The organism is Vibrio sp. 10N.286.51.B11 (assembly GCF_041469245.1).
Taxonomy (GTDB): domain Bacteria; phylum Pseudomonadota; class Gammaproteobacteria; order Enterobacterales; family Vibrionaceae; genus Vibrio; species Vibrio crassostreae_C.
This window is the reverse complement of the sequence record NZ_JBFRKI010000028.1, coordinates 57672-114597: the sequence shown is the minus strand read 5'-3', so window position 1 is coordinate 114597 and position 56926 is coordinate 57672. Positions and strand designations below refer to the sequence as shown.

Annotated in this window: 59 protein-coding genes; 47 read left to right on the top strand and 12 right to left on the bottom strand. The window is 44.2% G+C overall.

Features of this window, described 5'->3' with window-relative positions; genetic code table 11:
• The first annotated feature begins 90 nt into the window (after nt 1-90).
• The 6 genes from AB4154_RS14960 to AB4154_RS14935 are packed head-to-tail and all read left to right on the top strand — an operon-like array spanning nt 91 to nt 5010.
• Nucleotides 91-858, top strand: a complete 768-nt coding sequence (locus AB4154_RS14960) for a DUF3450 domain-containing protein (protein WP_017062550.1) — start codon at nt 91-93, stop codon at nt 856-858.
• Nucleotides 858-2234: a MotA/TolQ/ExbB proton channel family protein gene (locus AB4154_RS14955; protein WP_372123410.1), complete on the top strand. Its 1377-nt coding sequence runs from the start codon at nt 858-860 to the stop codon at nt 2232-2234. Before AB4154_RS14960 ends, AB4154_RS14955 begins: the two co-directional genes overlap by 1 nt.
• Nucleotides 2234-2794: a MotA/TolQ/ExbB proton channel family protein gene (locus AB4154_RS14950; protein ID WP_010429842.1), complete on the top strand. Its 561-nt coding sequence runs from the start codon at nt 2234-2236 to the stop codon at nt 2792-2794. The genes AB4154_RS14955 and AB4154_RS14950 overlap by 1 nt, the downstream gene beginning before the upstream one ends.
• The gene (locus AB4154_RS14945; protein WP_004739212.1) at nt 2791-3195 is read left to right on the top strand and encodes a biopolymer transporter ExbD; all 405 of its coding nucleotides are present in this window, start codon (nt 2791-2793) and stop codon (nt 3193-3195) included. Before AB4154_RS14950 ends, AB4154_RS14945 begins: the two co-directional genes overlap by 4 nt.
• Nucleotides 3196-3214: 19 nt before the next feature.
• Nucleotides 3215-3835 (top strand): energy transducer TonB, encoded by a 621-nt coding sequence (locus AB4154_RS14940; protein ID WP_008219721.1) that lies wholly within the window; start codon nt 3215-3217, stop codon nt 3833-3835.
• Nucleotides 3832-5010, top strand: coding sequence for a tetratricopeptide repeat protein (locus AB4154_RS14935; protein ID WP_372123409.1), 1179 nt, complete (start codon nt 3832-3834; stop codon nt 5008-5010). The genes AB4154_RS14940 and AB4154_RS14935 overlap by 4 nt, the downstream gene beginning before the upstream one ends.
• Before the next feature lie 129 nt (nt 5011-5139).
• Here AB4154_RS14935 and AB4154_RS14930 read toward each other — a convergent pair whose 3' ends face one another.
• The gene (locus tag AB4154_RS14930; protein ID WP_017067850.1) at nt 5140-5460 is read right to left on the bottom strand and encodes a hypothetical protein; all 321 of its coding nucleotides are present in this window, start codon (nt 5458-5460) and stop codon (nt 5140-5142) included.
• A gap of 343 nt (nt 5461-5803) precedes the next feature.
• On the opposite strand from AB4154_RS14930, the gene AB4154_RS14925 reads away from it, so the two are divergent.
• The 9 genes from AB4154_RS14925 (at nt 5804) to AB4154_RS14885 (ending at nt 12517) form a co-directional block, all read left to right on the top strand.
• Nucleotides 5804-6433 carry a PepSY-associated TM helix domain-containing protein gene (locus AB4154_RS14925; protein ID WP_248376426.1) on the top strand — a complete coding sequence of 210 codons (630 nt, stop codon included), beginning with the start codon at nt 5804-5806 and terminating at the stop codon, nt 6431-6433.
• Between the two features lie 84 nt (nt 6434-6517).
• Entirely contained in the window at nt 6518-7036 is a 519-nt protein-coding gene (locus AB4154_RS14920; RefSeq protein WP_372123408.1) for a DUF2271 domain-containing protein, read from the top strand.
• A gap of 118 nt (nt 7037-7154) precedes the next feature.
• A complete protein-coding gene (locus tag AB4154_RS14915; protein ID WP_372123406.1) occupies nt 7155-7991 on the top strand; it encodes a DUF4198 domain-containing protein in 837 nt (278 codons plus the stop codon).
• A 116-nt stretch (nt 7992-8107) separates the two neighbouring features.
• Nucleotides 8108-8443 carry a hypothetical protein gene (locus tag AB4154_RS14910; RefSeq protein WP_372123405.1) on the top strand — a complete coding sequence of 112 codons (336 nt, stop codon included), beginning with the start codon at nt 8108-8110 and terminating at the stop codon, nt 8441-8443.
• Complete coding sequence (locus AB4154_RS14905; protein WP_029235381.1) at nt 8440-9018, top strand: DUF6162 family protein; 579 nt, start codon at nt 8440-8442, stop codon at nt 9016-9018. Before AB4154_RS14910 ends, AB4154_RS14905 begins: the two co-directional genes overlap by 4 nt.
• Nucleotides 9019-9034: 16 nt before the next feature.
• Nucleotides 9035-9982 carry a metal ABC transporter solute-binding protein, Zn/Mn family gene (locus AB4154_RS14900; RefSeq protein WP_372123404.1) on the top strand — a complete coding sequence of 316 codons (948 nt, stop codon included), beginning with the start codon at nt 9035-9037 and terminating at the stop codon, nt 9980-9982.
• Nucleotides 9982-10716, top strand: coding sequence for a metal ABC transporter ATP-binding protein (locus AB4154_RS14895; RefSeq protein WP_017067855.1), 735 nt, complete (start codon nt 9982-9984; stop codon nt 10714-10716). The genes AB4154_RS14900 and AB4154_RS14895 overlap by 1 nt, the downstream gene beginning before the upstream one ends.
• The gene (locus AB4154_RS14890; protein WP_136974576.1) at nt 10716-11591 is read left to right on the top strand and encodes a metal ABC transporter permease; all 876 of its coding nucleotides are present in this window, start codon (nt 10716-10718) and stop codon (nt 11589-11591) included. Before AB4154_RS14895 ends, AB4154_RS14890 begins: the two co-directional genes overlap by 1 nt.
• 2 nt (nt 11592-11593) lie before the next feature.
• Nucleotides 11594-12517, top strand: coding sequence for an ABC transporter substrate-binding protein (locus AB4154_RS14885; protein WP_017062538.1), 924 nt, complete (start codon nt 11594-11596; stop codon nt 12515-12517).
• Between the two features lie 114 nt (nt 12518-12631).
• On the opposite strand, the gene AB4154_RS14880 is transcribed toward AB4154_RS14885, so the two are convergent.
• Entirely contained in the window at nt 12632-12841 is a 210-nt protein-coding gene (locus AB4154_RS14880) for a DUF2986 domain-containing protein (protein ID WP_017060973.1), read from the bottom strand.
• Nucleotides 12842-12938: 97 nt separating this feature from the next.
• On the opposite strand from AB4154_RS14880, the gene AB4154_RS14875 reads away from it, so the two are divergent.
• Nucleotides 12939-13454, top strand: a complete 516-nt coding sequence (locus AB4154_RS14875; protein WP_372123403.1) for a GNAT family N-acetyltransferase — start codon at nt 12939-12941, stop codon at nt 13452-13454.
• A 3-nt stretch (nt 13455-13457) separates the two neighbouring features.
• Nucleotides 13458-13853 carry a nitrous oxide-stimulated promoter family protein gene (locus AB4154_RS14870; protein WP_372123401.1) on the top strand — a complete coding sequence of 132 codons (396 nt, stop codon included), beginning with the start codon at nt 13458-13460 and terminating at the stop codon, nt 13851-13853.
• A 108-nt stretch (nt 13854-13961) separates the two neighbouring features.
• Here AB4154_RS14870 and AB4154_RS14865 read toward each other — a convergent pair whose 3' ends face one another.
• Entirely contained in the window at nt 13962-15359 is a 1398-nt protein-coding gene (locus AB4154_RS14865) for an MATE family efflux transporter (RefSeq protein WP_372123399.1), read from the bottom strand.
• 50 nt (nt 15360-15409) lie between these two features.
• On the opposite strand from AB4154_RS14865, the gene AB4154_RS14860 reads away from it, so the two are divergent.
• A complete protein-coding gene (locus AB4154_RS14860; RefSeq protein ID WP_372123398.1) occupies nt 15410-16303 on the top strand; it encodes a helix-turn-helix transcriptional regulator in 894 nt (297 codons plus the stop codon).
• A 134-nt stretch (nt 16304-16437) separates the two neighbouring features.
• On the opposite strand, the gene AB4154_RS14855 is transcribed toward AB4154_RS14860, so the two are convergent.
• The gene (locus tag AB4154_RS14855) at nt 16438-17589 is read right to left on the bottom strand and encodes an MFS transporter (protein ID WP_372123395.1); all 1152 of its coding nucleotides are present in this window, start codon (nt 17587-17589) and stop codon (nt 16438-16440) included.
• On the opposite strand from AB4154_RS14855, the gene AB4154_RS14850 reads away from it, so the two are divergent.
• Complete coding sequence (locus AB4154_RS14850; RefSeq protein WP_017060129.1) at nt 17561-17800, top strand: hypothetical protein; 240 nt, start codon at nt 17561-17563, stop codon at nt 17798-17800. The genes AB4154_RS14855 and AB4154_RS14850 overlap by 29 nt on opposite strands.
• 57 nt (nt 17801-17857) lie before the next feature.
• Here the strand turns inward: AB4154_RS14850 and AB4154_RS14845 are convergent, their stop codons facing one another.
• Nucleotides 17858-18883 (bottom strand): AraC family transcriptional regulator, encoded by a 1026-nt coding sequence (locus AB4154_RS14845; protein WP_372058714.1) that lies wholly within the window; start codon nt 18881-18883, stop codon nt 17858-17860.
• 369 nt (nt 18884-19252) lie between these two features.
• Between AB4154_RS14845 and AB4154_RS14840 the strand changes: the two genes are divergently transcribed.
• Entirely contained in the window at nt 19253-20857 is a 1605-nt protein-coding gene (locus AB4154_RS14840; protein ID WP_017060127.1) for a long-chain fatty acid--CoA ligase, read from the top strand.
• Nucleotides 20850-22529 (top strand): GMC family oxidoreductase, encoded by a 1680-nt coding sequence (locus tag AB4154_RS14835; protein ID WP_102333614.1) that lies wholly within the window; start codon nt 20850-20852, stop codon nt 22527-22529. The genes AB4154_RS14840 and AB4154_RS14835 overlap by 8 nt, the downstream gene beginning before the upstream one ends.
• Nucleotides 22530-22631: 102 nt before the next feature.
• Here AB4154_RS14835 and trxC read toward each other — a convergent pair whose 3' ends face one another.
• Nucleotides 22632-23066: a thioredoxin TrxC gene (trxC, locus tag AB4154_RS14830; protein ID WP_017060125.1), complete on the bottom strand. Its 435-nt coding sequence runs from the start codon at nt 23064-23066 to the stop codon at nt 22632-22634.
• Between the two features lie 122 nt (nt 23067-23188).
• On the opposite strand from trxC, the gene AB4154_RS14825 reads away from it, so the two are divergent.
• The 5 genes from AB4154_RS14825 (at nt 23189) to AB4154_RS14805 (ending at nt 27198) form a co-directional block, all read left to right on the top strand.
• Nucleotides 23189-24286 (top strand): ketoacyl-ACP synthase III, encoded by a 1098-nt coding sequence (locus AB4154_RS14825; RefSeq protein ID WP_102333615.1) that lies wholly within the window; start codon nt 23189-23191, stop codon nt 24284-24286.
• 22 nt (nt 24287-24308) lie between these two features.
• Entirely contained in the window at nt 24309-24773 is a 465-nt protein-coding gene (locus AB4154_RS14820) for a GNAT family N-acetyltransferase (protein ID WP_029235379.1), read from the top strand.
• A 97-nt stretch (nt 24774-24870) separates the two neighbouring features.
• The gene (locus tag AB4154_RS14815; RefSeq protein ID WP_372111464.1) at nt 24871-26103 is read left to right on the top strand and encodes a glycosyltransferase; all 1233 of its coding nucleotides are present in this window, start codon (nt 24871-24873) and stop codon (nt 26101-26103) included.
• A gap of 202 nt (nt 26104-26305) precedes the next feature.
• The gene (locus tag AB4154_RS14810; RefSeq protein WP_010429747.1) at nt 26306-26767 is read left to right on the top strand and encodes a YeeE/YedE family protein; all 462 of its coding nucleotides are present in this window, start codon (nt 26306-26308) and stop codon (nt 26765-26767) included.
• A complete protein-coding gene (locus tag AB4154_RS14805) occupies nt 26767-27198 on the top strand; it encodes a DUF6691 family protein (protein ID WP_372123394.1) in 432 nt (143 codons plus the stop codon). Before AB4154_RS14810 ends, AB4154_RS14805 begins: the two co-directional genes overlap by 1 nt.
• 163 nt (nt 27199-27361) lie before the next feature.
• Here AB4154_RS14805 and AB4154_RS14800 read toward each other — a convergent pair whose 3' ends face one another.
• The gene (locus AB4154_RS14800) at nt 27362-28237 is read right to left on the bottom strand and encodes an endonuclease/exonuclease/phosphatase family protein (protein ID WP_372123393.1); all 876 of its coding nucleotides are present in this window, start codon (nt 28235-28237) and stop codon (nt 27362-27364) included.
• Between the two features lie 303 nt (nt 28238-28540).
• On the opposite strand from AB4154_RS14800, the gene nrdD reads away from it, so the two are divergent.
• Both nrdD and nrdG read left to right on the top strand, forming a co-directional pair.
• Entirely contained in the window at nt 28541-30661 is a 2121-nt protein-coding gene (nrdD, locus tag AB4154_RS14795) for an anaerobic ribonucleoside-triphosphate reductase (protein WP_102394372.1), read from the top strand.
• A 155-nt stretch (nt 30662-30816) separates the two neighbouring features.
• Nucleotides 30817-31287, top strand: coding sequence for an anaerobic ribonucleoside-triphosphate reductase-activating protein (gene nrdG / locus AB4154_RS14790; protein ID WP_017069098.1), 471 nt, complete (start codon nt 30817-30819; stop codon nt 31285-31287).
• 104 nt (nt 31288-31391) lie between these two features.
• Here the strand turns inward: nrdG and AB4154_RS14785 are convergent, their stop codons facing one another.
• A complete protein-coding gene (locus AB4154_RS14785; protein WP_136978226.1) occupies nt 31392-32777 on the bottom strand; it encodes an MATE family efflux transporter in 1386 nt (461 codons plus the stop codon).
• Between the two features lie 211 nt (nt 32778-32988).
• On the opposite strand from AB4154_RS14785, the gene AB4154_RS14780 reads away from it, so the two are divergent.
• The 4 genes from AB4154_RS14780 (at nt 32989) to AB4154_RS14765 (ending at nt 37851) form a co-directional block, all read left to right on the top strand.
• Nucleotides 32989-33825 carry an AraC family transcriptional regulator gene (locus AB4154_RS14780; protein ID WP_372123392.1) on the top strand — a complete coding sequence of 279 codons (837 nt, stop codon included), beginning with the start codon at nt 32989-32991 and terminating at the stop codon, nt 33823-33825.
• Between the two features lie 211 nt (nt 33826-34036).
• On the top strand, nt 34037-35221 hold the full coding sequence (locus AB4154_RS14775; protein ID WP_017060118.1) for an amino acid aminotransferase: 1185 nt from the start codon (nt 34037-34039) through the stop codon (nt 35219-35221).
• Between the two features lie 11 nt (nt 35222-35232).
• Nucleotides 35233-35919 carry an ATP-dependent zinc protease gene (locus AB4154_RS14770; protein WP_017069095.1) on the top strand — a complete coding sequence of 229 codons (687 nt, stop codon included), beginning with the start codon at nt 35233-35235 and terminating at the stop codon, nt 35917-35919.
• Between the two features lie 324 nt (nt 35920-36243).
• Nucleotides 36244-37851, top strand: a complete 1608-nt coding sequence (locus AB4154_RS14765) for an ABC-F family ATPase (protein WP_081325167.1) — start codon at nt 36244-36246, stop codon at nt 37849-37851.
• A gap of 137 nt (nt 37852-37988) precedes the next feature.
• On the opposite strand, the gene AB4154_RS14760 is transcribed toward AB4154_RS14765, so the two are convergent.
• Together AB4154_RS14760 and AB4154_RS14755 are read right to left on the bottom strand one after the other, a co-directional pair.
• Nucleotides 37989-38513, bottom strand: coding sequence for a hypothetical protein (locus AB4154_RS14760; protein WP_017060115.1), 525 nt, complete (start codon nt 38511-38513; stop codon nt 37989-37991).
• A 98-nt stretch (nt 38514-38611) separates the two neighbouring features.
• The gene (locus tag AB4154_RS14755) at nt 38612-38989 is read right to left on the bottom strand and encodes a YgiW/YdeI family stress tolerance OB fold protein (RefSeq protein WP_048608277.1); all 378 of its coding nucleotides are present in this window, start codon (nt 38987-38989) and stop codon (nt 38612-38614) included.
• Nucleotides 38990-39267: 278 nt separating this feature from the next.
• Here AB4154_RS14755 and AB4154_RS14750 point away from each other — a divergent pair, with 278 nt between their 5' ends.
• From AB4154_RS14750 to modC, 4 genes are read left to right on the top strand one after another with little or no spacing between them, the layout of a single operon-like run.
• Complete coding sequence (locus tag AB4154_RS14750; protein WP_372123391.1) at nt 39268-40734, top strand: cobyric acid synthase; 1467 nt, start codon at nt 39268-39270, stop codon at nt 40732-40734.
• A gap of 56 nt (nt 40735-40790) precedes the next feature.
• Complete coding sequence (modA, locus tag AB4154_RS14745; protein ID WP_372123390.1) at nt 40791-41549, top strand: molybdate ABC transporter substrate-binding protein; 759 nt, start codon at nt 40791-40793, stop codon at nt 41547-41549.
• Nucleotides 41550-42248: a molybdate ABC transporter permease subunit gene (gene modB / locus AB4154_RS14740; protein WP_017060110.1), complete on the top strand. Its 699-nt coding sequence runs from the start codon at nt 41550-41552 to the stop codon at nt 42246-42248.
• Nucleotides 42245-43351 carry a molybdenum ABC transporter ATP-binding protein ModC gene (gene modC, locus AB4154_RS14735; protein ID WP_017060109.1) on the top strand — a complete coding sequence of 369 codons (1107 nt, stop codon included), beginning with the start codon at nt 42245-42247 and terminating at the stop codon, nt 43349-43351. Before modB ends, modC begins: the two co-directional genes overlap by 4 nt.
• Nucleotides 43352-43661: 310 nt before the next feature.
• On the opposite strand, the gene AB4154_RS14730 is transcribed toward modC, so the two are convergent.
• Entirely contained in the window at nt 43662-44099 is a 438-nt protein-coding gene (locus tag AB4154_RS14730) for a DUF3069 domain-containing protein (RefSeq protein ID WP_017060108.1), read from the bottom strand.
• 131 nt (nt 44100-44230) lie between these two features.
• Between AB4154_RS14730 and AB4154_RS14725 the strand changes: the two genes are divergently transcribed.
• Both AB4154_RS14725 and AB4154_RS14720 read left to right on the top strand, forming a co-directional pair.
• A complete protein-coding gene (locus AB4154_RS14725; protein ID WP_170791831.1) occupies nt 44231-45202 on the top strand; it encodes a diguanylate cyclase in 972 nt (323 codons plus the stop codon).
• A gap of 78 nt (nt 45203-45280) precedes the next feature.
• Nucleotides 45281-46291, top strand: a complete 1011-nt coding sequence (locus AB4154_RS14720) for a Solitary outer membrane autotransporter beta-barrel domain (RefSeq protein WP_029235232.1) — start codon at nt 45281-45283, stop codon at nt 46289-46291.
• A 144-nt stretch (nt 46292-46435) separates the two neighbouring features.
• Here the strand turns inward: AB4154_RS14720 and AB4154_RS14715 are convergent, their stop codons facing one another.
• Complete coding sequence (locus AB4154_RS14715) at nt 46436-47677, bottom strand: GGDEF domain-containing protein (protein WP_372123389.1); 1242 nt, start codon at nt 47675-47677, stop codon at nt 46436-46438.
• 460 nt (nt 47678-48137) lie between these two features.
• On the opposite strand from AB4154_RS14715, the gene AB4154_RS14710 reads away from it, so the two are divergent.
• The 9 genes from AB4154_RS14710 to AB4154_RS14670 all read left to right on the top strand — a co-directional run bounded on the left by AB4154_RS14710 (nt 48138) and on the right by AB4154_RS14670 (nt 56759).
• Nucleotides 48138-48506, top strand: coding sequence for a late competence development ComFB family protein (locus AB4154_RS14710; protein WP_017060104.1), 369 nt, complete (start codon nt 48138-48140; stop codon nt 48504-48506).
• A 39-nt stretch (nt 48507-48545) separates the two neighbouring features.
• Nucleotides 48546-48827 carry an HlyU family transcriptional regulator gene (locus tag AB4154_RS14705; protein WP_004731023.1) on the top strand — a complete coding sequence of 94 codons (282 nt, stop codon included), beginning with the start codon at nt 48546-48548 and terminating at the stop codon, nt 48825-48827.
• Between the two features lie 300 nt (nt 48828-49127).
• Nucleotides 49128-50675 carry a Re/Si-specific NAD(P)(+) transhydrogenase subunit alpha gene (gene pntA / locus AB4154_RS14700; protein WP_372112170.1) on the top strand — a complete coding sequence of 516 codons (1548 nt, stop codon included), beginning with the start codon at nt 49128-49130 and terminating at the stop codon, nt 50673-50675.
• A gap of 10 nt (nt 50676-50685) precedes the next feature.
• Nucleotides 50686-52083 (top strand): Re/Si-specific NAD(P)(+) transhydrogenase subunit beta, encoded by a 1398-nt coding sequence (gene pntB / locus AB4154_RS14695; protein ID WP_017064580.1) that lies wholly within the window; start codon nt 50686-50688, stop codon nt 52081-52083.
• A gap of 289 nt (nt 52084-52372) precedes the next feature.
• Nucleotides 52373-53845: a sensor histidine kinase VxrA gene (gene vxrA / locus AB4154_RS14690; protein WP_372123388.1), complete on the top strand. Its 1473-nt coding sequence runs from the start codon at nt 52373-52375 to the stop codon at nt 53843-53845.
• A complete protein-coding gene (gene vxrB, locus AB4154_RS14685; RefSeq protein WP_017060099.1) occupies nt 53820-54479 on the top strand; it encodes a response regulator transcription factor VxrB in 660 nt (219 codons plus the stop codon). Before vxrA ends, vxrB begins: the two co-directional genes overlap by 26 nt.
• Nucleotides 54479-55366 carry a DUF2861 family protein gene (locus AB4154_RS14680; protein WP_372123386.1) on the top strand — a complete coding sequence of 296 codons (888 nt, stop codon included), beginning with the start codon at nt 54479-54481 and terminating at the stop codon, nt 55364-55366. Before vxrB ends, AB4154_RS14680 begins: the two co-directional genes overlap by 1 nt.
• A 50-nt stretch (nt 55367-55416) precedes the next feature.
• A complete protein-coding gene (locus AB4154_RS14675; RefSeq protein WP_372123384.1) occupies nt 55417-56565 on the top strand; it encodes a conjugal transfer protein TraF in 1149 nt (382 codons plus the stop codon).
• Nucleotides 56566-56606: 41 nt separating this feature from the next.
• Nucleotides 56607-56759, top strand: a complete 153-nt coding sequence (locus tag AB4154_RS14670; protein ID WP_004731009.1) for a YoaH family protein — start codon at nt 56607-56609, stop codon at nt 56757-56759.
• Nucleotides 56760-56926 lie beyond the last annotated feature (167 nt).

Genomic DNA, 56926 nt, shown 5'->3' with positions numbered 1-56926 from the left:
TGACTTTTAATGATAATGAGAGTGCTTATCAATAATAGTATTTATCAATAAAATGTATTTGACCTTCTTCTATAGTAAATGACTACAATTATGAATCTTTTAAAAACTAGCCTAGCGCTTGCCATCAGTTTGGTTGCAACGTCTTCTATGGCAAACAGCTTGGATCAAGCTCAATCAATTCAAAACAAGACCAATAACGCGTCGGCTTCGAGCCAAAAGGTTATTGATAAAAGCTCACAAGCGACTTTAATGCTGCAAGCTGAGATTGAGCGTCTGCAAGAAGAAGTTAAAAACCTAGAAATCTATCACGATCACCTTGCTGCATTAGTTGAGAGCCAAAACCAAGAAGCTCAAAGCATTGAAGAGCAGATCGAAGAAATCAAATACACACGCCAAGGTGTTGTGCCATTGATGTATCAAATGATCGATGGTCTTGAACAGTTGGTAGAGAAAGACGTGCCGATTAAGAAAGAACAGCGTCTAGAAAGAGTAGAAAAGCTACAAGCAATGATGACTCGTGCTGATGTGAGTGATGCTGAGAAGTATCGTCGTATCCTGGAAGCTTACCAAATCGAGATGGACTACGGCATCAAGCTCGGTGCTTACCAAGGCCGCGTTGCATTGAGCAACGACAGAACGATTGAAGCTGACGTGTTGCACCTGGGTCGTATCTCTTTGGTGGCTCGTAACCTAAATGGCAGCCAATATTGGTCTTGGAATCAAACACAAAATCAGTGGCAAGAGCTAGATTCTTCAATGAAATCTGAGCTAGATAAAGCTTACGACATTGCAAGCCAACAAGCGGCGCCAAGCCTAATTACTTTACCTGTTTCTTTAACTGTTGCGGAGGTTAAGTAATGAACTTAAAGCCATTAGCAGCATTGCTTTGCATTACATCACTTTCATTTTCAGCTTTCTCTGCATCAGATACGACGGCTCAGCTAGTTAATAAAGCAAAATCAGAGAGTCGAACTCAAGCTTCTCACAACGTAGTGCGTGAAGCTGATTTCAAAAAGACAGAACAAGAACTGAAAGCGATCAAAGCTCAGCTTGAAGCGAAGCGTACGTCTATCCAAGGTGCGACAGATGTTCTGACTCAAACGTTCAGTGATAACGAAAACAAGCTTGCTCGCTTAGAAGAGAAGCTGCGTTTAGAAACCGGTAGCTTAGGCGAGCTGTTCGGTGTCGTTCGTCAAAACGCAAAAGAACTCGGCGCAGAGCTTAGCTCAACCGTGAATAGTGTTGATCGTGCTGAACACACTGCAACTGTTGATCAAATCATTGATGCTAAATCACTGCCTTCAATGCCACAGCTGACCGGTTTGTGGATGAGCATGGTTGAACAGATCCAAGCGAGCTCTGAGCTTAGCAAATCTCAAATTGCATTCATTAATGGTGAAGGCAATACAAACAAGGTTGACGCTTACCGACTAGGTTCGATTGGTCTTGTGACAGAGCAAGGCTATGTTAACTGGAACACTCAGCGTGAAGATGCGATCGCTTACCTTAAGCAACCACAAAATGGTCCAACGTTAGCGTCACTTTCTTCGTTAGCGAATGGTGAAGTATCTAACGTGGTTGTCGATCCTTCTCGCGGGTTTATGCTAGAGCAATTAGCACTTACGCCAAGTTTAACTGACCGTCTACAAGCGGGTGGTGTGGTTGGTAAAGTGATTCTTGGCCTACTAGCTATTGGTCTAATCATCGCATTAGTTCGTGGTGTCTCTCTTGCTATCGCACGCCAGAAAATTCGCGCGCAACTTAAGAACCCTGAGCAAGCGGGTGATAACCCACTAGGTCGTGTTCTTGCGATGTACAACAAGGAACAAAACCAAACGGTTGAAGCGTTAGAGTTGCGACTTTTAGAAGCGGTAGTTGATGAGCAGACTCACCTAGAGAAAGGTCTATCGATGCTTAAGCTATTGGCGGCACTAGCACCAATGTTGGGCCTTTTAGGTACAGTAACCGGCATGATCGAAACATTCCAAGTGATCACTCAGTTTGGTAATGGCGACCCTAAAGTTATGGCGGGTGGTATCTCGATGGCGCTTGTAACTACGGTACTTGGTCTGGTTGCGGCAATGCCTCTTCTACTGGCACACAACATTCTTAGCACTCAAGCAGAAAACATTCGCAATATTCTTGAGAAGCAAGGTATTGGTCTTGTTGCTGAGCAGGCTGAAAAGACCTTTGAATCAAACGCTGTTGTTTCACCAGTTGGGACTGCTGCGTAATGGATATTTTGTCGGGTTCTCTATTACCAGCGAGTTGGTTAACGAGTGACTGGCTGCTGTCTTTATCAAGCTTTATGGAGCAGGGCGGTTTCGTCCTGTGGTGGCTAGCGGCTGTCGTCCTAGTGTATTGGGTGCTTGTGGTAGAACGTGTGCTTTATCTTGCGTTCTACTTTCCTAAGCAACGCCAAGCTTGGATAGCGAAATGGCATGAAAGAGAAGATCACTCTTCTTGGCATGCCAAAGCCATTCGTGAAGGTTGGTTAGGGCAAGCGAGTATCTTGCTTAACCAAAACTTGAATTTTATTAAGCTGTTAGTCGCTATTTGCCCGATGTTGGGCTTGCTAGGCACTGTAACCGGTATGATCTCTGTTTTTGATGTTATGGCGACACAAGGCAGCAGTGACCCTAAATTGATGGCTTCAGGTATCTCGTTAGCAACACTGCCAACCATGGCAGGCATGGTTGCAGCGTTAGCGGGCATGTTCGTTCACGCTCGCTTAGCGAAAGTATGTAACCGCTTAGAATTGAAATTAGAAAAATCTTTAAGGAGTCAACGATGAGACTCGGTCGACGTCATTCTAAAAACGAAGAGGCTCAAATAGACCTTACTTCGATGCTTGATATTGTCTTTATCATGCTTATTTTCTTTATTGTGACCAGTTCATTTGTTCGTGAGTCAGGGGTGGAAGTCAATCGCCCACAAGCTTCTAACGTAGTAAGCCAAAAGGATGCAGGCATCTTTGTTGCGATTACTTCTGCAAACGACATTTTCATCGACAAGCGTGTCGTAGATGTTGAACGTGTCCAAGCGACGTTAGAGCACTTGTTGCTAGAACAACCTGATGCTTCTTTGGTTATTCAAGCGGATGAACACGCTTACAACGGTACTGTTGTTAAAGTGATGGATGCCGCGAAAGGTGCAGGTGTTAAAAACATTGCGCTTGCTGCTGATAAGCGATGATCTTGGAGGATCTTCATAAATGATTCGCCTATTTCTTGCTTTACCGCTAGCGGGCGCGTTGGGCTTAGCGCTGTTTTCTTTCATGGCTTGGATGGTCGATAATGGCCACCAACGTTCACCAGACGATAGCGAGACGTTAAGTTTCAACATGGTAATGGTGGAACAAGAACAAGAAGTTCAAAGAAGACAACGTGCAGTCCCTGAAAAACCAGAAATGCCAGAGCCGCCACCGGAAGCGCAAACGTCTCAGTCACAAGCTGAAGTTACGCCTCTGAATTCGATGTCTTCTTTGCCTTCATTGGATTTGAACACATCCATTGATGGCTTAGCGATTAACGCACCGACATTCTCTGATTTTGGGTCAAACCAACAAGCAATGCCTTTGTATCGAGTAGAGCCTCGTTATCCAGCGAAAGCGCTTAAGCGTGGAGCTGAAGGCCATGTGATTATGTCTTTTACTATCGATGAAACGGGACGTCCAATTGACATTCAAGTCACTGACGCAAACCCACGTCGTATGTTTGAACGTGAAGCGATGAGAGCACTTAAAAAATGGAAATATCAACCGAAAGTCGTCGATGGAAAAGCGATAGCTCAGGTTGGTCAAACCGTGAAACTAGAGTTTAAGTTGGCAAAATGATGAAACATATATGGATATTAGTGGGCTTGTTGTTAATGCCCCTTACAACACAGGCACAAGAGCTAACCCAATATACTGCTATTCGTGTTCAAAAGGCGCATAAGCTTGCTCAAGATGAACAGGTTAAACAGGCCATTGACGTACTAGCAGGTTTAGAGCTTTCTAAGGGCTACGACAAAGCGTACGTAGCTCGTATGCTAGGTGTTTTTTACTGGCAAGATGGCAAAACTGACGCGGCGATTAAGCAGCTCACTTATGCCGTCGATACGAATTTGTTAGTCGATGAGCAAGCTTGGATAACGAAGCGTATGCTGGCTGATTTGTTGTTGAACGATCAGCAGTTTAAAAACGCGCTTCCGCACTACTACGAGTTAGTGAAAACAGCGCCTGAAAAGGAAAAGAAAGACACGCTTTGGATGCGAATTGCACAAGCTGAATACCAAATTGAAAACTGGTCGAAAGTCCTAGTGGCCATCGGTAATCACGACAAGTTCAATTCAAAACCAGAGTTATCACCTCTATCGCTAAAACTGGGCGCACAGCTTCAGTTAAAGCAGTGGAAACAGTCGATTCCTACACTGGAAAGCTTGATTGAACTTCAACCCGAGAAAGATAACTGGTGGCGTCAACTGGTTGGTATTCAACTTAGGTTAGATCGTAATCGTGATGCATTGAACACGTTAGCACTGGCTGATCTACAAGGTGTTGAGCTGAAGAACTCAGATCGCCGCTTGTTAGCGCAGCTTTACGCGAAACGTGGCATTCCAGAGCGCGCAGCACAAGAAATTAGTAAGTTAGATGATGCGAACAGCGATGTTCAACTCCTGGCTGAGCAAGCAACCTACTGGCAGTTAGCGAAAGAGTGGGACAGTGCTATTGAAGTATGGACGTTAGCGTCTAAAAAGGACACGCAATATCATTGGAATGTGGCTCAATTACTGGTTCAGCAAGGTTACTACGATCGTGCTCTGGTTGTTTTGGATAAAGTGAAAGACAAGAACAAGCAAGCTGATGTTGCTTTAGCGAAAGTACGTTCATGGTACAAGCTAAAGAATCTTGATAATGCTCTTGCTCAAGCGAAACGTGCGAACAACATTGAGCCTTCTTCTGAGGCAAAAGGTTGGATTAAATATCTGACTCAGCTAAGAACAGTGAGTGATAACGGCAACGTCTAACTGCGAATAGCACAACAGAAGACAAGAGAAAGTAATATAGAGAAAAGGGTGTCATTTGATGGTTCAAATGACACCCTTTTTAATTTTGGCGGTTAAAGCTTTTTGAACTTTATCGTTCCAATGCGGCAGTTAAGGCTCGCACATCGTGCCGCTGGACGTAGCACTTTGAATCACGCCGCTGGTATCAGCAACCCAATTAATGGTGCAGTCACGATAAGGGTTTTTGAATGCGTGTACTGTATAACCATTGTCTAACGGTTTCTTGGTTTCAATCCAAGCATAGTTTCGAGACGCCCAAAAACTGATAGGGCGTGACCGTTCGGTGAGATAACGTTCTTGTACATCGGTTATGTCTGAACCGATGTATTCTTGAATATGTTCTTCCGTGCTGATTATTTGACTGGTGCACGCCGTCACTAGCGCAGCAAAAGCCAAAACAAAAATACGCATTTCAAATCCTTTTAAGCTTCATTAGCTATCATCAAACCAGTGATCAAATAGTCCCAACTTTCTATCCTTAAAGCTACGACTGTTACCTTAAACCCATCTCAATCAAGCATGTTGAGATTGAGCTTTTTTGAGCTTTGACCCTGTTATCAATAACCTCTAATAAAACGAATCAAATCCCTTTAGTACACGTTAGCAAGAATATGCATACAGTTCGATTACTTCCCATGTAATGTTATGTAAATTTCCTTACGCCACTCGGCAAACGTAAACAATGTAAATTGAATGCCAATACGAATGATTATCAACTAAATTGTCGCCATAAAATTTATAGGTATTGGTTTGTATGTCGTTAAAAAGTAGGGCGGTTCAGTCATGGGCTCGTCGACTTCATGTTTATATTTCTATGGCGCTTCTGTTCGTGGTTCTTTTCTTCTCAGTGACAGGTATAACCCTGAACCGACCTGAGTTATTTGAATCAAGCCAACCCAATATCCAACGCTCTACGCTAACGCTTCCTACTAGTTTATTTACGATCCAAGACGGCCGTTTAAAAGCTGACGAGACAGCCTTTGAAACGTTTCTGTTCGAAGAAGCCAACCTCTCCGGCGTTCCTTCTGGTTTGGACATCTATGCAGAGATTGAAGATGGTGAGTTGCTCATCGGTGAGGTATCTATGGACTTCAAAGGACCCGGCTACAACGCTTCCGTTTTTGTTGACGTTACGTCTGAGTTTGTAGAAGTCGAAACCACTAATTACGGCGTTATCGCATTGTTGAACGATCTGCATAAAGGTCGTAACAGCGGTGAAGTATGGAAATGGTTTATCGATATCACTGCGCTATTGATGATCTTCTTTGTGCTTACTGGCGTGTGCTTACTGTTACCTAAGAAAAAGACGCTTAATACTTCCATCAAATGGACGGTGTTTGGGTCTGCAATCTCGCTTGCTATCTATTTTGTCGCCGTACCTTAACCCTTAATTAGCTTGATGAAGTGGGTTGATGAATCAGCTTGAAGAACGAATTAAAGGTTAAACGGATTTAAAAGGTTGTTAAACATGAAAAAAATGAACTGGAGCAAGGCGCTTCTTGCTTTATCTCTTTTGCCAAGCCTAGGTATGGCACAAGCGATTCCTGATACGGCAAAACTTGATGTGAGCTTCGAGCTTCCAAAGATTGATACCTCTATGTATGCGCGTCCCTATGTGGCGGTGTGGGTAGAGAACAGCGAACGAAAGTCAGTGAAAACCATTGAACTTTGGGTCGGTAAAGATGAATGGCTGAAAGATCTACGCAGCTGGTGGAGAAAGGTTGGCCGTTACGATCGTGATCTTGTTGACGCTGTGACATCCGCAACGCGTCCAGCTGGCAAGTACCGTTTCGCTTGGGATGGTAAGAGTGATGATGGCCAAGCACTAGAACAAGGCGAGTACACGGTTCATATCGAAGTGGTTCGTGAACATGGTGGCCGTAACTACCTTCGCCAAAAAGTATCACTCACAGATTCAAACGTATCTTACGAATTAAAAGCAACGGAAGAGACGGGTGAAATCACCCTGAACTACATCGCTAAATAGTAAGTGCGAACAGTAACTAGTAAGTACGAACTAAAACCAAGCTGAACAGAATAGACAGTGGTCATCGTAGGCTCAGATAGAGCGACACGGCTAACAATTATAAATAATGGAATTGAACATGATGAAACAGACAAAAATCAAAGCACTTGCTCTAGCGGGTGTGATGGCATTCGGCCTAGCAGCAACGACAACGGCACAAGCTCACCCACGTTGGATTTTGCCATCTCACTTTACTGTATCTAAAGAAGGTGGTGATTGGCTAACGTTCGACGTGACTGCGTCTCACGGTACGTTTGTTTTTGATAAGCCTGCTGGCAGCGAAAATGCTCATGTCATCATGCCAGATGGCCGCAGCGAGCGTCCTAACTTCGTTATTCGTGGCAAGCGTCGTTCAATCTTCGACTTCTATTTTGAAGAAGAAGGTACACACAAAGTGGCGATCAACAACCAGCCGTCTTACTACACGCAATACAAAGCGGGTCGCCGTGACACGGTGAAGTGGATTAAAGCAAACAAAGCTGAGCGTGACTCAGTTCTGCCTGAAAAATCACGTGACGTGGTAACGCAGATCAGCTTCACTCGTGCAGAAAGCTACATCACGGTAGGTAAGCCAACGGATTCAGTGTTCAAAATTGAAGGCAAGCTTCTAGAAATGAAGCCTGTGACACACCCTTCAGATATCGTTGAAGGCGAACCTGTGACATTCCAGTTCTTCTACAACGGTGAAATCCAGAAAGACGTGAAAGCGGAGATTACTCGTGAAGGTACGCTTTACCGCAACCACCAAGAGCAGATTGATGTGGTGAGTGATGAGAACGGTGACATCACGTTTACTCCAGACGTAGCAGGTCGTTACGTAATGAAAGCGAACTACAAAGGTGAGTTGATTGACAACCCACTGGCAGACAAAGCAAGCGCGAACGTTCACCTAACGTTCGAAGCGCTGCTTCAATAGTCTGTGATATCGGGGCTAGATCCCTGATTAAGAATCAAAAAAACTTAAGGGCTCATTTGAGCCCTTTATCGCTCAGTTTACTTCTGAGAATTTGCACTGTGGCTAGGGTACGAACCATGACAATAAAAACAAAACTTAACGCTTTAATGACTCCTTGCTTAGCATTGGGACTTGGTTTCGCTGCATTACCTGCGCAAGCACACTTTCCACTGATGAGCTGCTGGTTTGAAGGTAAGACTGTTGCTTGTGAAGCGGGTTATTCGGATGGCAGCAAAGCGATTGATTACGCAGTTGAGATGTACGATTACGAAGACAACTTGATTGCAAAAGAGATGACAGATAATCGTTCTATCGTTGAATTCCCACATCCTGACACTGAGTTCTACCTTGTGTTCGATTCAGGTCATGAGTTTCCAGTTGAAGTTGATGTTGTAGAGATCAGTGAAAAATGATGATTCAAAGCGTACGTGCTGATACGGGCGGCAGAGAGGGCAAATGGGTAGGACTGATCATTGTGTTCATCCTTTGCTTTGCAACTGTCGCAATCCCATTTCATCAGGCTGAATCCCACGTTAAAGCAGTGCTTGATCATCAAATTCTAGTGACTGATGTTGAACAAGAAAACTTGGCGATGCTATCAGAGCTGCGTTTAGCGCATGAAGAAATCCGTGACCTGCGCATGGACTCAGATGGTGAATGGCCGAGTGTTGCATCACTTAAAGATGAATGGGTTGCCCCGTTTGTAGAAGATCAGAGTTGGAAGCGCAAAGGTTCTCATGCTTGGGTACTGGACGAGCGTGGTTATTACTTTTCTACTCCAAGTGAACAAGCTACGCCTACCGATCATGGTTTTGCGGATTCCTTTATTTTAAATGCGAACAGCGTTTCTCCTGAAATCTGGATCTTCTTGGGCGGTGTAGCGAAACAGCCCGCTACTTTTGACCAACACACGCTAGAGTCTACGGGTTGGAAAATGGTCGTGAACGAATCAGAAATTGAACAGCATCATGAAAGCGATGCTCACTAATAATAAGAGAATTACTATGCGAATTATGACTCTGTTCATGTCGTTATTAGCGGTGTTCATGGCACCCAATGCATTGGCAAAAGAATATAAGATCGACAGCAACAAGCTGACGATTGGTATCACGCTTCAACCTTACTACAGCTACGTAAAAGCAGTAGTAGGCGACAAAGTGAACATCCTTCCTTTGGTTGATGCCGGCTTTAATCCGCATAACTACTTGCCACAACCGAACGACTTGAAGAGATTGAGCCAGATGGACGCCATCGTGGTAAACGGTATTGGTCACGATGACTTCGCGCTTAAAGTGATTTCAGCCGCGCAACGTGATGACCTAGTCGTGATCGAAGCAAACAAAGAAGTGCCTCTACTTCCTGCTCTTGGTCAGTCTGTTGGTCAGTCTGTTGGTCAAGGTGCCGTTAACCCACATACCTTTGTTGGGCTTTCGACAACAATTCAAAAGGTTTACACCATCGCGAGTGAGGTCTCTAAGCTCGACCCTGACAACGCGGCTTTTTATCGTAAGAATGCACGTAAATACGCAAAGCAATTTCGCTTTATGAAGCGCGATGCGATGTTGTCATTAGGTGAGTTAGATACTTCAGGTATGAAGGTCGCGACTACACATAATGCTTATGGCTACATCCTTCAAGAGTTTGGTGTGGATGTTGCGGCAGTAATCGAGCCTGCACACGGTGTTGAACCAAGTGCTAGTCAACTGCAAGAGACGATCGAGAAGATCCGCGCATCAGGCATTGATGTTCTGTTTTACGAGTTAAACATGCCAAACCGTTTTGTTGACACAATTGAAGCGGAAACAGGCGTTCAGCTTTATCGTTTTTCTCACATGACGCACGGTGAATATGAAGACGATAAAGTCGAAGTTGAGATGAAAAAGAACCTTGAGACGTTAATCGAAGCAATGAAATTTGCGACGGCGAACCAAGCTAAAAGCGGGAGCGCATAATGTTAGGTCCATCGATTTCAATCAATCAACTCGGTCTGCAATACGACAACAACGTCATTCTTGACGATATCTCACTAGAACTTAAAGCGGGTGAGTGCCATGTAATCATGGGGCCAAACGGCGGTGGTAAAACCTCTCTGCTACGCTCTGTTCTTGGTTTGACGCCTTTCTCTGGGCAAATCAATATTCATTGGCCAGAAAAGCCAAGTATCGGTTATGTTCCACAAAAAGCGACCTTCGAATCGAGCTTGCCTTTGACGGTCATGGATTTCGTGTTGCTTAACCAAACTCGAATTCCGCTATTTTGGCGTCGTAAGTCTAAGCAATTGGATCTTGCACTCGCACAATTAGATCGCGTTGGTATGGCTACTCGTAGCGACCGCCGCATGGGACAGTTATCGGGTGGTGAGCAGCAACGCGTGCTGTTTGCCCAAGCGCTATTAGATAACCCAAGTCTACTGGTGTTGGATGAACCAACCACGGGTATGGACGAGCAGGGCGTTCGTTATCTTGAATCGCTGATTCGTGAATGTGTTGACGAGGGTCGCACGATCCTTGCGGTTCACCACGATGTAACCGCAGTACGTCGCCTTGAAGCCAATGTACATGTTGTGAATCGATTCTTGGTTGATAGTGGTCCACACGAACAGGTACTACATCCAAGTAAGATTGAAAGCTTATTCCAGCATTACAGCAGTGGTGCTGCGATGAACAAACCGAAGGAGGTTGCGTAATGGATTGGCTACGACAACTTGCCGTAAGTGGTGTTGAAGCGGGCTGGTTATCAGACAGTTTCATGTATGCCTTCATGGTCAATGCTTTGGTTGCAGCGTTACTACTTGGTCCTCTGTTAGGTGGTCTGGGTACTTTGGTGATTGCCAAGCGTCTGGCTTTCTTCTCAGAAGCCGTCGGCCACGCAGCGTTAACCGGTATCGCTATTGGTGTTTTGCTTGGCGAGCCACCAGAAAACCCAATTATTGGTTTGTTTAGCTTCTGTATGATCTTCGCGCTGCTTCTTCACTTTGTAAGAAACAGAACCAATGTGCCATACGATACTTTAGTTGGCGTTTTCCTTGCTTTAGCACTGGCAGTGGGTGCGGCGTTACTGATGTATGTTGCTCGTAAGATCAATATCCACATGCTTGAAAACGTACTGTTTGGCTCGATTCTGACGGTAACAGACCAAGACTTAGCGATTCTCGCAGGTAGTTGCGCGATCATCATCTTGCTCTTGATACCGACATTCAACCGCATTCTCCTGACTTGTATCAGCCCTGATATAGCTAAGGTTCGTGGTTACAACACCAGCTTTTACGATTACTTGTTTGTCATGATGATCACCTTAGTGACAATTGCGGCCGTGAAGATCGTAGGTGCAGTTCTAGTGGGTGCGTTATTGTTGATTCCAGGTGCGACCGCTCGATTGTTAACTAAACGTATGGGGAGCTTTGTTCTCTTGTCGGCATTACTCGCAACCATCGCATGTTTGGTTGGAACCGTGTTGCCTATGGAACTCAAACTGCCAGTGCCATCGGGCGCTTCAATCATCATCGTTTCTGCAACGTTTTTCCTAGCAGCAACGCTATACCGAATTGTAAGAAAGGCGTAATCATGACTTGTTTAATGAATCGTATCGCTAGCTCAGTAAAAGCAACGGCTCAAGTGAGTGTACTTGGTAGTGTATTAATGGCTGGTTCTGTGATGTCACTGAACGTGAATGCAGAAGACATCCTAACCAGTACACCTGTGACTTATGCATTGGCGACAGAGCTAACCAAAGGCACGGACATTACGACCGAATATCTACCACCTAAGCGCTACGGTATTGACCGTCTGCCGAATTGGTTTGGTACCAAGGGTGCGAGTAAAGTGCTTCAATCGGGTGAAAAGGCGACCGTTGCGGTAACGTTGTCATCGATCTGGCAAGCCGACCCTACGTTTGTATACGCAAGACAAAGCAATATCCGTTTAGTTGAGGTTGATGCCGCTCAAGCGATTACACCGCGTGCACAAGGCGTTGCTGCGCTTACATTGTCGAATGGTGATGTGTCTAAATACGCATGGTTAAACCCGACCAACTTAACACGTATGGCGGCGATTGTGGCTGACGACTTTAAGTTGTTGTGGCCTGCGCAAGCTGAAACGATTGATAGCAACTTACAACGTGTGATGTTGGATGTTCGTGAACTGATCAATAAGCAGCAAGCAGTATTGCTCGACAATGACGTAGATTCAGTATTGTTGCTTTCAGAAAGCTTGGAAGATTTCGCCTCTGGCAGCCAACTGTTTGTTGAAGAACGCATGTTCAAAGCTGAACTGGAATGGACAGAGCAGGACAAAGCCAAGCTTAAAGAGATGTTTTCGGAAGATGATGCTCTATGGTTAGTTACAGCGAAAAAGCCAAGCAACTTGATTAAATCATTGGTACCGAATGAGCGTATCTTGGTAGTGGATTCTGTTGATCGTTGGGGCAGAGCGGGAATCAACGCAAAAGCACCGTTTGCCCGTTGGGAAGTGCAGCCATTCAAAGGCTAACCAGCGCGATTAAAAATGGTAGGATCAAAAAAGCAGCCCAATTTGAGGCTGCTTTTTTGTTCTTGTCTGTTGGCTCTGAAAAGAGTGTCAGACAAGAGGACTGCGAGTATAAACTTACTCTGCAGCTTTTGTCTCTTCAGCTTCAACAGTTGCTTCTACTGAACCTTCAGCTTGCTCTTGAGCTGCTTTCGCTTGTTCTTCAGCTTCCATTTTTGCACGGTCAGCTTTAGAGATGTAGCGAGGCTTGTTGCTACTATGCAGTTTAGAATTCGCCTGTTTCTGCTTCTTTTTTAGAATTTGATTGATTTTTTTCTTACGGTTCATTGCTGCATAGCCTTGTATTTAGTTTAGGCGGTGGAGGATAATCATTTTAGCTCTAGAACTCAATATTTACATGGTATTCAGCAAGGAAAATATCACTATGCAGTCAGTCGAGACCGAACGTTTAAGATTAAGAATGATCACACCTCAAGATGCGGCGTTTATTCAACGACTATACAGCTCAGAAGATTTCCTGCGTTACATTGGTGATAAGGAAATCAACAACACTGAAAAGGCTGTCGAGTACATTGAAAACAACATTCTTAAGATGCATGAAGAGAAGGGTGTCTGTTTGTTGATGGTTGAAATCAAAGAAACTTCAACGCCAATTGGTATCTGCGGATTAATAAAAAGAGACACCTTAGCGTCGCATGATATTGGCTACGGGTTTGCTCCTGAGTTTTATGGTCAAGGCTTTGCCCAAGAAGCCGCGGAGGCGATAATTGAACAAGCTAAGCAGAATGCTGATATCGATCATTTAGTTGCCATCACTACCTCTGATAACATTCGAAGTATCACACTACTGACTAAGTTAGGCTTTGTGTTCGAGCGAGTTGAAGATGTGGTAAGCGAAAGCGTTAATCTCAACCTGTACGGTTTCTCATTAGGTAATTAAAACATGTTCCAACATAACAATATTCTACAAGGTGAGCTCGCAACGGAGTACAAAACCGTTATTGCGATGGTGCACATCTATTGCAAAGATCACCACGGTGAAGTTCGTCAGAATAACGCGTTATGTGAGGAGTGTGAGCAACTGTTGCGTTACGCCGAAACACGACTGGATAGATGTCCTTATGGCGAAGCAAAACCGACCTGTAATAAGTGTCCGATTCATTGCTATAAACTAGACCCGAAAGAGCAAATGCGATTGGTGATGCGCTATGCCGGGCCAAGAATGCTACTTAAGCATCCGATATTAGCGATTCGACATCTGATTCATGAGAAACGGAAAGTGCCTGAAAAGCCGTTGCCGAATGTGTCAAACCGCCATATCCGAATGAACAAGAAGTAAGTGGCGCTTTAAAGTAATTTCTAAAGAAATGCAAAAGGTCTGATTTCTCAGACCTTTTTTATGTAGATACGTTTTATCTAAGTTTGAATATAGCCAGGTAACTGAAACTTACGCCGCTTGAGGCTCTTCGTAGGTCACCGTTAGGTTGTTGATCCAGCGTCGGCTCAAGTAACGGTGTGAACAGATGGTCAATTTCACGACTTCTTCTACCAACATTAGACCATAGATGTATTTAAAGTCCCATCCAGCGACAAACGCGCCGTAAACACATACTGGAATGCCCACCATCCACATCGCGATGAAATCCATGCGAAGGCAGAACACATTATCACCACCAGCACGAATAATACCGTTAATGATCACCATGTTGAGCATGCGAATCACGACCGCAAAGCACATGATCATCATCGCAGGTGAAGCAAGCGGGTATAAAGCGTCTTTGGTCAGGTTTAGCCATGACAGAACGTGCTCTTTACCCATAAACAATAGCAAGCCTACAACCGCACCAAAACCAACCACGGCTTTGATGAACGTCAGACCCATACTCATAGCGTCATCAAACTCATCACGACCGAGTGAGTGACCAAGCAACACGGAACACGCTACAGAAATACCAAAGAATATCGAGTAACACAGCGACTCAAAAGGCGCGAGCATAGAGAACACAGCAAGTTCCGTTGTGCCCATGTGACCGAAGATCATTTGGTATGCCATAGTACCCATTGCCCATAACACGGCATTCATCGTTAGTGGCAAAGCAATACGACGGTAAGACAACCATAATGACGGACGATGTGGTGAGCTAGGCGTGGTTAACAACCAGTGTTTACGCATGCGCATATAGCCATACATCAAACCCACTTGAATCAAGCGCGCTAAAGTGGTTGCCAATGCCGCACCTGCAACGCCGATCGCTGGAATACCGAAGGCACCTTTAATGAGTACGAAGTTAAGTGCGATGTTGAGGGCAATCGTGACCGCACCAAGCAATAGTGGTGTTACGGTGTCACCTGATGAGCGCATGCTTGCTTCTACCACGACCACAATGTGAGTCAGCAGAAGGACAGGGAATCCATACCACAGGTAAGTCGCGCCAAGTTCAATCACGGTTTGATCGCTGGTCTGCAACATCATTAAAAACTGAGAACCAAGAGTGATGATTGCAGTAACAGGCAGCAGAACTTTTAAGCCAAACACCATTGCGATAGATGATACCGTTCGCGCGCTTTTTCGGTCGTTCTTTCCCCAGTATTGAGCGACTAATGTTCCGTTTGCTGAGGCCAACCCTGCCATAATCATAATAGCAACGAAGTGCCATTTTGATGCAATTCCCACAGCCGCAGCTGCTTCCATACCATAATCACTGACCATTAATACGTCAGCAAGGGCAAGAATAGCGACAAGCGCACTTTGTAAAGCAACAGGTAAACCCAGTTTAACGATACGAGGTAAGATGCTCTCTGGCTTGTTATTCATAGATGAGTTAGGGTTGATGTTAGTTGTCATAAGCTCTCCGATTTATGGCAGAACTATAGTGATTTGAGCGAAGTAACAACATGTTTAAAAAACAACAAAACCTGTGCGAATCCGTCATTGATTCAATGAGACCAAAATCAACTTGGCATGATGATGTTTTTCTCGCTGAACAGTGCAAAGAACGTTTTTTGACCGTTGAAGATATTCCAGAGATGAAAAGCTTTGGTGTCTATATGGGCGGCATGGCGAAGCTATATGATGGCTACTGGGTTGAGCGCGAATCCGTTAATGTTCATACGTTGATTTTCACTATGGAAGGTGGCGGCATTCTAACAACCGCAACATCGGTCCAAGCGATTACACCTTATACACTCGTGGTGCTTCCTGCTGAAACCCCATTTCGTTTTGAACTCGATCCTCAATATAATTATTGGAAAATGGCGTGGATGCTGACGCCTGACACCAAGCAATGGCAGCACATAGCAAGTTTAGGACAGGGGATTGTGCCTTTTGGAGAGTGTGAGCAGATCTGGTCATTAATGAACTTGGTTTACTTTGAGATAGGCGGTAGAGCCAGTTACCGTAAGTTACTCTTGAGTGAAATTATCCGAACATTGACGGGGTTTGAGCCTAAGTCGACCGGCACCACTGCACGTGTTCAAGCGCTCTATAACGAAATTGAAAGTAGTCTGCATCAGCCATGGACAGTGGCAGGGATGGCTGAAAGAGTGTTTATCAGTGAAGAGCAACTCAATAGAGTCACCAAGACGCTATTCAACCTCTCACCACGCAGTAAATTGATTCAATTACGCATGGACAAAGCCACCAGTCTACTGAAATATCAAGATTGGTCAGTTTCTATGATTGCTAATCGCTTAGGCTACAAGGATCCTTATAACTTTTCGCATCGTTTCAAAAAGCATTTCGGTTTGTCACCCAGTCAATATCGAAAGAGCCATCGACTTCTTGGTTAGCCTTGCACGATGAAATGAGAAGTGTGGGAGAAGAAGGTTACATATAGGCATGAGTTGAAAAGAGCCCTTCGCTTAGACATAAAGTCTGAACTCGGAGCCCTAATGACACGCATCTAGTGTCTGTCTATTTAAGCTTACTCGCCTGCAATCTGTAGGTGAGAGCGCTTTAGGCTAGCAATCAACATGTAGATCGTTGTAGCAAGTAGAGACGCGAACAGGTAAGTGAACAATCCTGCTTGTGAATCCATAAAGCTGTCTGCAACGATTGGTCCCGCAACAGAACCGATGCTGTAGCAAAGTAGCATGATTTGAGTCACTGACACCAAGTAGCTTGGGTCAAGGTTACGGCAACCTAAGTTAATCGCGATTGGGTATAGCGCAAATGTGGCCATGCCTAATACGAACAAGCTCATGCCTAGTACGTAGAAATCGTGATTGATAGTCAGCACACCAATGCTTGCAACCCCTAGCAGGCAGAACAGAGCCATTAATAACACTTGTCCTACGTGGTGAGATAACCAAGTCACCATCGGCTGTACAGCCATACCACCCATGATAACCAAAGCCATCAAACCACCAATGTCTTCGTGTGCAATGTTACGTTGAGCAAGTTCAACTGGCATCAAGCCGTAAATCGCACCTAGCGTTAATCCGGAAACAATGCAGCCAATTAGCGCGCTGTGGCTTAATTTGCTGATCTGCTTTAAAGACAAAGATTGCGCATCGTGGATCTGTGGTGGAGTTGCTTGTCCGTACATCAGCACAATGATCGCACCAAACAGAAGGGTGAACATTGCGATGAAAGGTACGCCACCAGTAATACCTAAGTAACCGATACCAAGCTGACCAACTGCAGAACCGCCGTACAGTGAACACATGTAGATAGCGAGACGTTTTGCGCGTTGTGACTCGTCACCGCTCATTAGCCAAGACTCTACAATCACGAAGATACCTGCAACCGCCACACCAGCCACAAAGCGAGCTAGTAGCCATACTGCTTGGTGTGGGATCAATGGCAATACAAGGATCGTTGCGATGAACACACTCAATACGATGACGAACGCATCTTTGTGGCCAACACGCGCAATGGCACGTTCAATCAATAATGTACCAGCCAGTAGACCTGCATAGAATGCACTCGCCAACCAACTCGATAGATCTTTGTCTAAGCCATACTCAGACAGCATTAATGGTAATGAACTCATTAAGTAGCCTGAAGCGATCGCGTAAAAAGACAATGCAATAACAGGAACAGTTATGCGAGTTGTTGGTTGGATGTTGTCCAATGCAGGAGCCTCTGATAGTAAAAGAAACGATGAATTTTCCGCGACTATGGGGGAGAAACTGAATTGGGTAAAACAAATAAAAATGGTCGTTAAGATAAAAGAAATTTATCGACCAACTAAACTAAAATACGGTTGCGATATTTGGTGGTTTGGCGAGATTTTATGCGGGCAAAAAGTCGTTAAGCCGTTGTTCATTGGTGGTTTAATTTAGAAAAAGATTGCAGCGTGATTGTCTTTTTATGATTTGGATTGAGTGGGATTTTAAGTGTTAGACCGTTTCTTTACGGTATTGACGTGGCGAGCTTCCACTCCACTTACGAAAGGCATGTCGAAAGTTAGCGCTGTCTGAAAACCCAACGCGCTCAGATATCTCTTCAATGCTCATTTGAGTTGAAGAAAGGTAGTGTCGAGAAAGGTGAAAACGAACGTGGTCCAGTATCTTCTGGTAGCTGGTATCGGCTGCTTTCAGGTGACGACGCAGAGTTCGAGAAGACATGCCCAGTTCTGAAGAAATGGATTCTATAGAAGGGTAACATCCTGGCCTTTCAATCAGCATCTGAGAGACTTTCTCTTTGAGGCTACTGGGTGCACTGACTTTTGCCAACATGTCATCACACGATTTTAAGCACATCTGTAAAGTGATGGGGTTGGCGGTAGGAAGAGATGAATACAAGGTGGTTGCGTCGAACTCCCATTCAAGCCGGTCACTATTGAATTCAACCGGGCAGCGGAAAATCTCTGTGTATAGATCGCCGTATTCAGGTTTTGGATAGGGGAAGCGGATCACTTGAGAAGGAAAGGGCTGCTGTAAGACCTCTTCGCACAAACTGTGTATCGCCGAGAACCAGTATTCACAACAAAAGGGCAGTAAAGAATCGAGTTCGATAAGTTGCTCTGCGCGAAAGTAACCAATGTTGTCTTCTACAGACATGGTTTTCCTGAGGACAGGGCCAGCAAGTTGCAGATACTTAAACCCGATTAAAAAGGCATCGAGTAGTGTTTCGCTGCTAAACACCGCATAACCGAGCACGCCGAAATCGCTGAACCTCGCTTGTTGGCCAACTTTAAGCCCCAATCCGTCTTCGTTGGAATTCGCTAACGCATTACTGAACACAGCAAGCTTTTGCGCCAAAGTGATGTGTGTATCGGGTGTGTTGAGTTGGAGAGCATCGATGTTACTTCCTTCGAGCAACTCTTCGATACTGAGAACAGGCGACAGGTAACGATGCAGCAACTGAAGATCCAGAATGCCGAATGCTTGCATGTCGGGTTCGTAAACTGCGGTGTATTCCATAAGCTGCCTCTTGTTGAATATCGATATCTTAACCGAACTTTTAACATTTACGCCTGTTGCTTGTTCTCACTTTCGCAAGCTTGTTCCAAATTTTGGTTTATGTGTGCAAGGTTTTATTGGGCTAGCGCAGGCTGTGTCCGAATATCACCGGTTTTTGTCTTTTTGAAACCTGTTCGAAATGTTATCGAAATGTTGTAATTTATTGGGCTGCACATTGGAGCGTCTCAAACATTTTGCTCAATAACGACTCTTATCTACATGACACACCAATGTGCAGGCTCGTGATGACAAGAAAGAGACTTATTACAACGATTAGAACGTCTACGGTGACCGTCACAAACAGGTCTAAGCCGCACAAGGAGATCATGGATGCACAATCTTGCTGTTAATTTGGAGCGTAGCGCTTCGCTTTTTCCAACTAAAGCCGCTCTGCGTATGGGATCGGATGAAATCAGTTTTTCTCAGTTAGAACAACTTTCTGGAAACGTGGCTGCTAACTTGAAAAGACTTGGGTTGCAGAACGGAGATAAGGTAGCGTTGTCATGCCCGAACGTGACTTACTTTCCGATAGCCTATTACGGGATTCTAAAAGCGGGTTGTGTAGTCGTGCCTTTGAACGTGCTATTCAAGGCCAGAGAGATCGCTTATCACCTTAATGACTCTAACGCGAAGGCCTATTTATGTTTTGACGGCAGTGAAGAGCTTCCCATTGGTCGCTATGGTTTACAAGGTTTTGAGCAGGCAAACCACTGTGAACACTTTGTCGAGATGCCTATCCCAACAAACACAGACACTACTTTAGAAAGTAATGAGGAGCATGAATCAATCGCTGATTGGTTGGCACAACCTTTTACTCCTTTTGAGTCTGTGGCTTGTCATGGCGATGATACCGCTGTGATCCTTTATACCTCTGGCACGACGGGTCAACCAAAAGGGGCTGAGCTTTCCCACACCAACATGCAAACCAATGCGATGTCGTCACAGTATCTAATGAGATTGGAGTACAGCGACACCACAATGGCTACACTGCCTTTATTCCATAGCTTCGGTCAGACGGTGATGATGAACGCGAGTGTGCTAACAGGGTCCACCATGGTGTTGATTCCTCGTTTTGAACCGTCATTGGTTATTGAACAGATCATTAGCCATAAAGTCAGCGTGTTTGCGGGTGTTCCTACTATGTATATCGCGCTATTAAAGGCGGGAGAAGAGTCTTCTGATAGTTTAGAAAACACAAGCAAACGCTCTGAACAGGTTAAACACAGCTTGAGGTTAGGTGTTTCTGGCGGTGCTTCTATGCCGCTTGAGGTTATACGACAGTTTGAATCTCGTTTTGAATTACCAGTCTTAGAAGGTTATGGGCTCTCGGAAACGGCGCCGGTTGCGACCTTTAATCATATTGATGGCGATCGTTTATCGGGTAGTGTCGGTCAGCCTTTATGTGGCCACCTCATCAAGATTACTGATATACAAGGCAACTCTGTCGCTATGGGTGAACTCGGCGAAGTCTGCATTAAAAGCCCAAGTGTGATGAAAGGCTATTATCAAAGGCCAGAGGCGACAGCTGAATCTATTCGTGATGGTTGGTTCTTAACGGGAGATATCGGTCGCGTCGATGAGCATGGCAATTTGTTCATTGTTGACCGTGTTAAAGACATGATTATTCGTGGTGGGTACAACGTTTATCCACGTGAAGTCGAAGAAGTGTTGATGTGTCACCCCGATGTCGAAATGGTCGCGGTGGTAGGCGAGCATCATGAACATTTAGGCGAGGAGATCCACGCGCATGTGGTTCTTCACGAACATACGCAATGTGATAGTGCCGCCTTGATAGCATGGTGTCGTGAGCAACTCGCCGACTACAAATACCCGCGTAAGGTATTCATTCGTAAAGCCTTACCCATGACAGCAACCGGAAAAATCTTGAAGCGTGAGTTACACCCACTAGAAATAGCGGAGATGGCAAATGGATAGTTATGATTTTATTATTGTTGGCGGTGGTTCAGCTGGGTGTGTGATGGCTTCTCGGCTGTCGGAAGATCCTGATGTGACGGTTTGCTTGTTAGAAGCGGGTGGTAAAGACACCAGCCCATTCATTCACACACCCGTTGGCGTGGTGGCGATGATGCCAACCAAACTCAATAATTGGGCATTCGAAACGGTTGAACAGCCGGGTTTGAACGGTCGTAAAGGCTATCAGCCTAGAGGTAAGACACTTGGCGGTTCTAGCTCTATCAATGCCATGATGTACGCTCGTGGACATCGCTATGACTACGATAGATGGGAAAGCTTGGGCAATGCTGGCTGGAACTATGAATCCTGTTTGCCTTACTTTAAGAAAGCAGAAAACAACGAAGTCCACCAAGATGAGTTCCATGGCCAAGGTGGTCCTCTTAATGTGGCCAATCTTAGATCGCCAAGCCCTATGTTGGAACGTTATTTAACGGCGTGTGAATCGATAGGTGTACCTCGCAATGAGGATATTAACGGCGCTGCTCAGTTTGGGGCGATGCCGACGCAGGTAACACAGCTGAATGGTGAACGATGCAGTGCTGCCAAGGCTTACTTAACGCCAAACCTTTCACGATCGAATCTCACGGTCGTGACTAAAGCCACCACACATAAGGTTTTGTTTGAATGCAAGAAGGCGATTGGTGTTGAATATGGTTCTAGCGGAAAGCGTTATCAGATACGATGCAACAAAGAAGTGATTCTTTCCGCTGGCGCGTTTGGTTCTCCCCAATTGCTGTTACTGTCTGGTGTCGGTGCTCAAACTGAACTAGAGACACATGGAATCGAACAGGTTCATGAATTACCTGGAGTGGGCAAGAACCTTCAAGATCATATCGACTTAGTACATTCGTATAAATGCAGTGAAAAGCGTGAAACTTTTGGTATCTCGCTGCAAATGGCCTCTGAAATGACCAAAGCCTTACCACTATGGCACAAAGAACGCCGCGGTAAAATGAGCAGTAATTTTGCAGAGGGAATAGGCTTTCTCTGTTCCGAAGATCATATCGCTGTACCGGATTTAGAGTTTGTATTTGTGGTCGCTGTTGTAGATGACCATGCTAGAAAAATTCATACCAGTCATGGCTTTACCTCTCATGTCACCTTATTGCGACCGAAGAGCTACGGCACCGTAACGCTCAATAGTAATGATCCCTATGATCCGCCTAAGATCGATCCTGCGTTTTTCAGTCATCCTGAAGACATGGAGATCATGATTAAGGGCTGGAAGAAGCAGTATCAAATGTTAGAGAGTTCCGCGTTTGATGATATCCGAGGCAATGCTTTCTACCCTGTGGACGCCAGTGATGACAAGGCTATCGAGCAAGATATTCGCAATCGTGCAGACACTCAGTATCACCCGATCGGGACCTGTAAAATGGGACCTAGTAGCGATTCTTTAGCTGTGGTAGATAAAGATCTCAAAGTTTATGGATTGGATAATTTGAGAGTCATTGATGCTTCTGTGATGCCGACACTGATTGGGGCAAACACCAATGCACCAACCATTATGATTGCTGAGAAAGTCGCAGATCAAATCAAACAGCAATACGGGTTTGGCAAGCAAGAATCTAATATTCAAGCGAAAGGCGAAGCTGTAGTTTTATTCAAGAAGTTAAGTGATAACCATAAATAAAACAGTAGGTTAGATAGTCTTGATTTGGTAAGACTCTCTAACCTATTTTTGTGTGCTTACTTAGAATTAAGTAATGCTAAATCAATAGCTTAACCAATAGTATTACTTAGTTAGTGCTTGATTAAGCCACTGATCAAATTGACCTTTTGGCAGTGCACCGTTAATCGTATCAACACGTTGACCGTTCTTGAACACCATCACCGTTGGGATGCTTCTGATTTGATACATAGCCGCCAGTTGCTGTTGAGCTTCGGTATCAATTTTAACAAATCGAACATCGCCAGCGCGCTCTTTAGCGACATCGCTAAATACAGGTGCGAAACCTACACATGGGTTGCACCATGTCGCCCAAAAATCGACAACGACAGGCTGTGAACTGTTCAAAATTGATTGGAAATTCAGTGACGTACCTTCGATTGGTGCACCGTCTAGAAGTGCGTTTTTGCACTTACCACAAGTAGGGCTTTCTGAAATTCTTTCTGAAGGAACTCGGTTTACGCCACCGCAAGAAGGGCAACGTGTGTTGAATGTAGACATAACTTTCTCTTTTTATTGCGTCTCCGTGCCTAACGCGATTTACGAATCATGTACGGAACGCTTATACTGTTTAAAACAAGAATAAGATACTCAAATAAAAACAAACAATAAACAGGTAAATGATGACAAAATTTTACGCTGAAATTACGGGCTGGGGAAAGTGTCTGCCACCAGCCGTGCTATCCAATGATGATTTAAGCACTTTCATTGATACGTCTGACGAGTGGATTCGTACTCGAACTGGTATCGAAAATCGTCGTATCAGTCATGTAAATACCTCTGAGCTAGCGACCGTTGCTGCTCAACATGCAATGGCGTGTGCTGGTTTAACAGCCGAAGATATCGATCTTGTGATCGTAGCGACGTGCAGTCCAGACTCTCTTATTCCAAATACCGCGTCTAAAGTTCAACAGAACTTAGGCATCAAGAGCGCAGCAGCTTTTGACCTTAATGCAGCGTGTACAGGCTTTATCTACGGTGTTGAAACAGCAACTCGATTGATTCAAGCGGGCAACTACCGCAATGCGATCGTTGTGGGTGCAGAGCGTCTTTCATTCTTCATCGACTGGACCAAGCGTGATACTGCGGTTCTATTCGGTGATGGCGCTGGCGCTGTGGTTTTATCGCGTACTGAAGAACAAGTGGGTTTACAAGAAGCTCAAATCGGTTGTGACGCAGAGGGCCGTGACATTCTAGCAGTACCAAAATTCGGTACGTCTATGGACCGCTTTGCTGCTGATAACGGTTACTGGGATTTTGATTTCGTTGGTAAAGAGATCTTCAAGCGTGCAGTGAAAGGAATGGGCGCTGCAGCACATACAGTATTGAGTCGCACTGGCATCTCAACTGAAAACATCGATGTTGTGATTCCGCACCAAGCGAACATCCGAATTATTCAAACTCTGTGTGATATGGCGGGCATTGAACGTGAGAAAGCGTTTGTGAACATTCAAAACTACGGCAACACATCGGCTGCGACTGTGCCGATTGCATTGTGTGAATCGTTAGAGCAAGGCTTTGTTAAACCTAACTCAAACATTCTTGTGGCGGCATTCGGTGCCGGTTTAACTTGGGGGGCAGGCCATATTAAGTGGGGTAGCCGTGTTGAGCCGTTAGGTCAATCGGACGCTAAGCTTCCAGAAGCAGATAGCTCGGCATTAGAACTTCTAGAGAGAGCCATTTTACACTGTAAAACGCGTCCTAATTCTGAGAATGAGTAGCAGCATGGCCCAAGTTCGTTTTATGACAGAAGCCGACCTCGATGGAGCGGCTTTAGTTCACCAAGCTACTTTTGTTCGACAGCAAAACTCAAAAAATTGGTTACAATGTAACTTAAATGCTGCGCCACGCTTTCTTAACTTTGTTGCTGAAAGCGATGGCGAGATTGTCGGCTACATTATTTGGGTTCAAAAGAGTGGGTTTAGGCCTGAAGCTGTTTTGGAGCTAGAACAACTTGCTGTGTTACCGAGTGCTCAGGGGCAAGGATTGGGCAAAAAGCTGATTCTAGACTCTTTGCCTCAAGTGAAGCAGAAGCTATCAGAGCAGGGCTCGACACTAAAACATGTATTAGTGACCACCAGAGCAGATAACTTTGCACAAAAGCTCTATCAGTCGACATTGGGCGCTCAAGTCGAAACCACGATTTCAAACTTTTACTCAGCCGATGAAGTGCTTATGATAGCTCGCAATGTAGGTGAACGAATCTGATCGCTGAGTTCTTAGAACCATTATTATCAGCGGCATAACTCGATTAACGTTTTATTAGGGGCTTCTGTGGCCCTTTTGTTATTTCTTAGGAAGTATTTTGAAGAAAGTTTTAGCAATTGGCTACGTTTGGCCAGAACCGAATTCATCGGCGGCTGGCAGCCATATGATGTCTCTTTTACGTCTATTTAAGAGACAAGGTTGGTCAGTTGAATTTGCAACACCCGCTCAAGAAACCGAGCACATGATTGATCTCTCTGAAGAGGGCATCACAAGCCAATCTATACAGTTAAATTGCGATAGCTTTGACGATTACATTGAAGAGCTGCAGCCCGATGTTGTGATGTTTGACCGTTTTATGATGGAAGAACAGTTTGGTTGGCGTGTCGAGAAAGTATGCCCGAATGCCTTTAAGTTACTGGATACGGAAGACTTACAGTTTCTGCGTAATGCTCGACACGAAGCGGTTAAGAAAGAAACAGATCTGACCAAAGCACACTTGTACAGTGACTTGGCTAAACGTGAAATTGCCGCGATTTTGCGCTGTGATCTTTCGTTGATCATTTCAAGTTACGAGATGGAACTGCTTCAATCTGAGTTCAATATCGATCCAAAACTATTACATCACCTGCCGTTCATGGTTGATCTCAACACGTTGCCTGAAAGTACGAAAAGCTTTGAAGAACGTAAGCATTTCATGACGATAGGTAATTTTAGACATGCGCCTAACTGGGATGCAGTGCTTCAGTTACAGAAGATTTGGCCGAAGATTCGTAAGCAGTTACCTGACACTGAACTTCATATTTACGGATCTTATCCGCCGCCGAAAGCAACCGCTTTGCATAATCCAAAAACCGGTTTCCATATCAAAGGTTGGGCTAAAGATGCTCAAGAAGTGATGGAAGATGCACGTGTTTGTGTTGCGCCATTACGTTTTGGCGCTGGCATTAAAGGCAAGTTACTTGATGCGATGAAGCTGCAAACTCCGAATGTAACCAGCGAGATCGGCAGTGAAGGCATGCTACCGCAAGGTGAACTGCAATGGCCGGGCGCAGTGTCAGATGATATTGATGAGTTTGTTGAACAAGCTGTCGCTCTTTATAAAGATGAAAAGAAATGGCTTAAAGCTCAAAGCCAATGTCATTCAATTCTTGAAGCGCACTATGAACAGAATCAACTGGGCGACAAATTGATCGAGCGACTGACTGCGCTAGGTTCTGAGCTTGATGCGCATCGACTGAATAATTTCTTTGGTTCAATGCTTAAGCACCATAGTATGGCGAGCACTAAGTACATGTCGCAATGGATTGCTGAGAAGAACAAGGTCAAATAGCTGTTCTTTACCAAAGACAGAATAAATCTTAAGCCCTTAGGTTAACACCTAGGGGCTTTTTTCATGCAGGGCGCTTGTTAATTCCAGACTTACAAAACGACACATACTCGCAGTACATTAGCATTGACTAATTTATATTTATTAGTAAACTCTAATTTATAGGTTGTTATGAGTTTATGATGTTTGTGGATAGGAGAGGTTTGTGCTTAGTTTGATTCCTTGGGATGCTTTTTTCGGCGGCATGTTGTTAGGCGTGTCGGCCATTGTTTTAATGTTGGGGATTGGTCGAGTTGCTGGCATTAGTGGCATTGTCAGCCGATTATTGCCAACTGGCACCAGCAACAAAGAACGTAAAGATGCGGATACAGCAAACACCGAAAAACACTGGCGTATCGCCTTTGTAGTGGGAATGGTCGCAAGTGGTTGGCTATTAATTCCGACGGGCTACCAACTTCCGCAGTTAGAAGAGATGAATCTCGCTTTAGTGATTATTGCTGGCCTTCTGGTGGGCTTTGGTACTAAAACAGCGAACGGTTGTACTAGCGGGCATGGCATTGTCGGAATGGCGCGTTTATCTAAACGTTCTATTGTTGCGACCTGTGTATTTATGGGTGTGGCAATCGTAACCGTGTTTATCAAGAATCTGACTGGCTTGGGGGCATAATGAAAAACGCTTCATTTACTATCGTTATCGGTTTGGTCGCAGGTATTCTTTTTGGCTCTGGCATGATCATCTCAGGGATGGTTGATCCTGAGAAGGTACTCGGCTTCTTAGACATTACCGGTAACTGGGACATTAGTTTGGCATTCGTCATGGGTGGCGCGCTATTGGTCTTTGCACCGTTTTATCATCTGGTCATTAAAAAGCGCGCTAAAGCCATCAATGGCGAGCCGTTAGATAGCCGTAACAATCCGTTGATAGACAGAAAGCTGATTCTTGGATCTACAGCGTTTGGCTTAGGCTGGGGGATTGCAGGCTTTTGCCCAGGCCCTGCGGTAACCAGCCTAAGTGGCGGCAACCCGACGGTGTGGGTGTTTATGTTAAGCATGCTGGTGGGAATGTGGCTGGCGGATCGTATGAACAAAACGTGTTAGTAGCAAGCTTATAGCTGATTACATTGGCTTTGACGTTATCCGTTCTGAGCTGACCAAGCATAGAGGTTGACTCGCTTTCAGCACGAAAGTCAGTCAGCCTCTTTCTATATTTACTGTTTCTATTATTTTCAGTTATCTACAATCTGCTGTTATCTAAAATCTACTATTTAATAGTCGTTGAAACTGGACAGTGGTCGCTGAGTTTGTAGTCCAGAACATCTTGTGTTTCAAATACCTTCTGCTTTGCAGGAGAAGCATTTAGCGACTCACTCACCACAATATGATCAATAACAGAGCGGAACTGATGTGTGCGATAATTGTTGCGGTTAGAGCGTACCTTACAATCTGCACGGGTCTTTCGTGTCGCTAACTGCGCATCAGTATATTGTGATAACTCTTTCCACATCCAATCTCGTGAGTAAGCGAGGTTATGGTTAAAGTCGCCAAGAATGGCGTAGTCTTCGTTATTGCGCTCTCTTTGCTTTATCCACTTGTTCAGTTGCTGAGCTTGCTCTTTTAAACGAGAGCAATCGCGGTTGGACTTATACGCTCCGCTACAACCTGCCTTTAGATGCACAGACAACATGTGAATGGGTTTAAAGTTTGTTTCTACAACGATATAGCTGGCAAACCTAAGTTTACTGTTGGATGTGGTTTCAAGCAGAAAGTCAGCGTAGTCGGTGAGGGCTACTCCTTTACGAACTGCAAATCCCGTGTATTGGTTCACTTCTTTAAATTGGCGGTTGCTGTTCTTAGATAGCGCCCGGTCAGACATCAATATCTTGTATTGATCACCAGCCACACGCTGAATGGCATTTACGTTATCGACTTCTTGAAACGCAACCACGTCTGCGTCTAAGGATTGAAAATAAGTTGCGAGTTTGTCGAAATCAGCTTGATCACGTTTGTCAGAAAACTTATTCACAGCCTCGTTGGTTGATAACCATTCGATATTCCAACTGGATATGGTCAAAGGTTCAGCAAATGTCTGGCTACTGAGTAAGCAGCCTAACATTATCCAGTTTTGAAGTCGTTTCATGCCAAATATCCCTAATTTTGTCTGCCAATATTGATGAGCCGTTATCCTACAACACTTACCAAAAATTCAACTCTTTTTAGGAGTTTTTTTATTGTTACATTGTTTCTTTTCGACTTGAGAACTAGCGTAATAATATTGAATTGATCTTAGTCAGCGTTCTCTTTTTATTGATCCAAATCAATACTCAAAGTTGGTGGTTCTCGTTAAATACGCCACAATATCTAGTGTTAGTTAAACGATAAATCGCTCTATATAGTGTGTTTGTGGATAAGTCTGTGAATACCTCAAGAGTAAGGAGAAGTGGTGAAATCAATCGTAATCAAGCGTGATGGCTCAAGAGCTCCATTCAGTAGAGATCGCATCCAAGCTGCAGTGGAAGCAGCATCAGACAAAGCCGATAAGGAAATTGCTATTTATGCACTGAATGTGGCATTAGCAGTTGAGTTGAAGCTCGAAGACTACGATGAAGTTCATATCTCTGAAATTCAAACCATGGTCGAGAACGAGCTAATGCAGGGACCATACAAGTCTCTGGCTCGTGCCTACATTGAATATCGTCATGACCGCGACATCGCCCGTGAGAAGCAAAGCGCTTTAACTCGTGAGATCGAAGGTTTGATCGAAGAAAGCAACGTTGATCTAATCAATGAAAACGCGAACAAAGATGGCAAAGTAATCCCAACTCAGCGTGACCTGCTGGCGGGTATCGTGGCTAAACACTATGCGAAAACTCACATTTTGCCACGTGATATCGTACATGCTCACGAATGTGGTGATATTCACTACCACGATCTAGACTACGCACCGTTCTTCCCAATGTTTAACTGCATGCTTATCGATCTGAAAGGCATGTTAACGCATGGCTTCAAGATGGGTAACGCGGAAATCGACACACCTAAGTCTATTTCTACGGCGACAGCGGTAACCGCGCAGATCATCGCGCAAGTGGCGAGTCACATCTACGGCGGCACAACGATTAACCGCATCGATGAGGTTCTTGAACCTTACGTTATGGCGAGCTACGAGAAGCACTTATCGCTAGCGAAAGAGTGGGACATTCATAGCCCAGAAGCTTTTGCTATCTCTCGCACAGAGAAAGAGTGTTACGACGCGTTCCAATCTCTGGAGTACGAAGTAAACACGCTGCACACCGCTAATGGTCAAACACCATTCGTGACGTTTGGTTTTGGTTTAGGTGAAAGCTGGGGCTCGAAATTGATTCAGCAATCAATCTTGAAAAACCGCATTGCAGGTTTGGGTAAGAACCGTAAAACAGCCGTGTTCCCTAAACTGGTATTTGCGATCAAAGATGGTTTGAACCACCAGAAGCAAGATCCAAACTACGACATCAAGCAATTAGCGCTAGAGTGTGCGTCTAAGCGTATGTACCCAGACATTCTTAACTACGACAAAGTAGTAGAAGTGACAGGGTCATTTAAAACTCCTATGGGTTGTCGTAGCTTCTTGAATACTTATGAAGAAAATGGTGAGTTGATTCACGAAGGCCGTAACAACTTAGGTGTTGTTAGCTTGAACTTGCCACGTATTGCGATTAACGCAAAACAAGATATGGCTAAGTTCTACGAACTGCTTGATGATAAACTCAAGCTGGCTCGTCGTGCATTAGAAACTCGTATTTCTCGTCTAGAAAACGTGAAAGCACGTGTTGCTCCAATCCTATACATGGAAGGTGCATGTGGCGTTCGCTTGAAAGCAGACGACTCTATTGCCGATATCTTCAAGAACGGCCGCGCGTCTGTTTCTCTTGGTTACATTGGTATCCACGAAGCGATGACAGCACTTTACGGTACTGACGTTCACCTGTACGACGATGGCGAAATGCGTGCTAAAGCGCTTGAGCTGGTGGAGTACATGAAGCGTGAAGTGGAATCTTGGACGAAAGAGACAGGTTACGCATTCAGCCTATACGGCACACCAAGTGAAAACCTATGTAGCCGTTTCTGCAGCATCGACACCAAAGAATTTGGTGTGATTGATGGTGTGACAGACCGTGGTTACTACACCAACAGCTTCCACTTAGATGTGCAGAAGACAGTGAACCCATACGACAAGATCGATTTCGAGATGCCTTATCCTGAAATTTCTAGCGGTGGTTTTATCTGTTACGGCGAATTCCCGAACATGCAGAAGAACATCGAAGCACTAGAAAACGTATGGGATTACAGCTACACACGTGTTCCTTACTACGGCACTAACACACCGATTGATGAGTGTTACGAATGTGGTTACAACGGTGAGTTCGACTGTACAAGTAAGGGCTTTACGTGTCCTAAATGTGGCAACCATGACTCAACCAAAGTATCGGTGACGCGCCGTGTTTGTGGTTACCTTGGTAGCCCAGATGCACGACCATTTAACTTCGGTAAGCAAGAAGAAGTTAAACGCCGAGTGAAGCATCTTTAGTAAGCTCTAAGATTATTAGCTAGCTTATTTAGAAGAGCTACGTTTCAAGAAATATGATTGGTATCGGCGTTATGTCGACACCAATTCTTTCGTTTCAGCTTTTACAACACATCTTCTCAAACTATTAAGTAATCACGAGTTTTCAATACTGCCTTATGAATTATCACCAATATCACCCAATCGACGTTGTAAATGGCCCTGGAACACGCTGCACTTTGTTTGTGTCGGGTTGTGTACACCAGTGTCGCGGGTGTTATAACCAATCGACGCAAAGGTTGGACTCCGGGCATTTGTTTACTCAAGAGCTGCAAGACCACATTATCGCTGATCTCAATGATCCACGAATCAAGCGTCGTGGCTTGTCGCTTTCAGGTGGTGATCCTCTTCATCCTGCAAATGTATCTGAAGTGCTTAAGCTTGTTCAGCGTGTAAAAGCAGAATGTGAAGGCAAAGACATCTGGATGTGGACGGGCTACGAGCTCGACGAACTCGACGAAAAGCAGAGGCAAGTACTTGAATATGTTGATACTTTGATTGATGGTCGTTTTGAGCAAGATAAAGCGGATCCAATGTTGGATTGGCGTGGTAGTTCAAACCAAATCATCCATCGATTTACTGATATATAACTGCTGTCGTGACTTTGCACACTCGTAAACGAAAAAGGGCTTCATCGTTAGCGCAATGCTACAAATCAGCCCTTGGGTGTGAGTTCTTTGAATCTATCGCCTGTTTATATAGGAATGTGCTCAGGCTCGTCGATTAGATTGTTGATCCATTTCTTAGAGTGAATTCGCTGGCTAGTTAAAGCGATCTTCGCTAACTCCTCCAGTAACACAATCATCAAAACCCATTCTAGCGGCCAACCCAACACCAGCGCAGTAAAGTAAGCAAGGGGAATACCGATTGCCCATTGGCCAAACAGGTCGATGAAGATACTGTAGTTGATGTCTCCACCACTTTTCAGCACGCCACCAATACCAACCATATTGAAGACTCTTAGTATCATGCCGAGTGCCATGACTAAGGTGACGTTAACGGCTGTCTCTTTGAGCTCTAAGTGAGTAAGGCCGATCATGTATACGATCGCGGGTTTAGCAAACCAACACACCAAGGCTAATATAGCCGCAAGCCCACAGCTGACCAATACATAACCCCATGCGGTGTTCTCAACACGTTGATAGTTCTTCGCGCCGATCTCGTTGCCTAGAATGATCGAAGCGGCGACCGCAAACCCCATGAACGCCGAGATCAAGATACTTTCTACTGGCGATAACAGCGAAATGATCGCAAGCTCTCCAACACCCATTTGCCCAACTATCACGTTATAAATAAGAATCCCGCCCGCCCATGCTGTGTCATGAACCAACATAGGTATTGCTATCGTGAAGTACTTCTTTCTATGCTTCGGTAATATCGCTTCTCGCCAATTACTTAATGTCGGGAATAGATGCGCGTAGTATTTCTTCGCCATGATAAGCAGCGCTATCGTCTGAAAGAATCGAGACACCGTGGTGCCAATAGCCGCACCAACTACGCCCAGTTCTGGAAATCCAAACAAACCAAAGATCAGCAATGCATTGAGAATCGCATTAACGATGATTGCCCAAATACTGATCTTGGTGGGTAGCTTGGCTTCGCCGACCGATCGCAGTGCGCTTTCTAAGGGCACTACGATCGCGGTACCAAAAAGGCTGGCTCCTGTTATCCAAAGGTAATCCGTTGCCAAGCGGACGTAATCAGGGTCTGAGGCCACCACAGACACGACTGATTCAGGAGCCAATGTATAAATCAACACAAAGGGGATGATGGTAAAGACAGACAATGCCCATGACTGTGCTAATGTGCGTCTAATTCCGTTGAAATCTCCCGCACCGAAATATTGCGAAGCTAGCACACTGACAGCGCCGCTAATCCCGGATACCATGATCAAGTTGAAGAAAAATATGCGGTTACCCACACCAACCGCCGCAGTTGCAGAGTCACCCAGTTGGTTAACCATAAAAATATCGACCACGCCGAGTAATGAAAACAACATGGTTTGTAGCGATACAGGCAAACCGATGTGTAAAAGCTTTTGCCAAAAATCTTTGTCTAGATGACGATATGTCGAGCGCATCGCATTTCCCCTGTGGTTAATATGCGAGAAGTTTATCGGTATTTGTTTTGGCTGTATTGTTCAGGTTCATCACAAACTTTTGCCAAACTATCTATTTTCAAAAGCTTCCTATTTGTCAAAACGACCTGTTTTCAAAATCATCTATTTCAAAACTATCGAATGACTAATGTGGCGATTTAATTGCAGACAAACCTAATGAGCGACCAGTGAAATGAGTGAGAAACACGAACGGTACGAGATCTCTGATCAGACACACCAAGAGTTTGTCGATCAAAGCCATGTATTGGCATTCGAAGAATTGGGTATCGTTCAGTGTGGGACGGCGTCGTGCCGAGATTTCTTTTCTGTCCATCGGAAGAATCCACAGAAACACATGCTGCTTTACACGGTTAGGGGCAAAGGGTGGTTAGAAAGTGGGGCGTGTCGCTATATTCTAGAGCCGGGGTCGTGCATTACTGTGCCTGCAGGCGTTGAGAATGGCTTTGGGATTGAAGAAGAAACATGGCAGATAGCGTGGATCTTTCTATCGCCTGATAAGCATTGGGATAATGTCGTCAATGATGAAGTGAGTTATACGCTCTCTCCTGCAGCCGAAGTCGTCTCGTCTTGTATTCATACCTTGCTGAGAAGTATTGCCTTGCCCATTGATTTAGGCGGAGCGATTGCCATTCACAGCGTAGCCCAAATAGAGTTCATGATTAATGCACCAGTCCCGCAGCAACAGTCTCGAACTTTGATTCGCTTGAGACGTGTGTTCGACAGTGTTCAAAAGCAGCTTCATAAAGAGTGGAATGTGCATGAGCTAGCAAACCTATTTCCTTGTTCAGAGCCGCACTTCCATCGTTTGTGCCAACGTTATTACTCTCATAGCCCGATGACTCATATTATGCGTATGAGAATGGAATACGCTGCTCGTTTGTTGAAATCGAGTGATTGGTCGATTCAACATATTGGCGAGATCGTGGGGTACCCGAATGCAGCGAACTTTAGTACTCGATTTAAAGCTTGGTCGGGCATGACACCAAGGCAATTCAAACAAGGCATTTAGCTGAGAATCAACAAGGTACTTCTTAAACAAGCTACTGCTCTTTTGATAAAGCACTAAAAGTGTTCGAAATTTACGCTGTTTTGTGACGTAAAATGACCAATCTCTGTTTACTTATTCTAACTAAGCGCTTCTATTAAAAAATGTTTCTGATTTGTCTACGATAATGTTAACGTGAAACTCATTACTTGAATTTCAAAGGGTTGTGACTTTCATGTTTTCACATCTACCAAAACCAACTTTAGATCCAATTCTATCTCTTTCTGTTGCTTACCGCGGCGATACTCGTACTGATAAAGTCGACTTAGGCATTGGCGTTTACAAAAACGATCAAGGCGAAACTCCGATCATGAAAGCCGTTTCTATGGCTCAAGATATCGTTGTTGAAACGCAGAAAACCAAAGCTTACGTTGGCCTAGCAGGCTGTGAAGAGTTCAACCAGAGCATGGTTGATCTGCTGCTTAAAGGGACTTCTGCAATGGATCGCGTTGCTGCGATTCAAACACCGGGTGCAAGTGGTGCACTTCGCATGTTGGGTGACTTAATGAAAGTTTCTCAACCAGACACCACGGTTTGGATTTCAAACCCAAGCTACGTTAACCACAAACCGGTGATGGAAGCGGCAGGCTTAAAAGTTCGATATTACAATTACTTCAGTCCTGAAACGAAGCAAGTTGATACTGCAAGAATGTTGGATGACCTTTCAAAAGCGGGTCCATCAGATGTGGTACTACTGCACGGTTGCTGTCATAACCCAACGGGTGCGGATATCGACTTTGAGGCGTGGCAGGAAATTACCAAACTATCGCAGAAAAATGGCTTCTTGCCGTTCGTTGATATTGCTTACCAAGGCTTTGGTGATGGCTTAGAAGAAGACGCAAAAGGTCTTCAACACATGGCTAACAACGTCGAAGAGATGTTGATTACGACATCTTGCTCGAAGAACTTCGGTTTATACCGTGAAAGAACGGGTGCCGCTATCGTGATTGGCAAAAACAGCGAACACGTTGGCAATGCTAAAGGTAAGCTTCTAACGCTTGCTCGTTCAACTTACACAATGCCGCCAGATCATGGTGCAGCTTTGGTTAAAACAATTCTTCAGAATCAAGAGCTAACCTCGATTTGGAAGCAAGAATTGAGTGAAATGCAGCAACGTTTGTTAAATCTGCGCCAAAGTTTATGTGATGAATTGCGAAATACTTATAACACGTCACAATTTGACTTCATTGAAAGCCATAAAGGCATGTTTAGTGTACTAGGCTTTAAAGAAACTCAAATGAATCAATTACGTGAAGAATATGGAGTCTATGGTGTTGGTGATGGACGCATCAATATCGCAGGCCTTTCCGAATCTCATATTCCTTATGTAGCAAAAGCGATAGCAAACGTTTCAAAATAGAAGGTGACTGAATGTATAATTGGAAAGCGATTGTAGTTTTAATGCTAAGTGGTGGCCTGTTTGCTTGTTCGGCTACAACTCAAGCTCCTGTTGAGCCAGAGCAAAAGCCTCAAATCGAACAACCTGTTGTGGATGACTCTTCAAAAACTGACGCAACAGAAGGCGAGAAAGTAACGGAACCTACTGAGAAGCCTGAAGAAGTAAAACCAACTGAGCCGGAAGTAAAACCTGCACCTGTTGAAAAACCAGTAGAGAAGGTTAGAAAAACAAGTGACGGCAAACTGATTCTTGGTGAAGAAGAGTGGGTGTTTGTTCCTGGTTTAAAAGAAGCGTTTAAAGCACGTGTCGATACCGGTGCAACAACCTCTTCAATCAGTGCAGTTGATATTGTTGATTTTGAACGTGACGGCAAAGACTGGGTTAAGTTCAAGATTGAACACGACGGAATTACAACTGAAGAGATCAGCTTACCAGTAGAACGCTGGGTTAAGATCAAGCAATCAAGCGCAGAAGGCACACAACGACGCGCTGTGGTTGTAGCTTCGATTCAAATTGGCGATCTAAAAGACAAAACTGAATTTACGCTAGCCGACCGAACGCATCTTTCTTTCCCACTTCTGTTGGGTAGAAGCTTCTTTAGAGATGTTGCGGTTGTCGACGTGAGCAAAAAATACGTTCAGAAGAAAATTACTAAATAACAAGTTCTGCTCGTCATCAAAGCTTTTCGTTTTGAAGAGCTATAGTTTCAAAGGTGACGAGCTTAAAAGACTTTTAGTGTTGATAAATGAAATCCCTACCAGTTCTGCTGGTGGGGATTTTTTTATTTACACCCCATAACGTATGAAAAGCATCTAAATGGTCTATGTTTACTATTCGTTTACTGTTTAGCCTCGACAACGTGATCGAGATCTCTATATAATCCGCGCTTCGATTTTTGTTTAATCCATACTTTCGTACTTCTTATTTAGGTTCTTGAAATAGCCTAATAATTATCTGTCAGTACACGCTTAGGAATTAGTTCTTTGATATCTACCGCGAACATCACAATGCAATTTGGCGCAGAGCCGCTGTTTGAAAACATCTCTGCTAAATTTGGTAACGGCAACCGTTATGGTTTGATCGGCGCTAATGGTTGCGGCAAATCAACGTTCATGAAAATCCTAAGTGGCGCATTAACGCCAAGCTCGGGCAACGTTTCTATCACTCCAGGAGAAAAACTGGGTGTGCTAAGCCAAGATCAGTTCGCTTTCGAACAGTACAGCGTTATCGACGTTGTGATCATGGGCGACAGAAAACTTTGGGAAGTAAAACAAGAACGTGACCGCATTTACTCTTTGCCAGAAATGAGCGAAGACGACGGCATGAAAGTCGCAGAACTTGAAAGTGAATTCGCGGAAATGGATGGCTACACAGCAGAAAGCCGTGCTGGCGACATCCTAATTCAAGCGGGTATTGAAGAAGAGTTCCATTTCGGCTTGATGCAGCAAGTAGCTCCAGGTTGGAAACTGCGTGTGCTATTGGCACAAGCTCTGTTTGCAAACCCAGATATCCTGCTTCTTGATGAACCAACCAACAACTTGGACATTCACACGATCAACTGGCTTGCTGAAGAGCTAAACCAGCGTAAATGTACAATGATCATCATTTCGCACGATAGACACTTCCTGAACTCTGTGTGTACACACATGGCAGACATCGACTACGGTGAGCTACGTGTTTACCCTGGTAACTACGAGTACTTCCTAGAAGCATCTGGCTTGATTCGTGAACAGCTTCTAGCAAGCAACGCTAAGAAAGCGGCTGAAATCAGCGAGCTTCAAGATTTCGTAAACCGTTTTGGTGCTAACGCATCTAAAGCAAAACAAGCAAGCTCTCGCGCTAAGAAAATGGATAAGATCACGCTTGATGAAGTGAAATCATCGAGCCGTATGAGCCCATCTATTGATTTTGGCGAAGGTAAGAAACTACACCGTCAAGCGCTTGAACTTCAAGACCTTGGTCACGGCTTCGATGGCGAAACATTGTTTGCTGGTGGTAACTTGCTGCTTGAAGCGGGTACTCGTCTTGCGGTTATCGGTGAGAACGGTGTGGGTAAAACCACGCTTCTACGCTGTCTAGTTCAAGAGCTAGAACAAAACGAAGGCATCGTTAAATGGTCTGAAAACGCATCGGTAGGCTACTGCCCGCAAGATAGCACTAAGGATTTTGATAACGACCTGAGCATCTTCGATTGGATCTCACAATGGCGTACAGCGAAGCACGATGACCTTATGGTACGTGGCATTCTAGGTCGCCTATTGTTTACTGCTGACGATGCGAACAAAAAAGCGCGTAACTGTTCTGGTGGTGAGAAGAACCGTCTGTTATTCGGCAAGCTAATGATGCAAGACATCAACGTGCTTGTAATGGACGAACCAACCAACCACATGGACATGGAAGCAATCCAAGCCCTGAACGACGCGTTGAAGGTTTACACTGGCACGCTTATCTTCGTAAGCCATGACCGAGAGTTCGTTTCTTCATTAGCAACACACATCATCGATGTAAAAGATCAACAGCTAGTGAGCTTCCAAGGTACTTATGAAGAGTACTTAGATCACCAGAAAAAGATGCTGATGGTTAGCTTATAAAGCAAGTCGCTGGCTCAGGTCGTGAACGACTAAAAGCCAGCGAAACTAACAAACAAAAAAGCCCCGAACATTAATATGTTCGGGGCTTTTCTATGTAATACGTTTAGCTATTTATTACTCAGTAATTGAAATCTAGATTAGAATCCGAATCGAGCCGACATTAAGATTTGGTGGCCATATGTGCCGTTATTGCGCATATCAAGACCAACAGACAGTTGATCAGTTGAATGGAAACGAGCACCGATACCCAAAATTGAACGAGTGTCATCGTTGTCGATCAGTTGACCAAGGCGTGCGTTAACTTCAACGTTTGCCATTAACCAAGCTCTCAAGCCAAGGTTAATTTCTGTTTTGATGTGGTTATCGTCATTCCGTTCAATGTTGTGCAGTAACATTTGGCCAGTAACGTCAGCAAATTGACTGATTGGGCCGTTGAATCCCATACCTACCGCTGCATCCCAATCACTTTCAAATTCTGAATCGATACGAGCAACAAAATGAGAGTTCTGAGTGAACATTGTTGTGACTTCACCACCGAAAGTACTTGGGCTAGTACCCATGCGCAGCTCGAATGTGTTGTAGTTAAAGTTGTTTGCAGACGCAGAGAATGAACACAGTGCAGCGAGTCCTAAAAGGACAGTCTTATTCGTGCAACCTAGCATGGTGACTCCATATAAATTGTATTTTGCGGCAGTATAATACAAAAAAGCCTGCAATATGCAGGCCAATTATTTGAAGTCGGTATTTTTATATTAATCGCTTATAGAACCTGGATGTGGTCCACTTCGATTTCAGGTGTCTTACCACCTTCATATTCACCGAAGATACGAACTTTTGTATCAGCGGTCAGTGGTTGTGCTAGGCGGATATCATCATCAAGTTCGATTTGAATTTCACTCTGGCCATCAGAGAAGACAAACGTGTCATTCTTAAGTTGACGAACGATCTTGCCATCCACAATTGCTTCTTGCTCTGCGAACATGCTTGTGTCGGCAAGTAGTGTCGCAACAGAAACGGTTTCAATTGGGCCAGTATAAGCAATAGCGCTTTCGTGCTTGTTGCTGTTGTGGTCACTAGCCATTGCGAAAGTAGGAGCAAGGATAATAGTAGATGCGATAGCTAATACAGTTTTTTTCATGGTGAATCCCTTAATGTTGTTTTTAGTAGAAACGTTTTTCTGAATTTGAAACGTTTCTTTTCGTTAGTACGTTTTTTGTTGAAGCGCCTGTTATCGTTCACAAGCTTCGTTTCGATGGAGCTATTAAACAACACTGGGGTTGAATCCAGAGTGAGTAACACATTCATTTTCCATTCATTTTATTGAGCATCTACTCGGCAATGACGTTAAGATGGTCGCAGAGAAATATTGCCCACAGCTATAAATTGAAAATTAAGAAATTAAGGATTTAAGTACAAATGCGAGCACCATTAAGTGCCCTTATGGTTCAAGGGACAACGTCAGATGCCGGAAAAAGTGTTTTGGTGGCAGGTTTATGCCGTGTTTTGGCAAGGAAAGGAATCAAAGTGGCACCTTTTAAGCCACAAAACATGGCGTTGAACAGTGCTGTGACAAAAGATGGTGGCGAAATTGGCCGTGCTCAAGCGGTTCAGGCGCAAGCTTGTAATATAGAGCCAACCGTTCACATGAACCCTGTATTGCTAAAGCCCAACTCAGATACCGGCGCGCAAGTGATTTTGCAAGGCCGAGCGCTGAGCAACATGGAAGCGACGGGTTATCATGATTACAAGAAAGTGGCGATGGATACAGTTATCGATTCGTTTGACCGACTTTCTGAAGAATATGAAAGCGTGATGATTGAAGGTGCGGGGAGCCCAGCCGAAATCAATCTTCGTGAAAATGATATCGCTAACATGGGATTTGCTGAGAAAGCGGACATCCCTGTGATCATCGTTGCTGATATTGACCGTGGTGGCGTTTTTGCGCATCTCTACGGGACATTAGCTCTATTGTCTGAATCTGAACAAGCTCGTGTAAAAGGCTTTGTGATAAATCGTTTTAGAGGCGATATCGCACTGCTTCAATCTGGCCTAGATTGGCTAGAGGAAAAAACCGGCAAGCCAGTCATTGGTGTTTTGCCATATCTGCATGGTTTTAACTTAGAAGCGGAAGATGCCATTACCTCTGCTCAAGAGTCTGACGGAGAAGCTAAGCTTAAGGTGGCGGTGCCAGTGCTAACCCGAATCAGCAACCATACAGACTTTGACGCGTTAAGATTGAATCCTTCGATTGATTTACGTTATGTCGGTAAAGGCGAACGTGTAAACAATGCTGATTTAATTATCTTGCCGGGTACAAAGTCGGTAAGAGCAGATTTGGATTACCTAAAAGAACAAGGCTGGGATAAAGATATTCAACGCCACCTGCGCTTAGGCGGCAAAGTGATGGGTATCTGCGGTGGCTACCAAATGTTAGGTAACATCATCCACGATCCTGATGGCGTTGAAGGGGAACCCGGCAGCAGCGAAGGGTTAAGGTATCTGGATACTGCAACGACCCTTACACAGCAGAAAACCTTAACCAACGTACGCGGCACCATGACGCTGGATGGCAAAACAGCACAAGTAAAAGGGTATGAAATCCACGTAGGTAGGACTGATGTCAAAGAAACAGCCTTACCGGTTCAGTTAGAATCTGGCAGCCTAGATGGCGCTGTGAATCAAGATAACTCGATTTTTGGTACTTACTTGCATGGCGTATTCGACAACAGTGATGCGTTGTCGCTTATTTGCGAATGGGCAGGAGCCAACGATGTGACCGCGATTGACCACGAACAGCTTAAAGAGCTGGGTATTAATCGAATCGCTGATGCCATCGAAGAGTACTTAAATCTTGATCTGCTTTGGCCAGAGTTAACAGCTTAAGCCGCCATTTAGAAGTTAGCTAAAGAACTTAAACGAACAATAGATAAGTGATAACAATGAAAAAGCGAGTCTTCCTTTTAACCATGGCTTTAACTTCGGCATTGAGTTCTAGTCATCTTTTTGCTGCGGAAAAGCTACGAGTTTACGCTGCATCGTCGATGACCAATGCGGTTAATCTGTTGGTTGAAGAGTTTGAGAAAGACCATTTTGTCGATGTGATTCCTGTGTACGCGAGTACATCGTCTTTGGTGCGACAAATCGAAAGAGGAGCACCAGCAGACATTTTTATCTCGGCAAATGAGAAATGGATGACGCATTTAGTCGATCGTAAATTGGTTTATAGTGACAATGTCACAAACCTATGTGAAAACGAACTGGTGCTGATTGCTCCTAAAGAGACATCGGTAACGTTAGACCTATCAAAAGGTGAACAATGGGCTAAACTGCTTACTAATGAAAGGCTTGCAGTGGGTAACACCATGTCGGTTCCTGCTGGTATCTATGCAAAAGAAGCGTTAGAAACGTTAGGTGTATGGGACGATGTGAAAACTCGATTGGCACCAAGTAACAATGTTCGTATGGCCTTAGCCTTAGTCGAGCGCAGTGAAGCTAAGCTTGGCATTGTCTACAAAACGGATGCGTTGCTTTCTAAAGAAGTAAACCTAGTGTCGACCTTCCCATCAGATCTGCACACACCAATACGTTACCCTGTAGCGAAGTTGAGTGATAAAGTTGTGGCAGAAGAGTTCTATACTTTCCTAAAGAGCGAAAAAGCGAAAGACACCTTGAACAGTTTTGGATTTGAAGTGCGTTAAATGATGTATTTATCGGAATACGAATACCAAGCCTTAATGCTGAGCTTAAAAGTCGCTGGGTTTGCAATCTTATGGCTTATCCCTATCGGTATTGGCTTAGCATGGCTACTTGCTAAGAAACAATTTGTAGGTAAGAGCATTGTTGAGAGTATTGTCCATTTACCTTTGGTACTTCCACCTGTAGTTATTGGCTATTTACTGCTAGTGATGATGGGCAGGCAAGGTATCATAGGTTCGTGGCTCAATGACGTGTTTGGTATTGTATTCAGCTTTAGCTGGAAGGGCGCGGCACTCGCTTGTGTGGTTGTGGCGTTGCCGCTGATGGTTCGCTCTATTAGATTGAGCCTAGAAACCGTAGACAGTAAGCTTGAAGAGGCGGCTGCTACATTAGGCGCTTCACCTCTTCGTGTGTTTTTCACGATCACTTTACCCTTGATGATCCCAGGGGTCATTACCGGCACCATGCTTTCATTCGCAAGAAGCCTAGGGGAGTTTGGCGCGACCATCAGCTTCGTTTCAAATATTCCCGGTGAAACTCAAACCATTCCTTTGGCTATGTATACCTTTATTGAAACCCCTGGCGCTGAAATGGAAGCCGCGCGTTTGTGTGTCATTTCTATTGTGATAGCGCTGGGTTCATTGATGCTATCTGAGTGGCTCAACAAAAAGTCAGCACAACGCTTGGGAGGCAATGCATGAGTGCTTTGATCCTCCAATATCAACAACAACTTGGTGAAACGTTCTTTGATATCGACTTGGAATTACCAAGTAGCGGCATTACGGCAATTTTTGGTCGTTCTGGCGCGGGTAAAACCTCACTTATCAATGCAATCAGTGGCCTTAAACAGCCCGATAAAGGTCTGATCAGCGTATCTGGAACCACACTGTTCGATAGTGAAAATGGCATTAATTTGCCGACTCACAAACGCAACGTCGGTTATGTGTTCCAAGAGTCGCGATTGTTTCCACATATGAAGGTGGCAGCGAACCTTAAATACGGTATGAAAAGCGTCGATCAAGCGCACTTTGAGCAAATAGTCTCGCTGTTGTCTTTGGGTTCATTGCTTGACCGATACCCAGCTCGTTTGTCTGGCGGTGAGAAGCAACGTGTGGCGATTGGCCGCGCTTTGTTATCAAAGCCGAGCATTTTGTTGATGGATGAGCCTTTAGCGTCTCTCGACTTGCCTCGTAAGCGCGAAGTGATGCCATTTCTGGAAAACTTATCCGAAACCGTCCAAATACCGATCATCTATGTCACTCATAGCCTCAATGAAATTTTACGCTTGGCAAATCACCTTGTGATTATTGACCAAGGCAAAGTGATTTCGTCGGGTGTGACGGAAGAGGTTTGGGCATCGAGAGCCATGCAACCTTGGCAATCTTTCTCAGAGCAAAGCTCGTTGTTTGAAGCGACATTAGCGGAACACAATGACGATTATGCGCTGTCTCGCCTGATGCTAGGAAAGTCGACGTCGTTATGGGTTCAGAAAGTATCGAGTGAGCTTGGTACGACAGTGAGGCTGCAAGTTAGGGCAAATGATGTCTCTATCACGCTAGAACGGCCGAAAGGGACTTCTATACGTAACATCCTTCCTGTCACCATTAAAAGCGTAGAGACGCACCAACAAGGCACAAATAAGCAGAGTGTCGAGGTCGAGCTAGAGTTAGAGTCTGGGTGCTACCTATGGGCAACCATTACATTGTGGGCGCTGGATGAGTTAAATCTAGAAATCGGGCAGCGTGTTTACGCTCAAATTAAAGGTGTGAGTGTTGCTCAAAGAGATATCGCGGTAACGCATTAAACCTGACAAGGTCAGTTTTTCGATATTGCCGCGATACTGCCTGTTATAGGTTCTGAAAATTCGATCTTGATTCCATGAATGGATACATGCGTCATTTTTATACGGTATAACTGCCAGTTTTGCGCCACACTATATGAGTGTTAAAGCATATGATTTGTCGAATCATATGAACATTAGCAACAAGAACATACAGACGTAACGATCGACGAAAGAAAATAGCGGATATAAAAAAGCCGCGTGTTTAAAGAAACATGCGGCTTAATTCTAAGTAGTACTGTTAGCGCTTAGCCTAGTTTAGGCGACTAGCGACTTACTTAGTAAAAACTTCTTTGAAATCACGCTTCAAGATTGCATCACGACGAGCTTTCTTGATTTGTTTAACCATGTCTTTTACACAGTTGTGTAGAACTTGGTCTAGCAGTTGAGCACGGTACTCTTCTTTTTCTTCGTCAGACATGTCTTCTGGAAGTTTAAGAGTAGGGAACTCTTCCATCACGTTAACACCAGCGAAAGCTTGGCTAACTGAGATTAGAGCGTGGAACTGCTCGAAGTTGTCTAAAACATTTTGTGCGCTTGCTGGAAGACTATCCCAAGCTTCGCGTACTGCTTCTTCAGACACTTCGTGAATAGAAGTAACCATAAAGTGCATCTCTTTTGGTACGCCATCAAATTCGATAACTTGACGAAGTTCTGGTGAGATGGTGGTTAAATCGATTTCTTGTTGTTCGTTGTTTGTAGCGTCTGACATAGTATTTCTCTTTAAAAAGAAACAATGCTAAAAAGATCTGTAAAAAAGTCAATATAATATAGAGATTAGGGCATGATTTAAGCCCAAATTTGAGCTACTTTGAATATTCAACACTAGATAAAGGTGATGTGATGATAGAAAAGGGATCTTCAATGCGCATATTGCTGGTTGATGACGTTCAACTAGACAGGATGCAACTTGCTATCCGACTCAAGCAACTGGGTCATATTGTAGAAGCTGTCGGTAGCGGAAAAGAAGCCCTGAGTGTTTATTCTGATTTTGATCCTGAACTCGTGTTACTTGATATCAGCATGCCTGATATGGATGGTTTTGAAGTGGCGAATGAGGTTCGAAGCCGATTCCCAGAATGGGTTCCCATCATCTTTCTTAGTGGTCACGAAGAACCTGAGATGATCGCAAAAGCGATTGACGCTGGTGGCGATGATTACCTGATCAAGCCAGTAAACAAGGTTGTTTTGAATTCTAAGCTGATTGCGATGCAACGTATCGCGCACATGAGACGAGAGCTAAAACAAAGCACAGCCAAACTCGAAGAACTGAACATCCTTCTGCAGCAACAAGCCAACGAAGATGGCCTGACCAAATTGTATAACCGTCGATATATGGATACTAAGCTTGAAGAGAGCATAGCGTGGCACGGAAGACGTAATATATCCATGACAGTCATACTTCTAGATGTAGACTTCTTTAAGCCTTACAACGATAATTATGGTCATATTCAAGGGGATAAGTGCTTACAAGGGCTTGCTAATACCTTGAAACAGCTGTTTGTTCGTGCGGGAGAATTTGTAGGTCGTTATGGCGGTGAAGAGTTTGTTCTGATTCTTAGCGATACAGACAGTGAAGGCGCTAAGGTACACGCGACTCGAGTTAAAGAGGCATTGCATGAGATGAACTACGCTCATGAACACTCAACGGTATCGGATAGAGTGACAGCGTCACAAGGTGTGTTGTCATTTGTGCCAGAAGGTGGCGAATCTATTGCGTCTATTTACGAAAAGGTCGATCAAGCGCTTTATCAAGCGAAGCAAAGTGGTAGAAATACCTTTGTACAACGTAACATTTTGGAGCTTGCGCGTTAGTTGGCGAGCTCTTTTAGATATTTGAATTTATACTTCTAATAGCGTTTGAGCTGGGAAGTGCTTTAAGTGATAAAAGAAATGCCACATTCGAAGTCATTTTCTATGACTAACACATCTTGGACGCTTGCGGTTCCTCTATTTTTTACCGCTTTGGCGACCACTGTTAATGCCAATACGCTATCTGATCTTTTTCGAAAGGATCTAGAGCAGAGCTTTGCCACCAGTGTATTGCTCAACGACACCGATGTTTTCACTTTTGGTATCAATAACTTTGACCCCAATAAAGTGTTTAGTTTGGACAATGAAGACATCGGTTCGAATGATTCGGTAAGTCGTCGCCAAAACATCACCTCCCTGAGTTTGCCTTACACATTTGAATTACCAAGTTACATCGAAGACAACCATCAAGAGGTGACGCTACGCTTGTCTGCATTGCGAATCGAGAACGATGTCGAGTACGCGGCAGCAAACAGAAACGATTTTCAAAAAGAGTCGGTAGTGTCTGGCTACGTCGAATTCGCGAATGTGTCCCAGCTAGACGAATATTGGAGCTTCAGCTCTGCAATCGGTAACCACATCTCTTACTACCGCAATGATTATGAATATCGCGCTTCGTTGCTAAAGCCTATTCAAGACCAACTGGATGGCGTATATCTCAATACTGATGCTTGGGCTTACATCATCGAGCCTAAAATCAAGCTGATGTACGAAGATAAGAATGACTGGGGAAAGTATAAATTGAGCACCAGTTGGCATTACTTTAATGGCATCGGCTGGGGCGAGGCGAATAATGGCAATGTCGGTCATCCTGAAGGGTGGTATATCGCCAATGAAGCCAAGGTTTTCTATGATCTCGTACGTTGGGATAAGAACATCACATCGATGTACTCGAGTATAAGACGAATTGATATTGGTGGTGACACGGTGGCCTCTATGGGCACCACATCTTACTACGAGGGCAGTGTTGGCTGGCTGCTTAACCCAAACCTGTTTAATGAGTGGGTCGATAACGTGGGAATAGGTTTTACGATTAACTACGGAAGTAGCTTAAAAGGTGGTAGCTTGGTTATATTCTTCAACCAAGATTAAGCTCTCTTTTTCCACTTGAGCTATACGGCCTCAAATCAATGAGGCTCGTTGAACTTGGAAGTGATAGTTATTGAAGCAGTTCGCTATTAATGGCTTAAGCTATTTAGATCTCTAGTACTTAATATCTTTAGCTTTTAACCATCGTTAACGGTCAATACATAATTTGTTTCGACCGGTTTCTTTCGCTTTATACAGCGCTTGGTCAGCAAGCTTCAATACCTCTTCAGGATGTCTGGTGGTTGTACTATCAGACAATCCAATACTCACCGTCACATTCACCACTTCCGATGGTTTGCCTTTCTTGCCACGCTTTTTCATACCCACTTCATGATCGTCGGGGCGTTCATGACTATTACGAATCGTCATGTCGTAGTTTTGAACCTCGGAAATCAGAGCTTGAAGGTGCTCTTTAACTTGTTCCGAATGTTTGCCTTTGAAGATAATCGTGAACTCTTCTCCACCATAGCGGTAGGCTTTAGCGCCGCCTGTGGTTTCCCTCAGAATGCGCGCCACCAGTTTTAACACATCGTCGCCAATGTCATGTCCGTAGGTATCGTTAAATTGCTTAAAGTGATCGATATCGACCATCGCCATCGAATACTTACGCCCCAAGTGCTTCATATCGACTTCTAAGGCGTGTCGACCGGGAATGTTAGTCAGTTGGTCGTTAAAGGCCATATCATGACTAGCAGACATCACATAGACGATGATCAACGTGCCTGATAACGAGAACATGGTGCTGGAGATGTATTGAATATCGAAGAAGATGAACGTACAAGAAGAAAGCAGGATAGCGCTATAAACCACAACATCGATAGAGCGGTTATACACCAACACGAGAATGGCAGTAAGGCCAAGCAAACAAAGGCTATATAACACTAAAACAAAAGGCAGTTTGGAGAAGTCTCTGACAATAAACAGAAGACCATCACTCCATGATTCAAAACCGCCGGCATGGAAGTGAGATACGATCAATTGCGCCCACACCATAAACAGAACAAGAACGATGGCGTATAGCAGCATCGACTTTGAGTTTACGCCGTTATCAGGGAATGCATAAACAAGTAAGCAAGTGACAGGTACTAATGCTGCAAGTAACGAGAGCTCTAATAGTGTTGTGCCTGTATTGAGAGGTGTTTGTAAGCGAACTTGGATGATCAGATAAGCGACAAGCATGGTCACCGATACCATCGCCATTCGACCTTGTCTGAATGTGTGGCATAGCAGAACCGCAACGCTCAATAAAATGTAAGGGAGGTTGCTAGCAAACCCTAAGTTTGAGTCCGTCACGAGGATGACGTTGTCCATACCAACGAGCAAAATTGTTAACAGGACTAAAGGGAAGCAAAATCGAAATATGCTCGACGTTACAAAAGATGATGCCATTTATGTGGTGAGCCTAACTATATTGATGATCTTATTATTTAATAATATGCGTAGGATACGGTTAAACAAGCGCTTGCCAAGCTTTTTGCTTAAATTAGAGCAAAAACATAGTCATAGGTCGCTAATGCTGCAATCATTTTTATATGTATTTGAGTTGCTATTAACCATAGAACGAACTACACAGTATATATGAGAAATTAATTAGTCGTTATAGATACTTAACAAAATCTGCTCTGCTGCTCTTACGTTGGCGCTGTCACTTAAAGGGCTTGATGATCAGTTATCATTGAACGACGTAAGATCTGTAATGAAGTCAGAGTAGGATTAAATAACGCCTTAGATTTAACTATGGACAGTAAAACCTATAACTGAGTTATAGAAAGCTATTAGGAATTGCATGGTTTCAAGTAACTTTAGAAACGACTGCGACTAGAAAAACCGCTACAAATGGAGGTGTGGTATGCAAATTAGTGTTGATGTACATAACTATATGGAAACTCTGGTCGGTCATGTATTGGCTACCGAGGAATATGTGTCTAGTTATACCAACGAACAGCTGGCCGATCTCGCGTGCTTGGCTTTAGGTCAGCTAAAACCTATCTATATTCGTTTTGATATCGATTTTCTGTCAGCATTGCCAGAAGACAAATTGGTGCTCTATAAACGCAATAGTGAGATCGCGGTCAAAAATGCAGAAAGTATGATTATTGACGATCGAAGACGCGAACGTGACGACAATGTGCCTGTTATATTTAGTCAACACAATTTTGACGATGACGTAGAATTGCAATGGTATGAAAAGCCGTTGTTGAACCGTAAACAGTCATGATAGTTTAGGGTGAATACGGTCATTTAAGGAGTAAAAAACGTGGGATTCTTTTCTAGATTATTTGGTGGCAAAGAAAAAACCGAACAAAAAGTAGAGATTGAGCCAGTCGAATATAAGGGTTTCAATATCTATCAAGATGCCATTGCAGAATCTGGTCAATACCGTGTTGCTGGGCGAATCGAGAAAGAATTCGATGGTGAAATCAAAACTCACCGTTTTATTCGTTCAGATGTTGTTTCAAACAAACAAGATGCCGATGAATTGATGCTCAAAAAATCGCAGATGTTCATCGACCAAATGGGCGACAATATATTTAGCTAACCAATTAGGGTTAGAATTGATGTTGGTCATAATTTAGTGAGCTTTCAGTGTATATGCTGAAAGCTCTTTTTAGTTTTAGGGACAAAGAACAGCTAGTAGGTTGTTATTAAAAGGATTATTTGCAAGTGGTTTGACCTCTTCGTTCGAGACGGTCGTCATTTATCCAAATGAAGCGCTCAAACTCCATCCAAATCGTTATAAGTAATAACTTTTCCTGTTCTTTGAACAAAACGCTTGAAGTATTAGTTGTCGTTAGATACAAACGAATAAGTCATTCGTGCCAATAGTCAAGGAATAGCTATGCAAATTGGTGTACCAAGAGAAACGCTCGCTGGTGAAACGCGAGTCGCTGCTTCGCCGAAATCGGTAGAACAGCTTCTAAAATTAGGATTTGAAGTTTGTGTTGAATCACAAGCAGGTGCGTTAGCAAGTTTTGAAGATGCAGCTTATGAACAAGCTGGAGCAAAAGTTGTCACCGCAGATGAAGCTTGGAAATCCGATATTATCTTTAAAGTTAACGCTCCGATCGTTGACGAGTCTAAAAATGAAATCGATCTTCTTAAAGATGGCGCAACATTGGTCAGCTTTATTTGGCCTGCCCAAAATCCAGAATTAATGGAACAATTGTCCAGTCGTAACATCAACGTGATGGCGATGGATTCTGTACCACGAATTTCAAGAGCTCAGGCGTTAGATGCATTGAGTTCTATGGCAAACATCGCGGGTTATCGTGCTGTTGTTGAAGCGGCGCATGAGTTTGGTCGATTCTTCACGGGTCAGATTACGGCTGCGGGTAAAGTTCCGCCAGCAAAAGTACTGGTTGCAGGTGCTGGTGTTGCTGGCCTAGCGGCAATCGGCGCTGCGGGTAGCTTAGGTGCAATCGTTCGTTCATTCGATGTTCGTCCTGAAGTTAAAGAACAAGTTGAGTCGATGGGTGCTGAATTCTTGGAAGTGGATTTCAAGGAAGATACCAGTGCTGGTGACGGCTACGCAAAAGAGATGTCTGAAGCATTCAATAAGAAAGCGGAAGAGCTTTATGCAGCTCAAGCAAAAGACGTTGATATCATCATTACAACGGCGCTGATTCCAGGTCGCCCGGCTCCGAAGCTGATTACCAAAGAGATGGTAGACAGCATGAGTGCAGGTAGTGTGATTGTAGACCTTGCGGCGGCCAATGGCGGTAACTGTGAATACACGGTTGCGGATCAAGTCATTACAACGGCTAATGGCGTGAAGGTGGTTGGTTACACTGATATGGTTGGTCGACTGCCGACTCAATCATCTCAACTGTATGCAACGAACCTAGTTAACCTTTTGAAACTGCTTTGCAAAGAGAAAGATGGCAACATCAATATCGACTTTGAAGATGTTGTTCTGCGTGGTGTTACTGTCGTTAAAGAGGGCGAGGTCACTTGGCCAGCTCCACCAATTCAAGTTTCAGCTCAACCACAACAAGCTAAGCCAAAAGCGGCCAAACCAGAGCCTAAAGTTGAAGAACCTGTTTCTCCAATTAAGAAAGTGGCGGGTATGGCGGTAGCTGTTGGTGCATTCGCTTGGGTAGCTTCGGTTGCTCCAGCTGCGTTCTTATCTCACTTTACCGTTTTTGTTCTCGCTTGTGTGGTGGGTTATTACGTAGTTTGGAATGTAAGCCATTCTCTGCATACGCCTTTGATGTCCGTGACTAACGCGATTTCAGGCATCATTGTAGTAGGTGCACTGTTACAGATCGGACAAGGAAGTGGCGTCGTCACGTTCTTATCATTTATTGCCGTATTAATTGCAAGTATCAATATCTTTGGTGGCTTTACCGTGACCAAACGTATGCTTGAAATGTTCCGTAAAGACTAAGGAGTAACAGATGTCTGAAGGATTAGTACAAGCAGCTTATATTGTTGCTGCTGTATTCTTTATTATGAGCTTGGCTGGGTTATCGAAACAGGAATCTGCGCGTGCAGGTAACTATTACGGTATCACGGGTATGGCAATCGCGTTGATCGCAACGATCTTTGGCCCTCACTCTGCTGGTATTGTGTGGATCATCATTGCTATGGTGATCGGTGGTGGTATTGGTATCCACTACGCAAGAAAAGTAGAAATGACTGAAATGCCAGAGCTGGTTGCAATTCTGCACAGCTTCGTAGGTATGGCTGCAGTACTTGTAGGTTACAACAGCTACATCGATCCACCTGCTGCTGTTTCTATCAACCCTGCAGATATTCATGCAGAGCACGTTATCCATCTAGTGGAAGTGTTCCTTGGCGTGTTTATCGGTGCGGTGACGTTCACGGGTTCTATTGTTGCGTTTGGTAAGCTTCGCGGCGTTATCTCTTCGTCTGCATTGAACATCCCTCATAAGCACAAGTGGAATCTAGCGGCTATCGTAGTTTCTACACTGCTGATGATCATGTTCGTTAAAGCAGACGGCAGCATGTTCGCACTAATGGTGATGACACTTATCGCATTCGCATTCGGTTACCACCTAGTGGCATCGATTGGCGGTGCAGATATGCCAGTAGTTGTCTCTATGCTGAACTCGTACTCTGGTTGGGCAGCAGCAGCGGCAGGTTTCATGCTTGCAAACGATCTGCTTATCGTAACTGGTGCATTGGTTGGTTCGTCGGGTGCGATTCTGTCTTACATTATGTGTAAGGCGATGAACCGCTCTTTCATCAGCGTTATTGCTGGTGGATTCGGCCAAGAAGTGGTTGTGTCTGATGGCGATGAAGAGCAAGGTGAACACCGCGAAACATCAGCTGAAGATGTGGCTGATATGCTGAAAAACTCTAAGTCAGTAATCATCACTCCTGGATACGGCATGGCAGTAGCTCAAGCACAATACCCAGTGCATGAAATCACTGAGAAGCTACGAGCGCAGGGCATTAATGTTCGATTTGGTATCCACCCAGTTGCTGGTAGGTTACCGGGTCACATGAACGTACTGCTTGCTGAAGCGAAAGTGCCTTACGATATCGTTCTAGAAATGGACGAAATCAACGATGACTTCGATGAGACAGATACTGTATTGGTAATTGGTGCGAATGACACCGTAAACCCTGCAGCACTTGAAGATCCAAACAGCCCAATTGCTGGTATGCCAGTACTTGAAGTTTGGAACGCTCAGAATGTTATCGTATTCAAGCGTTCGATGAACACAGGTTACGCCGGTGTGCAAAACCCACTGTTCTTCAAAGAGAACACGCAGATGCTGTTTGGCGATGCTAAAAAGAGTTGTCTAAGTATCTTAGAACATCTATAGAGATCACCTCTAAACAATATGTAACAACTCGATAAGGAGCTCATTTGAGCTCCTTTTTTTATCTTACGAAAGCGACTCTATGTGTGATCTCAGTTGATACGAAGTTGACGAAGCCTGATGCAAAACTTGTCGCAATTGAGGTTTGGCTTGCCAATCAGCCTACTAGTACGTATGTACAATGTGGCCGTAATATATTGGCCTTTATCTCTGTAGCTCGCCATTCTCAATGTTTTTCATGCGGTTAAAAATTTATCTTTGATAGCGAATGGTATATATTTGGTTGATCTATATGAATTTGCGTTGGTTTGTGATCATCAAAAGAACATTTACTCTTCTTATCGCTACGTTGTCTGTGTCTGCAAACGCATTTGCTGACTCTTTACCTGAGCGTATCGATAATTTCACCAAACTCTTTGATCATGAAACGGCAATCGAATCTTACGATATTCGAGTGCTACAGGCTGATTATCCAACACGTTTGATCATGCCGTCTTCTATGCTGCCACAAACAGCAGAGTACCCGTTAAAAGACATTCAGCGCTTGTACCAGTTATCAAAAACCTGTAGTGGTAAACTGCCGTTAAGCCCTTTGATTACTGAGCCTTTAGTTTTTACTCGTGCAATGTGTAAAGGCACCAAGCTTTCTGACCGTTGGTTTAGCCGTAGTGGTTTGATTCACCCTGGCGGCGGTTCTTATGCGGCACGATACGTTGAGAAGTACCCAGAAAAATTCGACTCTCTGAAGCGCTTTATGCATATTCAAGAGCGACCAAACACCGAACACGATGAACTACTGTCTCGCTTGCAACAAATGGATAGCGAAGCAATCACCGCGCTGTTAGCGGGTGCGAGTATGTTTGTTGAGCTTGATGAGATGTGGGTAAAACGCGGCTACAGATATTACCTGTATAAAAAATCAGTCTGGAACGAAAATGCCACGCTTGCTGGGTTATCGTTTAGCTTGTCTTCAGAAGGTAAAAGCTGTTTTGTCCAGCGTGGTAATGTGTGTTGGGAAATAGAAGATCATTCAGAGCTTCTGCAAGTCGCCATGTTTATCTTGGTTATTGCCAACATCATGCTTGTCTTAGGTTGGGCGATTTACCGCTGGGACAGCAAGAAACAAGAGATGAAGAGTCGCATGCTGGTTCTTCAAATCCTAACGCACGAATTAAGAACGCCGATTGCGAGTTTGTCATTGACGGTGGAAGGGTTCAGGCGTGAGTTCGAACACTTACCAGAATCGGTATATGATGAGTTCCGTAGGCTGTGTGAAGATACACGCCGTTTAAGACAGTTGGCGGAAGCAAGTAAAGATTACCTGCAATCAGATAATCAACCGCTCGCAACAGAGTGGGTGCCAAGTGTTGAAGAGTGGCTCCAATACAAAGTTGAAGAAGACTTTGCGCCGGGGATTGAACTCCGTGTAAACAAAGATATAGCTGCAAAAGTGAACGTATATTGGTTGGGAACGTGCATCGATAACCTAATCAGAAATGCCGTGAAATACGGTGTGGCTCCAGTAATTCTAGAACTGAATACTTCTGACAAGAAGCTGACATTCAAAGTTATAGATAATGGAGACTTGTCTCGCAAAGATTGGGGGCAACTAAGAAAGCCATTCGTAAGTAAGAGTGGACTCGGTTTAGGTCTGACGATAGTGGAATCTATGGTTGGAAAAATGGGCGGTCACATGACGCTTATCGGCCCCCCAACAACATTTATTTTGGAGATACCTTGTGAAACAGACATTGCTTCTCGTTGAAGATGATAAAAATTTAGCTGACGGTTTATTAGTTAGCCTTGAGCAAGCTGGATATGAATGTTTGCATGCAGAACTGATCTCTGAAGTTGAAGGCTACTGGGAACAAGCGGATCTAGTGATTCTAGACCGTCAACTTCCTGATGGCGACTCAGTAGATTCACTTCCAGGTTGGAAGAAAAAGAAAGATATCCCAGTTATTTTGCTGACGGCTCTCGTGACAGTAAAAGACAAAGTAGCGGGCCTAGATTCAGGTGCAAACGACTACTTAACAAAGCCATTCGCAGAGGCTGAGCTATTTGCTCGAATTCGTGCTCAACTTCGCCTGCCAGATTCTGAAGAACAAGATGCATCAAAAGTTATCGCTCAGAATCTTGTTATCGATAAAGCGACACGTGAAGTGTTTTTCAATGAACAGGAAGTAACGTTAACGCGCACTGAATTTGACCTTCTACTGTTCTTGGCAAGTAACCTTGGACGTGTGTTTACACGTGATGAACTGCTTGACCATGTATGGGGTTACAACCATTTCCCAACAACACGTACGGTAGACACGCACGTTCTGCAACTAAGACAGAAACTGCCGGGTCTAGAAATTGAAACGCTGCGTGGCGTTGGTTACAAGATGAAAGCGTAATGAGAATAGCCTTACTTCCACTATTAATGTTTTTTTGCGGAGCGAATACCGCGCAAGCAACGGATTGGTTTAAGAGCAGCGATGCTCTGACTCAAGTTCATAAACATCTGCTAGATAATGATTTACCTCAGATGTTTGACTCATTAGTGGAAGTTTGGCAAATCAACTCGTCTCAATCACGAGAAGATCACCTCAATGAACTGTTCGATCAAGCACTGAACAAAGATTGTGGTAAAACTCTCACCAGAAAAACACTCCCAGATTGGATTAGTTCAGTCGTCGTTAAAAGACACATCATTCAAAGCCCTGGCCGAGATACCTTTCGTGTATCGATTAATGTTGAATCCGAAAACAACATTCAAGACATTACCTTCGAGAAGTGGGTCGATAAGATCGTTTCTTCGGACAGTGAGTTAACCAAAGACAGTGAAGTGGTTAACAACGCATCGGTGAGTCTATACCGCAAGCGTTACAATTTAGCCTCTCAACTTGAATCCGGTTTATACCGTTTAAGCGTTAAAGGTGATGGCGGAAAGTCTTGGAGCACTTGGGTTGTTTTGGGTGAAGTTGCCATGCGTCAACAAGTTCGCTGGGCATCAAAAGACACGTGGCGAATCGATAAAAAAGAACTACTCAATCCTTATTGTCCGCTCCCTAAGCTCGAAATCGGTTTGTACGATTACGTTGATGAACACTATGAACAGGTCTGGGGCAAGAGCTACGAATCTGATTATCCAATGAACCTTACTGGTGAAGAACTTCCTAATGATCGCTATGTTTTAGCGGTTTCAATGGTGCATTCACGCTGGCAAGGCGACATAGCGATAGAACAAGCACAAACTATCAGTAAAACTTATGATATTTCTAGCGAAGAAGAGTTAAAGTAATTTAAAATTGTGCCGTTAACTATGTAAGGGATCTAACAAAGATAAACGGCATGAAAAAAACTACAAAACTACTCGCAGCGTCAATTGCATTCGCCAGTCTTCCTCTTTCAGCAGCAAACTACGCCATTGAAGCGCGTGGTGATGCGATGGGTGGTGTTGGTGTTGTTTCAGCAAACTTCCTAACTGCTCCATTCTATAACCCAGCACTTGTTGCCATTTATCGTCGTAATGATGACATGGGAATGATCACGCCAAGTTTCGGCGGTAATTATAATGACCCTAACGACATGAAATCGAATGTCGATAGTGTCGTTGATGCGTCAAACACCGCAGACTTAGATGCAGCGCTCAATAAACTTGATGGCAACCAAGCTAATGTAGAACTTGGTGGTGTTGTCGCGTTTGCTCTTCCGAACCAGTTTGTCGCGGCAAACCTTTTCGCTAAAGCCTATACAGAATCATTTGCGACTCCTAACGTTTACACGACAGGTTCAGATGAAGACAAAGTAGAATTGTCTACTGTTGAAGCGGTTTCAATAGGCGTAGCAGAAGTTGGCCTTTCTTTAGCAAAATACCAAACCTTTATGGGTCAACACATCTCATTTGGTATCACACCTAAGATCCAACGCATTTATACGTATAACTACGTTGCGTCGGTTAATGATTACGATTTGTCCGACGTTAGAGAAAACAGCGATGGCGACACTGCATTCAACATGGATGCCGGTGCACTTTGGTTCTTCGGCCCGTTCCGAGTAGGTGTTGCAGCAACTAACTTGATCTCTAGAGATATCGAAACAAAAGACACAACAAGAACACTTACCAGCAGCACAAGTAGTGCGACACACCAAGTTGGTGGTAAATACACTTACCAACTAGAGCCGGTATACACAGTGGGTGCAGGTATCGTTTCTGATTACTTTACGTTGAGTGTTGATTACGACCTAAACGAGACAGAGAAGTTTACTTCGTTCGAGGACAACGAACAGATGATTCGTGTTGGTACAGAAGTCGACCTGTTACGTCAGCTTAAGCTAAGGGGAGGGTATTACAAGAACCTGGCTTACTCTGATTCAGAAGGAACAGTGACAGCTGGTGTTGGTATCTCGCCATTGAACTTGTTTCAGCTAGATCTAAGTGCTAACTACACAAATGAAAATGCAATGGGTGCATCAATCAATTTCCTTGCTAGTTACTAACAGTCCTTATATAGTTCTGCTCTTAAATAAAGGAGCAGAGCATGCTAAACGACTTACCAACCCTTTCTCACGAAGAACAACAGAAAGCTGTTGAACGAATTCAAGAAATGATGACTCAGGGCATCAGCACAGCACAAGCGATTAAAATCGTTGCTGAGCAAATTCGTGAAGAAATGAGTAATAAAGAAGAGTAGGGCATCAGCCCTTCTTTTTTAACACCTTAGTGCACTATAACTAAATATATTACCCTCTAGTATATTATCTCGTACATACCAACTCTTTAGCTACCCTAAATTCCCGACCTATCCAAAACCATTAAACTCCGTTTATTCAGTAAGTTATGTCGGAATAATCCACTTTT

Excerpts from the sequence above, each read along its gene's own strand:
- AB4154_RS14960 (WP_017062550.1), top strand. The coding sequence starts at position 91 with ATGAATCTTTTAAAAACTAGCCTAGCGCTTGCCATCAGTTTGGTTGCA.
- AB4154_RS14955 (WP_372123410.1), top strand. The coding sequence starts at position 858 with ATGAACTTAAAGCCATTAGCAGCATTGCTTTGCATTACATCACTTTCA.
- AB4154_RS14950 (WP_010429842.1), top strand. The coding sequence starts at position 2,234 with ATGGATATTTTGTCGGGTTCTCTATTACCAGCGAGTTGGTTAACGAGT.
- AB4154_RS14945 (WP_004739212.1), top strand. The coding sequence starts at position 2,791 with ATGAGACTCGGTCGACGTCATTCTAAAAACGAAGAGGCTCAAATAGAC.
- AB4154_RS14940 (WP_008219721.1), top strand. The coding sequence starts at position 3,215 with ATGATTCGCCTATTTCTTGCTTTACCGCTAGCGGGCGCGTTGGGCTTA.
- AB4154_RS14935 (WP_372123409.1), top strand. The coding sequence starts at position 3,832 with ATGATGAAACATATATGGATATTAGTGGGCTTGTTGTTAATGCCCCTT.
- AB4154_RS14930 (WP_017067850.1), bottom strand. The coding sequence starts at position 5,460 with ATGCGTATTTTTGTTTTGGCTTTTGCTGCGCTAGTGACGGCGTGCACC.
- AB4154_RS14925 (WP_248376426.1), top strand. The coding sequence starts at position 5,804 with ATGTCGTTAAAAAGTAGGGCGGTTCAGTCATGGGCTCGTCGACTTCAT.
- AB4154_RS14920 (WP_372123408.1), top strand. The coding sequence starts at position 6,518 with ATGAAAAAAATGAACTGGAGCAAGGCGCTTCTTGCTTTATCTCTTTTG.
- AB4154_RS14915 (WP_372123406.1), top strand. The coding sequence starts at position 7,155 with ATGATGAAACAGACAAAAATCAAAGCACTTGCTCTAGCGGGTGTGATG.
- AB4154_RS14910 (WP_372123405.1), top strand. The coding sequence starts at position 8,108 with ATGACAATAAAAACAAAACTTAACGCTTTAATGACTCCTTGCTTAGCA.
- AB4154_RS14905 (WP_029235381.1), top strand. The coding sequence starts at position 8,440 with ATGATGATTCAAAGCGTACGTGCTGATACGGGCGGCAGAGAGGGCAAA.
- AB4154_RS14900 (WP_372123404.1), top strand. The coding sequence starts at position 9,035 with ATGCGAATTATGACTCTGTTCATGTCGTTATTAGCGGTGTTCATGGCA.
- AB4154_RS14895 (WP_017067855.1), top strand. The coding sequence starts at position 9,982 with ATGTTAGGTCCATCGATTTCAATCAATCAACTCGGTCTGCAATACGAC.
- AB4154_RS14890 (WP_136974576.1), top strand. The coding sequence starts at position 10,716 with ATGGATTGGCTACGACAACTTGCCGTAAGTGGTGTTGAAGCGGGCTGG.
- AB4154_RS14885 (WP_017062538.1), top strand. The coding sequence starts at position 11,594 with ATGACTTGTTTAATGAATCGTATCGCTAGCTCAGTAAAAGCAACGGCT.
- AB4154_RS14880 (WP_017060973.1), bottom strand. The coding sequence starts at position 12,841 with ATGAACCGTAAGAAAAAAATCAATCAAATTCTAAAAAAGAAGCAGAAA.
- AB4154_RS14875 (WP_372123403.1), top strand. The coding sequence starts at position 12,939 with ATGCAGTCAGTCGAGACCGAACGTTTAAGATTAAGAATGATCACACCT.
- AB4154_RS14870 (WP_372123401.1), top strand. The coding sequence starts at position 13,458 with ATGTTCCAACATAACAATATTCTACAAGGTGAGCTCGCAACGGAGTAC.
- AB4154_RS14865 (WP_372123399.1), bottom strand. The coding sequence starts at position 15,359 with ATGACAACTAACATCAACCCTAACTCATCTATGAATAACAAGCCAGAG.
- AB4154_RS14860 (WP_372123398.1), top strand. The coding sequence starts at position 15,410 with ATGTTTAAAAAACAACAAAACCTGTGCGAATCCGTCATTGATTCAATG.
- AB4154_RS14850 (WP_017060129.1), top strand. The coding sequence starts at position 17,561 with ATGCGAGTTGTTGGTTGGATGTTGTCCAATGCAGGAGCCTCTGATAGT.
- AB4154_RS14845 (WP_372058714.1), bottom strand. The coding sequence starts at position 18,883 with ATGGAATACACCGCAGTTTACGAACCCGACATGCAAGCATTCGGCATT.
- AB4154_RS14840 (WP_017060127.1), top strand. The coding sequence starts at position 19,253 with ATGCACAATCTTGCTGTTAATTTGGAGCGTAGCGCTTCGCTTTTTCCA.
- AB4154_RS14835 (WP_102333614.1), top strand. The coding sequence starts at position 20,850 with ATGGATAGTTATGATTTTATTATTGTTGGCGGTGGTTCAGCTGGGTGT.
- trxC (WP_017060125.1), bottom strand. The coding sequence starts at position 23,066 with ATGTCTACATTCAACACACGTTGCCCTTCTTGCGGTGGCGTAAACCGA.
- AB4154_RS14825 (WP_102333615.1), top strand. The coding sequence starts at position 23,189 with ATGACAAAATTTTACGCTGAAATTACGGGCTGGGGAAAGTGTCTGCCA.
- AB4154_RS14820 (WP_029235379.1), top strand. The coding sequence starts at position 24,309 with ATGACAGAAGCCGACCTCGATGGAGCGGCTTTAGTTCACCAAGCTACT.
- AB4154_RS14805 (WP_372123394.1), top strand. The coding sequence starts at position 26,767 with ATGAAAAACGCTTCATTTACTATCGTTATCGGTTTGGTCGCAGGTATT.
- AB4154_RS14800 (WP_372123393.1), bottom strand. The coding sequence starts at position 28,237 with ATGAAACGACTTCAAAACTGGATAATGTTAGGCTGCTTACTCAGTAGC.
- nrdG (WP_017069098.1), top strand. The coding sequence starts at position 30,817 with ATGAATTATCACCAATATCACCCAATCGACGTTGTAAATGGCCCTGGA.
- AB4154_RS14785 (WP_136978226.1), bottom strand. The coding sequence starts at position 32,777 with ATGCGCTCGACATATCGTCATCTAGACAAAGATTTTTGGCAAAAGCTT.
- AB4154_RS14780 (WP_372123392.1), top strand. The coding sequence starts at position 32,989 with ATGAGTGAGAAACACGAACGGTACGAGATCTCTGATCAGACACACCAA.
- AB4154_RS14775 (WP_017060118.1), top strand. The coding sequence starts at position 34,037 with ATGTTTTCACATCTACCAAAACCAACTTTAGATCCAATTCTATCTCTT.
- AB4154_RS14770 (WP_017069095.1), top strand. The coding sequence starts at position 35,233 with ATGTATAATTGGAAAGCGATTGTAGTTTTAATGCTAAGTGGTGGCCTG.
- AB4154_RS14760 (WP_017060115.1), bottom strand. The coding sequence starts at position 38,513 with ATGCTAGGTTGCACGAATAAGACTGTCCTTTTAGGACTCGCTGCACTG.
- AB4154_RS14755 (WP_048608277.1), bottom strand. The coding sequence starts at position 38,989 with ATGAAAAAAACTGTATTAGCTATCGCATCTACTATTATCCTTGCTCCT.
- AB4154_RS14750 (WP_372123391.1), top strand. The coding sequence starts at position 39,268 with ATGCGAGCACCATTAAGTGCCCTTATGGTTCAAGGGACAACGTCAGAT.
- modA (WP_372123390.1), top strand. The coding sequence starts at position 40,791 with ATGAAAAAGCGAGTCTTCCTTTTAACCATGGCTTTAACTTCGGCATTG.
- modB (WP_017060110.1), top strand. The coding sequence starts at position 41,550 with ATGATGTATTTATCGGAATACGAATACCAAGCCTTAATGCTGAGCTTA.
- modC (WP_017060109.1), top strand. The coding sequence starts at position 42,245 with ATGAGTGCTTTGATCCTCCAATATCAACAACAACTTGGTGAAACGTTC.
- AB4154_RS14730 (WP_017060108.1), bottom strand. The coding sequence starts at position 44,099 with ATGTCAGACGCTACAAACAACGAACAACAAGAAATCGATTTAACCACC.
- AB4154_RS14725 (WP_170791831.1), top strand. The coding sequence starts at position 44,231 with ATGATAGAAAAGGGATCTTCAATGCGCATATTGCTGGTTGATGACGTT.
- AB4154_RS14720 (WP_029235232.1), top strand. The coding sequence starts at position 45,281 with ATGCCACATTCGAAGTCATTTTCTATGACTAACACATCTTGGACGCTT.
- AB4154_RS14715 (WP_372123389.1), bottom strand. The coding sequence starts at position 47,677 with ATGGCATCATCTTTTGTAACGTCGAGCATATTTCGATTTTGCTTCCCT.
- AB4154_RS14710 (WP_017060104.1), top strand. The coding sequence starts at position 48,138 with ATGCAAATTAGTGTTGATGTACATAACTATATGGAAACTCTGGTCGGT.
- pntA (WP_372112170.1), top strand. The coding sequence starts at position 49,128 with ATGCAAATTGGTGTACCAAGAGAAACGCTCGCTGGTGAAACGCGAGTC.
- pntB (WP_017064580.1), top strand. The coding sequence starts at position 50,686 with ATGTCTGAAGGATTAGTACAAGCAGCTTATATTGTTGCTGCTGTATTC.
- vxrA (WP_372123388.1), top strand. The coding sequence starts at position 52,373 with ATGAATTTGCGTTGGTTTGTGATCATCAAAAGAACATTTACTCTTCTT.
- AB4154_RS14680 (WP_372123386.1), top strand. The coding sequence starts at position 54,479 with ATGAGAATAGCCTTACTTCCACTATTAATGTTTTTTTGCGGAGCGAAT.
- AB4154_RS14675 (WP_372123384.1), top strand. The coding sequence starts at position 55,417 with ATGAAAAAAACTACAAAACTACTCGCAGCGTCAATTGCATTCGCCAGT.
- AB4154_RS14670 (WP_004731009.1), top strand. The coding sequence starts at position 56,607 with ATGCTAAACGACTTACCAACCCTTTCTCACGAAGAACAACAGAAAGCT.